The organism is Acinetobacter nectaris CIP 110549, from assembly GCF_000488215.1.
GTDB lineage: Bacteria > Pseudomonadota > Gammaproteobacteria > Pseudomonadales > Moraxellaceae > Acinetobacter > Acinetobacter nectaris.
The window spans coordinates 173,876-231,546 of the sequence record NZ_KI530735.1; the positions used below are offsets into that span (position 1 = coordinate 173,876).

General features: G+C 36.7%; 50 protein-coding genes (2 of these 50 running past the window's edge). 24 read left to right on the forward strand and 26 right to left on the reverse strand.

What is annotated here, in order from left to right; all coding sequences use genetic code 11:
* From P256_RS11180 to P256_RS11195, 4 genes are all read right to left on the reverse strand, one after another.
* On the reverse strand, positions 1–1,897 hold the 5' portion of the coding sequence (locus tag P256_RS11180; protein WP_023273792.1) for an NADP-dependent malic enzyme. The gene continues 377 nt to the left of window position 1, outside the view; 1,897 of the gene's 2,274 nt are visible here — the first part of the coding sequence; the start codon lies at positions 1,895–1,897; the stop codon falls past the left edge of the window.
* A 155-nt stretch (positions 1,898–2,052) separates the two neighbouring features.
* On the reverse strand, positions 2,053–4,905 hold the full coding sequence (locus tag P256_RS11185; protein ID WP_023273793.1) for a putative bifunctional diguanylate cyclase/phosphodiesterase: 2,853 nt from the start codon (positions 4,903–4,905) through the stop codon (positions 2,053–2,055).
* 95 nt (positions 4,906–5,000) lie between these two features.
* Complete coding sequence (locus tag P256_RS11190) at positions 5,001–5,726, reverse strand: 16S rRNA (uracil(1498)-N(3))-methyltransferase (RefSeq protein WP_023273794.1); 726 nt, start codon at positions 5,724–5,726, stop codon at positions 5,001–5,003.
* Between the two features lie 299 nt (positions 5,727–6,025).
* Entirely contained in the window at positions 6,026–7,174 is a 1,149-nt protein-coding gene (locus P256_RS11195) for an acetyltransferase domain-containing protein (RefSeq protein ID WP_023273795.1), read from the reverse strand.
* 150 nt (positions 7,175–7,324) lie between these two features.
* Between P256_RS11195 and P256_RS11200 the strand changes: the two genes are divergently transcribed.
* Positions 7,325–7,780: a GNAT family N-acetyltransferase gene (locus tag P256_RS11200; protein WP_023273796.1), complete on the forward strand. Its 456-nt coding sequence runs from the start codon at positions 7,325–7,327 to the stop codon at positions 7,778–7,780.
* A 50-nt stretch (positions 7,781–7,830) separates the two neighbouring features.
* On the opposite strand, the gene P256_RS11205 is transcribed toward P256_RS11200, so the two are convergent.
* The gene (locus P256_RS11205) at positions 7,831–8,427 is read right to left on the reverse strand and encodes a peptidoglycan amidohydrolase family protein (protein WP_023273797.1); all 597 of its coding nucleotides are present in this window, start codon (positions 8,425–8,427) and stop codon (positions 7,831–7,833) included.
* 368 nt (positions 8,428–8,795) lie between these two features.
* Between P256_RS11205 and P256_RS11210 the strand changes: the two genes are divergently transcribed.
* Together P256_RS11210 and P256_RS11215 are read left to right on the forward strand one after the other, a co-directional pair.
* Positions 8,796–10,109, forward strand: a complete 1,314-nt coding sequence (locus P256_RS11210; protein WP_023273798.1) for an MFS transporter — start codon at positions 8,796–8,798, stop codon at positions 10,107–10,109.
* A gap of 40 nt (positions 10,110–10,149) precedes the next feature.
* Positions 10,150–11,490, forward strand: a complete 1,341-nt coding sequence (locus P256_RS11215) for an amidase family protein (RefSeq protein ID WP_023273799.1) — start codon at positions 10,150–10,152, stop codon at positions 11,488–11,490.
* Positions 11,491–11,538: 48 nt separating this feature from the next.
* On the opposite strand, the gene lipA is transcribed toward P256_RS11215, so the two are convergent.
* Positions 11,539–12,552: a lipoyl synthase gene (gene lipA, locus P256_RS11220; RefSeq protein WP_023273800.1), complete on the reverse strand. Its 1,014-nt coding sequence runs from the start codon at positions 12,550–12,552 to the stop codon at positions 11,539–11,541.
* 194 nt (positions 12,553–12,746) lie between these two features.
* Between lipA and sthA the strand changes: the two genes are divergently transcribed.
* From sthA to P256_RS11235, 3 genes are all read left to right on the forward strand, one after another.
* Positions 12,747–14,162: a Si-specific NAD(P)(+) transhydrogenase gene (sthA, locus tag P256_RS11225; RefSeq protein WP_023273801.1), complete on the forward strand. Its 1,416-nt coding sequence runs from the start codon at positions 12,747–12,749 to the stop codon at positions 14,160–14,162.
* Between the two features lie 196 nt (positions 14,163–14,358).
* Positions 14,359–14,859: a DNA starvation/stationary phase protection protein Dps gene (gene dps / locus P256_RS11230; RefSeq protein ID WP_023273802.1), complete on the forward strand. Its 501-nt coding sequence runs from the start codon at positions 14,359–14,361 to the stop codon at positions 14,857–14,859.
* 169 nt (positions 14,860–15,028) lie between these two features.
* Entirely contained in the window at positions 15,029–15,277 is a 249-nt protein-coding gene (locus P256_RS11235) for a hypothetical protein (protein WP_023273803.1), read from the forward strand.
* A 7-nt stretch (positions 15,278–15,284) separates the two neighbouring features.
* On the opposite strand, the gene rsmD is transcribed toward P256_RS11235, so the two are convergent.
* The 3 genes from rsmD to gdhA form a co-directional block, all read right to left on the reverse strand.
* On the reverse strand, positions 15,285–15,833 hold the full coding sequence (gene rsmD, locus P256_RS11240; RefSeq protein ID WP_023273804.1) for a 16S rRNA (guanine(966)-N(2))-methyltransferase RsmD: 549 nt from the start codon (positions 15,831–15,833) through the stop codon (positions 15,285–15,287).
* Positions 15,834–15,841: 8 nt separating this feature from the next.
* Positions 15,842–17,890, reverse strand: coding sequence for a penicillin-binding protein 2 (gene mrdA, locus P256_RS11245; RefSeq protein ID WP_023273805.1), 2,049 nt, complete (start codon positions 17,888–17,890; stop codon positions 15,842–15,844).
* 177 nt (positions 17,891–18,067) lie between these two features.
* Entirely contained in the window at positions 18,068–19,411 is a 1,344-nt protein-coding gene (gene gdhA / locus P256_RS11250; RefSeq protein ID WP_040332224.1) for an NADP-specific glutamate dehydrogenase, read from the reverse strand.
* 444 nt (positions 19,412–19,855) lie between these two features.
* Between gdhA and P256_RS11255 the strand changes: the two genes are divergently transcribed.
* From P256_RS11255 to P256_RS13315, 3 genes are all read left to right on the forward strand, one after another.
* A complete protein-coding gene (locus tag P256_RS11255) occupies positions 19,856–21,172 on the forward strand; it encodes a DUF445 domain-containing protein (RefSeq protein ID WP_023273807.1) in 1,317 nt (438 codons plus the stop codon).
* A 75-nt stretch (positions 21,173–21,247) separates the two neighbouring features.
* Positions 21,248–21,901 carry an adenylate kinase gene (adk, locus tag P256_RS11260; RefSeq protein WP_023273808.1) on the forward strand — a complete coding sequence of 218 codons (654 nt, stop codon included), beginning with the start codon at positions 21,248–21,250 and terminating at the stop codon, positions 21,899–21,901.
* 65 nt (positions 21,902–21,966) lie between these two features.
* Positions 21,967–22,131: a hypothetical protein gene (locus P256_RS13315; protein ID WP_023273809.1), complete on the forward strand. Its 165-nt coding sequence runs from the start codon at positions 21,967–21,969 to the stop codon at positions 22,129–22,131.
* Between the two features lie 2 nt (positions 22,132–22,133).
* Here P256_RS13315 and nth read toward each other — a convergent pair whose 3' ends face one another.
* The 3 genes from nth to P256_RS11275 all read right to left on the reverse strand — a co-directional run bounded on the left by nth (position 22,134) and on the right by P256_RS11275 (position 24,506).
* A complete protein-coding gene (gene nth, locus P256_RS11265; RefSeq protein ID WP_023273810.1) occupies positions 22,134–22,796 on the reverse strand; it encodes an endonuclease III in 663 nt (220 codons plus the stop codon).
* A complete protein-coding gene (locus P256_RS11270; protein WP_023273811.1) occupies positions 22,793–23,593 on the reverse strand; it encodes an RnfABCDGE type electron transport complex subunit B in 801 nt (266 codons plus the stop codon). Before P256_RS11270 ends, nth begins: the two co-directional genes overlap by 4 nt.
* 133 nt (positions 23,594–23,726) lie before the next feature.
* On the reverse strand, positions 23,727–24,506 hold the full coding sequence (locus P256_RS11275) for a ferredoxin--NADP reductase (RefSeq protein WP_023273812.1): 780 nt from the start codon (positions 24,504–24,506) through the stop codon (positions 23,727–23,729).
* A gap of 99 nt (positions 24,507–24,605) precedes the next feature.
* Between P256_RS11275 and tsaA the strand changes: the two genes are divergently transcribed.
* Together tsaA and P256_RS11285 are read left to right on the forward strand one after the other, a co-directional pair.
* Positions 24,606–25,325, forward strand: a complete 720-nt coding sequence (tsaA, locus tag P256_RS11280) for a tRNA (N6-threonylcarbamoyladenosine(37)-N6)-methyltransferase TrmO (protein WP_023273813.1) — start codon at positions 24,606–24,608, stop codon at positions 25,323–25,325.
* 175 nt (positions 25,326–25,500) lie between these two features.
* Positions 25,501–27,276, forward strand: a complete 1,776-nt coding sequence (locus tag P256_RS11285; protein WP_023273814.1) for a type IV pilus assembly ATPase TfpB — start codon at positions 25,501–25,503, stop codon at positions 27,274–27,276.
* Between the two features lie 96 nt (positions 27,277–27,372).
* On the opposite strand, the gene hemP is transcribed toward P256_RS11285, so the two are convergent.
* Positions 27,373–27,543 (reverse strand): hemin uptake protein HemP, encoded by a 171-nt coding sequence (gene hemP / locus P256_RS11290; protein WP_023273815.1) that lies wholly within the window; start codon positions 27,541–27,543, stop codon positions 27,373–27,375.
* 145 nt (positions 27,544–27,688) lie between these two features.
* Here hemP and P256_RS11295 point away from each other — a divergent pair, with 145 nt between their 5' ends.
* On the forward strand, positions 27,689–28,576 hold the full coding sequence (locus P256_RS11295) for a thiamine phosphate synthase (RefSeq protein ID WP_023273816.1): 888 nt from the start codon (positions 27,689–27,691) through the stop codon (positions 28,574–28,576).
* On the opposite strand, the gene P256_RS13320 is transcribed toward P256_RS11295, so the two are convergent.
* Positions 28,573–29,244 carry a hypothetical protein gene (locus P256_RS13320; RefSeq protein ID WP_023273817.1) on the reverse strand — a complete coding sequence of 224 codons (672 nt, stop codon included), beginning with the start codon at positions 29,242–29,244 and terminating at the stop codon, positions 28,573–28,575. The genes P256_RS11295 and P256_RS13320 overlap by 4 nt on opposite strands.
* Before the next feature lie 16 nt (positions 29,245–29,260).
* Positions 29,261–31,648 carry a penicillin-binding protein 1B gene (mrcB, locus tag P256_RS11305; RefSeq protein ID WP_040332227.1) on the reverse strand — a complete coding sequence of 796 codons (2,388 nt, stop codon included), beginning with the start codon at positions 31,646–31,648 and terminating at the stop codon, positions 29,261–29,263.
* A gap of 189 nt (positions 31,649–31,837) precedes the next feature.
* On the opposite strand from mrcB, the gene P256_RS11310 reads away from it, so the two are divergent.
* Positions 31,838–32,749, forward strand: coding sequence for an NAD(+) kinase (locus P256_RS11310; RefSeq protein WP_023273819.1), 912 nt, complete (start codon positions 31,838–31,840; stop codon positions 32,747–32,749).
* Positions 32,746–33,003, forward strand: coding sequence for a YeaC family protein (locus P256_RS11315; RefSeq protein WP_023273820.1), 258 nt, complete (start codon positions 32,746–32,748; stop codon positions 33,001–33,003). The genes P256_RS11310 and P256_RS11315 overlap by 4 nt, the downstream gene beginning before the upstream one ends.
* Here the strand turns inward: P256_RS11315 and P256_RS11320 are convergent.
* Complete coding sequence (locus tag P256_RS11320; RefSeq protein ID WP_023273821.1) at positions 33,000–34,007, reverse strand: glycosyl transferase family protein; 1,008 nt, start codon at positions 34,005–34,007, stop codon at positions 33,000–33,002. The genes P256_RS11315 and P256_RS11320 overlap by 4 nt on opposite strands.
* A gap of 275 nt (positions 34,008–34,282) precedes the next feature.
* Here P256_RS11320 and pheA point away from each other — a divergent pair, with 275 nt between their 5' ends.
* The 6 genes from pheA to P256_RS11350 all read left to right on the forward strand — a co-directional run bounded on the left by pheA (position 34,283) and on the right by P256_RS11350 (position 42,172).
* Positions 34,283–35,389 carry a prephenate dehydratase gene (gene pheA, locus P256_RS11325; RefSeq protein WP_023273822.1) on the forward strand — a complete coding sequence of 369 codons (1,107 nt, stop codon included), beginning with the start codon at positions 34,283–34,285 and terminating at the stop codon, positions 35,387–35,389.
* A gap of 58 nt (positions 35,390–35,447) precedes the next feature.
* Positions 35,448–37,691 (forward strand): bifunctional prephenate dehydrogenase/3-phosphoshikimate 1-carboxyvinyltransferase, encoded by a 2,244-nt coding sequence (locus P256_RS11330; protein ID WP_023273823.1) that lies wholly within the window; start codon positions 35,448–35,450, stop codon positions 37,689–37,691.
* A gap of 229 nt (positions 37,692–37,920) precedes the next feature.
* Positions 37,921–40,041 (forward strand): TonB-dependent siderophore receptor, encoded by a 2,121-nt coding sequence (locus P256_RS11335; RefSeq protein ID WP_023273824.1) that lies wholly within the window; start codon positions 37,921–37,923, stop codon positions 40,039–40,041.
* Positions 40,042–40,051: 10 nt separating this feature from the next.
* Positions 40,052–40,342: a hypothetical protein gene (locus P256_RS11340; protein WP_023273825.1), complete on the forward strand. Its 291-nt coding sequence runs from the start codon at positions 40,052–40,054 to the stop codon at positions 40,340–40,342.
* A gap of 6 nt (positions 40,343–40,348) precedes the next feature.
* Complete coding sequence (locus P256_RS11345; protein WP_023273826.1) at positions 40,349–41,884, forward strand: PepSY-associated TM helix domain-containing protein; 1,536 nt, start codon at positions 40,349–40,351, stop codon at positions 41,882–41,884.
* Positions 41,885–41,896: 12 nt separating this feature from the next.
* Positions 41,897–42,172 (forward strand): hypothetical protein, encoded by a 276-nt coding sequence (locus P256_RS11350; protein ID WP_023273827.1) that lies wholly within the window; start codon positions 41,897–41,899, stop codon positions 42,170–42,172.
* Between the two features lies 1 nt (position 42,173).
* On the opposite strand, the gene P256_RS11355 is transcribed toward P256_RS11350, so the two are convergent.
* The 3 genes from P256_RS11355 to P256_RS11365 form a co-directional block, all read right to left on the reverse strand.
* A complete protein-coding gene (locus P256_RS11355) occupies positions 42,174–44,432 on the reverse strand; it encodes an excinuclease ABC subunit UvrA (protein WP_023273828.1) in 2,259 nt (752 codons plus the stop codon).
* Between the two features lie 155 nt (positions 44,433–44,587).
* Positions 44,588–45,238, reverse strand: coding sequence for a YitT family protein (locus tag P256_RS11360; RefSeq protein WP_023273829.1), 651 nt, complete (start codon positions 45,236–45,238; stop codon positions 44,588–44,590).
* Positions 45,239–45,526: 288 nt separating this feature from the next.
* Positions 45,527–45,988 (reverse strand): Lrp/AsnC family transcriptional regulator, encoded by a 462-nt coding sequence (locus P256_RS11365; RefSeq protein ID WP_023273830.1) that lies wholly within the window; start codon positions 45,986–45,988, stop codon positions 45,527–45,529.
* Between the two features lie 230 nt (positions 45,989–46,218).
* Between P256_RS11365 and P256_RS11370 the strand changes: the two genes are divergently transcribed.
* Entirely contained in the window at positions 46,219–47,622 is a 1,404-nt protein-coding gene (locus P256_RS11370) for an amino acid permease (RefSeq protein ID WP_023273831.1), read from the forward strand.
* 40 nt (positions 47,623–47,662) lie between these two features.
* Here P256_RS11370 and P256_RS11375 read toward each other — a convergent pair whose 3' ends face one another.
* The gene (locus P256_RS11375) at positions 47,663–48,292 is read right to left on the reverse strand and encodes an alpha/beta hydrolase (RefSeq protein WP_023273832.1); all 630 of its coding nucleotides are present in this window, start codon (positions 48,290–48,292) and stop codon (positions 47,663–47,665) included.
* Positions 48,293–48,419: 127 nt separating this feature from the next.
* On the opposite strand from P256_RS11375, the gene yaaA reads away from it, so the two are divergent.
* Positions 48,420–49,199, forward strand: coding sequence for a peroxide stress protein YaaA (gene yaaA, locus P256_RS11380; RefSeq protein ID WP_023273833.1), 780 nt, complete (start codon positions 48,420–48,422; stop codon positions 49,197–49,199).
* Positions 49,200–49,215: 16 nt separating this feature from the next.
* Here yaaA and phrB read toward each other — a convergent pair whose 3' ends face one another.
* The 4 genes from phrB to P256_RS11400 form a co-directional block, all read right to left on the reverse strand.
* Complete coding sequence (gene phrB, locus P256_RS11385; RefSeq protein WP_023273834.1) at positions 49,216–50,628, reverse strand: deoxyribodipyrimidine photo-lyase; 1,413 nt, start codon at positions 50,626–50,628, stop codon at positions 49,216–49,218.
* Between the two features lie 94 nt (positions 50,629–50,722).
* Positions 50,723–51,205, reverse strand: a complete 483-nt coding sequence (locus tag P256_RS11390) for an FKBP-type peptidyl-prolyl cis-trans isomerase (protein ID WP_023273835.1) — start codon at positions 51,203–51,205, stop codon at positions 50,723–50,725.
* Between the two features lie 217 nt (positions 51,206–51,422).
* Positions 51,423–52,712 (reverse strand): NAD(P)/FAD-dependent oxidoreductase, encoded by a 1,290-nt coding sequence (locus tag P256_RS11395; protein WP_023273836.1) that lies wholly within the window; start codon positions 52,710–52,712, stop codon positions 51,423–51,425.
* A 91-nt stretch (positions 52,713–52,803) separates the two neighbouring features.
* Positions 52,804–54,069 carry a D-alanyl-D-alanine carboxypeptidase family protein gene (locus P256_RS11400; RefSeq protein ID WP_023273837.1) on the reverse strand — a complete coding sequence of 422 codons (1,266 nt, stop codon included), beginning with the start codon at positions 54,067–54,069 and terminating at the stop codon, positions 52,804–52,806.
* A gap of 200 nt (positions 54,070–54,269) precedes the next feature.
* Between P256_RS11400 and P256_RS11405 the strand changes: the two genes are divergently transcribed.
* A complete protein-coding gene (locus P256_RS11405) occupies positions 54,270–55,970 on the forward strand; it encodes a M61 family metallopeptidase (RefSeq protein ID WP_023273838.1) in 1,701 nt (566 codons plus the stop codon).
* A gap of 42 nt (positions 55,971–56,012) precedes the next feature.
* On the opposite strand, the gene uraH is transcribed toward P256_RS11405, so the two are convergent.
* Positions 56,013–56,417: a hydroxyisourate hydrolase gene (gene uraH, locus P256_RS11410; protein ID WP_023273839.1), complete on the reverse strand. Its 405-nt coding sequence runs from the start codon at positions 56,415–56,417 to the stop codon at positions 56,013–56,015.
* Between the two features lie 110 nt (positions 56,418–56,527).
* On the reverse strand, positions 56,528–57,286 hold the full coding sequence (locus tag P256_RS11415; protein WP_023273840.1) for a pseudouridine synthase: 759 nt from the start codon (positions 57,284–57,286) through the stop codon (positions 56,528–56,530).
* Between the two features lie 177 nt (positions 57,287–57,463).
* On the opposite strand from P256_RS11415, the gene icd reads away from it, so the two are divergent.
* On the forward strand, positions 57,464–57,671 hold the start of the coding sequence (gene icd, locus P256_RS11420; RefSeq protein ID WP_023273841.1) for an NADP-dependent isocitrate dehydrogenase. 1,049 nt of this gene lie beyond the right edge of the window; the window shows 208 of its 1,257 coding nt (coding positions 1–208); the start codon lies at positions 57,464–57,466; its stop codon lies beyond the right edge, outside the window.

The window sequence follows — 57,671 nt, forward strand, 5'->3', positions numbered from 1 at the left end:
AACTAGAATGAGAAAGTAGCGCAATGCGTGGTTCAATCCCAAAGCGACGTACTTCTTCAGCAGCAAGGACAGTCATTTCAGCCAATTGCTCTGCATTTGGATTTGTATTGACATAAGTATCTGCGATGAATAGGTTACGATCGCCTAGCATTAATGCATTGAGAGTAAAGAAGTTGTTCATACCTTCTTTAAGACCAATAATATTGCTCACAAACTCTAAATGGCGCTCATAACTGCTATATGTACCACAAAGCATACCATCAACTTTACCTGTTTTCACAAGCATAGAAGCAATAATTGTTGAACGACGACGCGCTTCACGTTGCGCATATTCAACAGTAACGCCTTTACGCTTCATGACTTCATGGTAGTTTTTCCAACACTCTTCGTATTGAGGGTTGTGCTCTTGGTCTACGATTTCAATGTTAATACCATTGTGTAAGCGTAAACCAAGTTTTTGAATATTGGCTTCAATTACAGCAGTACGACCCACTAAAATTGGACGTGCAAGACCTTCATCTACAACAACCTGAGCAGCACGAAGAACACGTACATCTTCGCCTTCTGCATAAGCAATACGCTTAGGCGATTTTTTCGCTTGCGCAAAAATAGGCTTCATAATGAATGCCGTATTATAGACAAATTCAGACAATTTTTGATGATATGTATTCATATCTTCAATTGGACGTGTTGCTACGCCTGAGTCCATTGCTGCTTGTGCAACAGCAGGTGCAATTTCTAGAATAAGACGCTGATCTAGTGGTCCAGGAATGAGGTAGTCACGACCAAATGCAGTTGGCTTTTCACCATAAGTAGATGTATCTGCTTCGACATGCGCCATACGTGCAATCGCATGTACACAAGCAACCTTCATTTCTTCATTAATTGTAGTTGCACCAACATCAAGTGCACCACGGAAAATGTAAGGGAAGCAAAGTGCATTGTTTACTTGGTTTGGATAATCAGAACGACCTGTCGCCATAATCACGTCAGAGCGAACTTCATGTGCATGTTCAGGTAAAATTTCAGGATCAGGGTTGGCAAGCGCAAAGATAATTGGGTCTTGAGCCATTTTCTTAACCATGTCTTTTGTTAAGATACCTGCTGCTGAAAGCCCAAGGAACATATCTGCATTTTCAATAACTTCATGCAGCTTAGTTTCAGGAATATCTTGCATATAGCGTTTCTTAGACTCATCTAGGTTTTCTCTAGATGTTGTAATAAGACCGCGAGAATCTGCAACAACGATATTCTCTTTCTTAGCACCTAATGCACATAATAAGTCTAAGCAAGAAAGTGCTGCTGCACCTGCACCAGATGCCACAATTTTTAATGACTCAATTTTTTTACCATTGAGTTGTAAAGCGTTAAGCAGTGCTGAACCTACAATAATACTTGTACCATGTTGGTCATCATGGAACACAGGAATATTCATGCGTTCACGGAGCTTTTTCTCAATATAGAAGCATTCAGGTGCTTTAATATCTTCTAAGTTAATGCCACCAAATGTTGGCTCAAGTGCTGCAACAATATCTACAATTTTATCAGGATCATTTTCGTCAATTTCAATATCGAAAACATCAACACCAGCAAATTTTTTGAAAAGAACGCCTTTACCTTCCATAACCGGTTTTGAAGCCAATGGGCCAATATTACCCAATCCTAGGACGGCTGTTCCGTTACTGATCACAGCAACTAAGTTGCCACGCGCAGTATATTTTGCTGCTGTAGATGGGTCACGTGCGATTTCTAGGCAAGGTTCTGCTACACCCGGAGAATAGGCTAGCGCCAAATCACGTTGATTGCTGAGCTGTTTGCTTGGCGTAACGCTAATCTTTCCGGGAGTTGGAAATTCATGATAATTTAAAGCTTGTTGTTTAAGTGTTTGATCGTCCATTTGAATCTCTTTAGTACAATTTAGTCTAGTGGTTTATACGACACTAGAACACATACAGTTTGAATATAGCATTAGTTAAAGGTTTAGCACAGCGATAAACAGACTAAAAATAAAAGTATAAAGGAGCTTAAATAGGCTTGCCTATGGCAAATAAGTTACTGTTTTGGTGAAAAGTGTTTTAAATAAACAGTCGCATTAGAAGAAGATAAAGGCTTGGAATAAATATAACCTTGAATGACATCACAGTTTTTTTGTTTAAAGAATTCGAGTTGCTCTTGAGTTTCTACACCTTCAGCAACAATGGTGAGTTCCATTGCTTTGCCCATCGCAATAATTGCATTAAGCACTGCCTGTTGTGATTTTTCATGCATATTTTGCACAAAGTAACGATCTATTTTAATAATATCGAAAGGAAATTCAGTTAAGTAAGCAAGAGAGGAATACCCTGTGCCAAAATCATCTAATGATAAAGCAATATGTCTGTTTTTGAGTTGCTGTAGTAATGATTGTACGTAAAGCGTTTTTTCAATAAGTGATGATTCTGTGATTTCTAATTCAATATATTTTCCATGAATATCGTATTTTTTGAGAAATGTATCTAGCGTATGTAGCAGCTGTCCACGGTAGAGTTGTTGTGGGTCAACATTAATTGAAATAGCAACTTCAGGCAGTTGTTGTGATTGCCAACTTTTTAATTGTTTAATGGATGCTTCAATAACATAACGCCCAATATCTGAAATAAGACTAGTCTGTTTTGCAAATGGCAGGAAATGTACAGGAGCGAGAAGCCCTCTTCGTGGGTGGTTCCAACGAATGAGTGCTTCAAAACTAGATACTTTATTATTTTTTAATGATATTTTTGGTTGGTAATATACTTCTAATTCACAGTTTTTAATTGCTTGTCTGAGTTCATTTTCTAAATTGATATTTTGAGTGTAAGTGTTATCTTTATCTTGAGCATAATATTGAACAGTATTGCCACCCAGATTTTGTGCTTGGCGAAGAGCATGGTTTGCATGATAGTTAATTTGGTCAAAATCTAAGGCATGTTCTGGATATAAAGCAACACCCAATGAAACCGTTAAAATAAGTTCTTGGTCTGCAAACTTAAATGGGTCTGTAAAACCAGTGATGATCTGTCCACAAAGTTCTTGAATACTTGGGCGAAGGTGGTTGAGCTCATAAACAATCGCAAAATCCTCTCTATTAAGATAAGCAACCATAAATGCATGAGGATTGAGTTGTCTGAGTCGTTTGGCAACATGTCGTAATAGCTCAGAGGTTGTTTTATTGCCTAAAAACTCCTGTAATGAGCTAAAGCGATCAATGGATAAATATATAATTGCAATTTTTTTGATTGTTTCACGGTTGTTAATTAAGAATTGATACAATTTATAATTGTAATAGAATCGGTTAGGAAGCTGAGTGGTTACATCATAGTTTTCTAAGTAGTCAAGTCTTTGCTCTTGTTGTTTGTAATCTGTTAAATCTGAAAATATGCCAACATATTGTAAAGTATTCTGATAATGGTCTTTGACAGCGTTGATATGACAACGAATGCTAATTTTTCGTCCAGAAATAAAGGTTTCCTCAAACTCACCTTTAAACTCTGACTTTTTGAAGAGTTGGTCTGTTATGGAGTAGTGTAGGCTTCGTTGTTGAGCATGATAGTCATCAGTAATATCGAAGAGCTTTTTACCGATTACTTGGTTTTTTTCTAAACCTGTCATGGTATAAAAAAATGGATTGGCATCTATATAATTAAGTTCGGCATCTAGTGTAATAATACCCACATCAATATGTTGCAGTATCTGAGACGAGTGCTCAATACGATCTTGGTTCTTTTTTTCTTTTTCAATGTTTTTGAAGATCCCTAACATTGTGATGGGTTCTTCATTTCTAGGGTCTACACGAATAACTTTACCAACGAGTGAGCCCCAAACCCATTGATCTTCATACCTAACACGGCATTGGCACTCGAAGAAGTCTCTTTTCTTGGTAAAGTGTTTTGTAAGTTGCTTTAAACAGTTTTTTAAGTCATTTGAATGAATAATTTTCCCTAAATTTGAAGATATGGTGGCATCATTTTGTAGGTTCGTAAAAAAATGATTATTTACTTCTAATTTACTTTCGCGGATATTCCATTCCCAAGTATGAATATATGAAGTTCTATTCGCTAATTCAATAATAGAGCTTTGTTTTTCAAAGAGGTTGTTATATTCATAGACATGTTTTTGAACACCATGAATATATTGGTTAATCAGGTCTTCATTCTTTAAAGTGAGTTCGTGCTCAATTTTTTGGCTTTCATTGAGCTTAATTGTTAAATCTTGCGTTAAGTTATGGCTTTTACGTAGTTTATTTTGGTTATAAGAAGCTAATTTCTTTTGTTGAATGACTTTCTTTGCACTTATTGTATGTGATCGATTAACACTAATTGCACATAAACAAACCACAATAAAAATAAAGTTTAATGAAACAGATAAAACGGGGCTTATGGAATGTTGTTGGATAGGTTGTATGAGTAAGACAGGAAAACATGTAGGTAATACAGCAAGGAAAAAATAAACAAGGCGGTGTGTAAGATAGCTAATAGAAGCCAATAACGTCGTTACTAATAATATTGCAACTATATAAAATATATCGTCAAACTGAATATGATAACTATGAAAAGGTAGATATATATAGAGTGCATACACCAATATACTTAGACCTATACCTATGCTTAAACAAATGCATTTATAAGCGAAATTAAATGTTTTTAGAGTGACCTTTTGAATTGAAAGTATTTTTATTGTGAGTAAAGCACCCAATAGAATAATGAAATTTAAAGCTGTTGTAAGATTGATATAACCGATACTTTCAAGAGAGCTAAAGTTGAAATTAATAACAATAAATATATTTACAATTAAGATACTATAAATAAAAGAGATAATAAGATTTGATGACTGCTCAACTTGATGTGCAGTAATTTCATTAGGCTGTATATCATTTTTTTTAAATGACATAGAGTATCCATGAGTAATAATAATCGTTATGGCATGTCTCAAACTAGCAAAGAAGCTTTGCTAGCTATGAATCACTTTTTCTGTTATGTACCTTATTATATAAGACCTTTAAAAGTAAAGTTTAAAATTGACAAAGCAACAATTGGAGCTGTTTCAGTGCGCAAAACACGCTCACCAATACACCAATTTTGAAAATCTTTATTATTGGCTTGCAGAATTTCATCTTCCGATAGTCCACCTTCAGGGCCAATGAGTAAAGCAAGCTCTGGTGTTGCATGTTGTAGAACATTCACTTGTTCTTTATTTGGTGCGAGTACAAGGCGGGTAGGGGGGAGTTCACTGTCTAACCAGTCTTGTAAGCTTTTTGGTGGCAATACTTTGGGAACTAAATTAAGTCCGCATTGCTCACATGCTGCAATAGCAACGGCTTGCCAATGGTCTATTTTCTTTTGATCACGATCATACTTTAATCGCATCTCACAGCGTTCACTAGTAAGCAGTTGAATTGTATGTACGCCTAATTCAACCGCTTTTTGTATTGCATAATCCATACGATCTCCTTTAGACATTACTTGCCCTAAAAGTGCATTAAAGTGCGGAGATCTGTTATCAGGTGAAAATAACTGTACATCTACAAAAGCATTCTTTTTATTAATTTCTACGAGTTTAACCGTATACTCTCCACCATTTCCATTAAAAAAAATCGCTTCCTCATTTAGTTTAGCGCGTAAAACACGCACCCAGTGATGAAAAACCGTTTCTGTAAGTTCAACACGTGTATTTATATTTAATGCTGTATCTATATAAAAACGGTTACTCATGAGGTATAGGACTCTTAAATATATATTTAAATTGAAGAATATCTTAACCCAAAAGTTTGTTGGGTAGATGATGCTTATAGTATAAAAACATGTGTGCTAAGTGCGCTAGCCTTATGCATGCGTTCGGACAACTTTAGTACAATTTAATAACTTGAGTTTTTATAGTTTGGATATGTATTCTACAAATAAAAAAATTATGAGATTCGCTTAATTTTTAGATAGGTGTTCAGATGCTTAAAATAATTATTTTGATACAGAGTGAAAATTGAGGAGCTATTGTAAAGCTCCTCAAGTGAAGTCTAGAAATATTTTAAAACAGCGATATGTTTATTCTTATGCTTAAACTTTGAAAAAGCATGAACTGCAGGGTAAAGACAAATACATAAAAGAATACTTACAAGCCAAACTGTAGAAATATCATTAAAGCCAAAGTATTTACCATGGTTTAAGCCAAATAAGTTTACAGCAAATAGGTAAAGTAGTTTAAGTACAAAAAGATGTAAAATATAAAAAAACATAGGCACAGAGCCAAAAATAATAAGCGGTTTAACCCATGACTTATTTTGAAACTTTTCTAACCATAAAAGTAGTAAAAGCCCAATGCCACCATTCCATAAAATGAAAAATAAAGAGGGTGGGTATTTGGTTAAATTTAGAAAACTCATAAGCGTTTCTAGAAAAGTTGGCATATGTTGCCATGCTTTATCGCCGTAAATATTGATAAATCTAAGTACGATAAACAATGAAATACTTGCAATTGCGGTAGTAAAGATCATTTTTTGGCGTTGCTTAACTTGAATATTTTCTTTAAACCATTTTTGACCAAAGCAGTAACCTAATAGAATGAGTCCAATCCATGGCAAGATAGGGTATGTTGTACGAATTTTTAAACCATTTTCAAAAGTAATCCAACCACGTTCATGAAGAATATTCCAAATGGGTTGGAATGCTGTATTTGCAAAGGAAACATGATCTAATAAGTTGTGACCAAATATAATGACTAGTGCGACAAACCATTGTCCTATCCGAGGTAAAGTAATTAGACCTGCAAGACAGATCATACTAATACCAATTGCCCAAATAACTTGTAAATAAATCGTTTGAGGTGGAAATTGACCAGTCCATGCAAAATTCACAATCACTAACTCTAATGCAATTAGGAATAAGCCTCTTTTTAATAAAAAAGATTGTGTAAGTCTGATGCTATTATTTTTTTGTTGGTAAAGGTATGCAGAAAGACCTGTGAGTAAAACAAAAATAGGTGCACAAATATGTGCAAGTGTTCGGCTTAAAAAAAGTGAAGGCTCGGTTTCACTAATAATCATTGGATCGGGAACTTGGTGGTGCAAGAAAAAAGTTTCCCGTACATGATCAAGCATCATAATAATAATGACAAAACCACGAAGTGCATCTATGGCATATAATCGCTGAGAGAGTTGAACTGACATGAATTAAATAAGATAAAATATAATATGTTATAAGATAACATAACATTTATATGAATCCTATTTGATCTATTCATTGTGATAAATAACTATTTGAAATAATAAGAAATTAATATATTTTAGATATTCATTGAAAGAATTAAAGAGATAAATGTGCAAATAAATAATTTTAAAATTGAAACTGAACAAGATATCCATGATTTAGCTCAGTTGTTTAATGCATATCGAATTTTTTATAAACAAGAAAGTAATTTTTTGGCTGCATATCAATTCATAGAAGCGCGATTAAAAAATAAAGATGCTGAGTTTATTATTTATAAAAATAATGAGAAGAAAGTCGTAGGATTTATTCAGCTTTATCCTATTTTTTCATCTATTTCTATGAAAAAAGCGTGGATATTAAATGATTTATATGTTCATGATGGGTTTAGAAGACAAGGCATAGCCGAGTTTTTAATGAAAGGTGCGATAGATCTAGCACAACAGACAGATGCAAAATTTTTAATGCTGGAAACATGTGTGACAAATAAAAGTGCACAAAGTTTGTATAAGAAAATGGGCTTTACAGAAGATAAAGAAACATTATTTTTGACATATAGTTGCCAATAAAAGACAAAAGGAGTGCAATCAGCTTTTGTCTTTTATAGTCTGAAAATATATTAGATTAAACGGTAGTATTTGTAGGTTGCATTGCCACTATAAACAGCATAACTATTTTGTTTAAAATCTGAAACCCAGTCAGATCCTGTGTAGCCAGCAATGTGACCATACTCATGCGATCGCGTACGACCGATAATATAAATGTCACCTTTACGTGGGCTATCAAATGCAGGGGAAATTTGTCTATAGCCAATTTTTTCTAATGTATGCCCCCAATCTGCCGCAGCAACTGGATGGCTTGTAACATTAGCACCAGCAGACTCTAAGGCTAAGCGCACATGTTTAGCACATTTCTCTGTGCTTTTACGGCGAGCACTGGCTGCAAGCGTATGCGTAAATTTATTTACATTAATATGGTTGTGACTAGGTTTATTTGCTTGTGCACGTGCGTTAAATGTATGGTGATGTGCTTTTTTCTTTGACGTCTTGGCTACATGCTTTGCAGTAACAGCTTTATGTGTCTTAGATTGAGCAGATTTATGCTGCTTATGCTTGTGTGGACCACTATTTTTACTAGCAGATGAGTGAGCATGAGCAACAATATGTGTATGAGCGCTATGGTGGGCGTGGTCTTGGTGATGCGTATGGTGGATCATTGCAAAAACATTCTCGGTAACACATGAATACTGAGTAAGCTTTTTATACTCAGCGACGTTAAGGTTTCCGCAATACTATAACATTGACAAATGACAATCTATCTTAAATTGACCAAAAGAGAAAAAATGACGTTACAAAATGTTAAGACTTAAGAAATATGAAAAATGTATGACATATTAAGATAGGGTTTTTATTAAAAGTATATTAATAACAGTATCTTACATTTTTTATTAAAAATTAAATATAAATAAATAATATAAAAGAAATTAAGTCAATATTATTTGGCATCTATTTTGCTTTGTATTTGGCATCGAGAACCTCTTGAATTCTAATGAAAATGAGAGGGATATAAAAGAAGGTGAGCAAAATGAAAAAAAATAATATGAAGTATCGCTATTCTATTTTTATGCTGTTATTTGCTCTCATTCTTATTAATTATATTGATCGTGGTGCATTACCATTTGCGATTAATGATATTGCTAAAGAATATACTTTATCTAAGGTACAAATAGGTGCTGTACTTGGTTATTTTGGTTTTGGTTACTTAATTGGTGCACTGTTGGGCGGTGGGTTGGCTGATCGGTTTGGTACAAAAAAAGTATGGTTATGTTTTGGTTTAGCATGGTCTGTTATTGAAATATTTACTGCTTGGGCAGGGAATATAGGTGTTTTCTTTTTTGGCTCATCTTTAATGGGCTTTGCAATGTTTAGAATATTATTTGGGATTGCTGAAGGGCCTGCATATCCATTACTAAATAAATCTATTGCCAATTGGGCACCTAAAAATGAGCGAAGTTTTTCATTAAGTTTAGGACTGCTGAGTACACAAGTTGCTGGATTGCTGACAGCACCCATTGCAGTTTTTTTATTGATGACAACACATAGTTGGAGAACGATGTTTGTGCTGTTAGGCATGGTTTCTTTTATGTTTATGGTGATTTTTTATTTTGTATTTGAAGATTCACCTGAAAAGCATTTAAAGGTTACAGAAAATGAGTTGGCTGAAATCCAAAAAGATAGAGAAGAACAGACAGAAAAACTGCCGTGGTGGACATTTTTTCAGAATCGAACATTGGTACTCAACGCCTGTGGCTATTTTGCATTTTTATATGTCACATTTACCATTATGTCTTGGGGGCCAAAATATTTACAAGATACCTTCCATTATAATTTGAATGCACTGTGGTATATGGCCATGATTCCATGGATTGGTTCGACAGTTACGGTAGTGCTAGGGGGCTATATTAGTGATTACCTATATAAAAAATATAATTTAAAAGTTGCGCGAAATACCTTTGCTGTGGTCATGCTTGCTTTAACAGCATTTTGCTTTGCAATGGTACCTCTTATGCATACCGCAAGCACAATCATTATTTTTATTGCACTAGGAAATGCATGCAATGCAATGATTAATAATGTGTATTACTCAGTTGTTATGGATGTTTCTCCTCACCAAAATATTGGTGTGTTCTCAGGTGTGACACTGGCGATTGCAAATGGGTCAGCCATTCTTTCTCCTTTACTTTCGGGCTGGCTTGCACAATATTATTCTTACCATGCCATTTTCTATGCAACAGCTTGTGTTGCAGCAGTAAGTATGTGCTGTATGGTCATGCTACAGCCGCATAAAAAGATTCAAGTGGATTTACCACAAAAGCATACAATTCCTGCTACGCATTAGTAGTTAGGTATTTTATTCATTTCTACGTTGGAGTATAACCGTGAAGCACTTACAAGATGCAATTTCAATTGCTGAGCAGTTTCAGAACAAAACATTTACCCCTGTGCAAGCTTTAGAAAACGCATTTGAGAAAATTCAGCATACAGAAAGTGTATATATCCAACTTTGTGAAACGCGTGCTTATAGAGAAGCAAAAGCCGCTCAGGCAAGATGGGAAGCGGGTCAACCCCTCTCAATTTTTGATGGGGTACCCATTTCGTGGAAAGACTTATTTGATATTCAAGGCTATAAAACAACAGCAGGCTCTCCAGTTTTAAATGACAGTAAGATAAAGACAACTGATGCGAGTATGGTTGCAACATTAACCCAAAAAGGGATGGTAAATATTGGTAAAACTAATTTATCTGAGTTTGCATATTCAGGCTTGGGGTTAAACCCTTTTTTTGGTCATCCTAAAAATATATATGACAGTACATGTGTTTCAGGTGGTTCTTCTTCAGGTGCTGCCATTTCTGTAGGCCGAGGCACAGTACCATTAGCAATGGGGTCAGATACAGCAGGTTCCATTCGTATACCTGCTGCTTTTAATGGCTTAGTGGGGTATAGAAGTAGTTATACACGTTATGCAAAGGAAGGTGTATTTGAGCTTGCAAAAACTTTAGATACTTTAGGACCTTTAGCACTGAGTGTACGTGACTGTAAGGCATTAGATAACTTATTACTTGGAAAGAATATTTTAGAAATTCCTCAAATACAGACAAAGCCACAGCAAATGAGTTTTGTTGTAGATGAGCGTGTTTTCTTACATCCAAAAACCTCTGAAGATGTAAAAAAGAATTTTTCTCAAAGTGTAGAAAAACTAAAAGAACAAGGTTGCTTGGTGGAGTATCGACCAATTGATGCGTTTCAGCAAAGTTTAGATTTAGTAGATGAGGGGTTGTGGCTTGGAGCGGCAGAAGCCTTTACATTACATGAAGATTTACTCAACTCTTCTGCTGCAGAAAAAATGGATCAATATATTCGCTCGAGATTAGAAACAGCGCGTCATTTCCCTGCATCGAAGCAAATTAAGTTATATTTCTTAAAGCAAAAATTACAGCAACAGCTTCGTATTGAATTGAATGGTTCTTTATTGCTGACACCCACAGTAATGCATACAGCGCCTGAACTTGCACCATTGCTTGAAAGTGAGGAGACATTTTTTGATTGGAATAAGCGTAGTTTGCGTTTAACCATGCCGGGAAGTTTTTTAGATACGCCTGCGATTACTGTACCTAATGGTTTTTGTAAACGAGGGTTGCCAACGGGACTACTTATTTCTTCATATTCAGGAGATGATGAAACAGTTTTTCGAGCAGCACATTTTTTTGAAGGGTTATAACGTTTAATTAAAAAAGAGACCAAATTTTAGCATTTGGTCTCTTTTTTATTAGGCTTCTATTGCTTGTACAGCAATTTTTTTCGCAGGATCTACTTTTCTACGTACTTGCGGTACAGGTTCACCATAGTATTGGCGGTCTGCAAAGTAACTTGAGCGCACCATAGGTGCAGACCAAATATTTCTAAACCCAAGTTTACGACCATGTTCTGCATAACGCTCAAACTCTTCAGGCGTTACAAAGCGTTCAAGTGCAGCATGTTCTTTTGAGGGTTGTAGGTACTGACCAATTGTCACATAGTCCACACCGTGTGCATGTAAATCATCCAATAAAGAAATGACTTCTTCCTCGGTTTCTCCAATACCCACCATCAGCCCACATTTTGTTGGAATATCTGGACGCATTTCTTTAAAGCGCTGTAGTAACGTTAAAGAGTGTTGGTAGTCTGAACCTGGACGCATGGCTTTATAGAGTCGAGGTACAGTTTCAATATTATGGTTGAATACATCGGGTGGGCATGCTGCCATAATATCCAGCGCAACATCCATACGACCTCTGAAATCAGGTACTAAAATTTCAAGTAGTGTCGTTGGGCTAAGGGCACGTGCTTCTTTAATACAGTCGACAAAGTGTTGTGCGCCGCCGTCGAGTAGATCATCGCGGTCTACAGAGGTAATCACAGCATATTTTAGGTGCAGATTGGCAATGGTTTCCGCCATATGGCGTGGCTCATCTGCATCTAATGCATTTGGTCGTCCATGTGCAACATCACAAAATGGACAGCGACGTGTACAAATATCACCCATAATCATGAAGGTTGCTGTACCACCACCAAAACATTCAGGTAGGTTAGGACATGCTGCCTCTTCACAAACGGTATGTAGTTTTTGTGCGCGTAAAGTCGTTTTTATACGCTGAACTTCTTCAGGTGCTGTCATTTTTACCCGAATCCAATCGGGTTTACGTGGCACTTCAACCGTAGGAATCACTTTTACAGGAATTCTAGCGACTTTATCTGCGCCGCGAAGTTTTACCCCCTGTTCTGGCTTACGGTTTTTCGTCATTTTCAACATTTCCACTGTTTGACAATTTTAAATGGCTCTTTGCTATACAGTAGCATTATAACGAAAAATGTGCCATTGAGGAGAGTAATGGAGATTTGTTAAAGAAATTATAACTTGCTGAAAATAACGCAAAGTAGCATCTCAAAGAAGCTGAATTAGGCTAAAATAAATGAAAACAATGGAAGGAGTGGTATATGTCACGTAAGAAAGAAGTGATTAGAGGGAATTTTAGTAAGTATGATGCCATTGTCTTAGGTTCAGGCCCTGCGGGTGAAGGGGCTGCTATGAAACTAACCAAGTCGGGTAAACGTGTAGCAATTGTAGATATGCGTGGTCAACTTGGTGGAAATTGTACCCATGTTGGCACAATTCCAAGTAAAGCATTACGTCAGACTGTTTCAAGCATTATGCGTTATCAGCGTGATCCATTGTTTCAAAAAGTAGGTGAATGGAAAAAGTTCACCATGAAACAGGTGTTAAGTCATGCACATCGTGTTATTCAAAAACAAGTTGCAACACATAGCCGTTTTTATGACCGTAATAATATTGATGTGTTTTATGGTCGTGCTTATATTCAAGATAAAAATACTGTGGTTGTATTTACACCAGATGGTGTAAAAGAAACTATTTTGTTTACTGAGCTTGTGATAGCGACAGGAAGTCGTCCATATCATCCACAAGGTTTAGATTTTAATCATCCACGTGTATTTGATTCAGATAAAATCTTAGATTTAGATTACACCATTAAAAAAATTATTATTTATGGTGCAGGTGTGATTGGTTGTGAATATGCTTCTATCTTCATTGGTCTAAATCATAAAGTAGATTTGATTAATACACAGCCAAAATTACTGAGCTATTTAGATGCAGAAATTTCAGATGCATTGTCTTATCACTTGCGTGAACAAGGGGTACTCATTCGCCATAATGAGCAAATTGATCATTTAGAAACATCTGATGATTATGTGGTTTTGTATTTACAAAGTGGTAAGAAAATTAAAGCGGATGCCATTTTGTGGTGTAACGGTCGTTCAGGAAATACAGATGGTTTAGGACTCGAAAATATTGGTTTAACGCCCAATAACCGTGGTCAGCTTTCTGTCAATGAACTGTATCAAACATCAGTGGAAAACATTTATGCTGCGGGGGATGTGGTTGGATGGCCATCTCTTGCATCTGCTGCTTATGACCAAGGGCGCTGTGCAGGGTCAAATATGAGCGGTGAAGAAAATGTTAAACCTGTTACGGACATTCCAACAGGTATTTATACGATTCCTGAAATCTCATGTTTTGGTAAGACAGAGCAAGATTTAACAGAAGAAAAAGTACCATATGAGGTTGGACAGTCATCTTTTCGCCATTTGGCACGTGCACAAATTACAGGTGATACAGTTGGTGAGTTAAAAATATTATTTCATCGTGATACGTTGGAAATTTTGGGTATTCACTGTTTTGGCAATAATGCATCTGAAATTATTCATATTGGGCAGGCCATTATGCAAAGCCAAAATAATTCACTGAAGTATTTTGTTGAAACAACATTTAACTATCCAACAATGGCAGAAGCATATCGTGTGGCTGCACTCAATGGATTAAATCGGTTATTTTAGTTTAAAAGGGTAGTGTCGACTATGTGTCGGCATTCCCCATTTTTACAGACGATGATTTACATTTTGCTTAAAAATTATGATAACAATTGTTGCTACTCTGTTTTAATATGAAACATGTGCTCGATACAGAATAAAAATTGAGCTACTTTATAACCATAACGATTTTAAATTCCATTGTTCTATACAAGAGGATGCTATGACAACAAAGAGTAAAACATTAGGTCGCGTTTATACACGTAATAACCTTGATGAAAAAATTAAAGAATCTACATTAAAAATTTTAAATCAAATTTTATCTAATTTGATTGATTTATCTTTAATTACAAAGCAAGCACACTGGAACATGCGTGGCAGTAATTTTATTGCTGTACATGAAATGTTAGATACATTTAGAACATCAATTATTACCCATCTAGATAATGTTGCTGAGCGAGCAGTACAAATTGGTGGTACGGCTTTAGGTACAACACAGGTTGTAGGTAAAGATTCGCAATTAAAAGCATATCCAACAGATGTGTATGATGTACAAGACCACTTAGTACAACTTGCAGATCGTTATGCTGTGGTTGCAAACCACCTTCGTTCTACTATTGAAGAGATTGAAGATCCAATTTCTGAAGATATTATTCATGCTGCATTAGAAGATTTAGATCAGCATTTATGGTTTATTGAAGCAAATATCGAAAAAGCAAAGTAATTTGTATGATAGAGGCCAACTCTTTTTAGGGTTGGCTTTTACATTTTTAGTATACTTAAAGTGCGATAAAAATCATAAGAAATATAAAACTATTACGAAGTATTCACATTTATATAGATCGCTTCAGGCAAACTAAATATTATTCAATATGTATTTGGTTGGACTGCCTATGAAACATTTTTGGATTTCCTTATTGTGCACTTTATCTGTTGCTGGTTGTATTGTTATGCCAATGCATGCAGGTGCAATGCCTGTACAGATTTATAGTGATTTTCCTCATTTGGTAAATTCAACTTTGGATAACGGGTTTTTTGATGATGATGGCTTAGAACATCAGCCACCATCGCATGAAATTCATCAAATGATGACAGGTATGAAGCTATTTAAAGAGCGTGAAAGACATGAAGATGATGAATAGTTATTTGCTAGGTTTTTTGGTATAGACCTGCATGTACTGTTCCTGCTTTTGTTTCTTTAATTTTTTGCCATGAATGGGGCAATTGAATTTGCGCAAGTGGAACATCTGCTTCAATATAAATGAAGGCATTTGGATTGAGTAAAGGGTCAATCATTACAGATAGATCAGCCCATAAGTTTAAGCTATAAGGTGGATCTAGAAAAACAACATCAAATGTCTTTTTCAAGTTTGGCAGTACATCTTCAGCCGTTTTAAGGTGGAGGTCGCATCTATCTCGAATATTTAGCGTTTGAATATTTTCTCGTAGAAATTGAGCTTGCTGTTTATTGGGTTCGATGAGCGTGACATGCGAAGCACCTCGTGAGAGTGCCTCAAAAGCAAGCGCACCAGAACCTGTGCATGTATCTAAAACAGAGGTGTTTTGAATATCCCACATCAGCCAGTTGAAAAGAGTTTCTCTGACTCGATCAGGTGTTGGGCGTAAACCCTCAACAGAAGCAAAAGGCAGTTGTCTGCGCTTCCATTCGCCACCAATAATACGTAACTGATTCTTCATATATCTATCTATTCGCTAATATCTGTATCTGGAACATCGCCTGTTGCACGATCGGATGTCACAGCAGGTGTTGAAGCAGGCTTTATAAGGTGGGCAACAGGACTAGTTGTTGCGATTGCATTTGGGTCAGCCTCTAACATTTTACCAATACTTGGTAGTTGTCCCGGCTTTAAGCCCGCCGTCATTAAGCCACCATTGACCTGCTGGGCAGTTGGTTTAATTGGGTTGGTCTTACGTTGCACCATCCAATAGTCAAATATTGGTTTAGCAATATGTGCGGCAGCACCACCATGACGACCATTTTCCCAAATAACAGCAAGTGCAATTTCAGGGTTTTCCGCAGGTGCAAAGCCTACAAATAAACCATGGTCATATTCTCTTTGTGTTAGCAATGCTTCATTATATTTTTTACCTTGAGCAATACTTTTAACCTGTGCTGTTCCTGTTTTTCCTGCAATTTGATATGCATTGGTTCGAATACTTCGACCTGTACCATGGTTAATTACATCTACCATGGCATCACGCATTTTCAACCAATCGTCTTGTGTACCATTAAATTTTACATTGCCATCAGTGTCATTATGGATAGGATGAGCAAGCGCACCTTTTACAGATGAAAGTACGTGAGGGGTAATGTGTCTACCTTGGTTGGACAAAATTGCAATTGCCATTGCAAGTTGTACCGGTGTTGCTGTAAATGCACCCTGACCAATACTCACCGAAATGGTTTCACCACGGAGCCATTTGGACTTATAGTTTTTCATTTTCCATTCAGGGTTTGGGTAAATGCCTGCACTTTCACTAGGTAAATCAAGCCCTGTTTTTGATCCAAAACCAAACTGGCGCATCCATTCATTCATATGCTCAATACCCATTTGGTTTGAGAGTATATAAAAGTAAGTGTCACAGGATTCTTGAATAGCTTTGTTCATATTTACGATACCGTGACCTGCTTTTTTCCAGTCACGGAATTTGTGTGGGTCGCCCGGGAGCTGGAAATAACCTGGATCGTGGATGGCTGTTGACCAGTCAACCACACCATAGTTAATACCCCCCAAACCTTCTACAGGTTTAATGGTAGAACCGGGAGGGTATGTCCCTTGTACTGCACGGTTATATAAAGGCTGATCTAAGTTGTCACGGAGTGCGGCATAGTCTTTGCCGCTAATGCCTGTAACAAACAAATTAGGGTTGAAACTTGGGCTAGATACAAGGGCTAATATTTCCCCCGTTTTTGGATTAATTGCAACAACAGCACCACGTCTTCCTGCCAATTGTTCAGAAGCAACAACTTGTAGACCGTAGTCTATAGAAAGGTAGAGGTCATCACCTTGAGCAGGTTCTTTGCGTCCTAAATGCCTTAAAATATTGCCATGTGCATCAGCTTCAACAGCTTCATTTCCAGGTATGCCGTGAAGTAAGTTCTCGTAATACCTTTCAACTCCACTTTTACCAATCAGGTTTGTGCCCGCATAGGCATCTTTATTTATACTTTTGAGCTCACGGTCGTTAATTCGTCCAACATAACCAATAATATGTGCAAATAGCTCGCCATAAGGGTAGTAGCGAGTCATCTGCGTTTCGATTTGTACGCCGGGGAACTGATATTTTGCTTCACTAAAGCGTGCAATTTCAGCTTCATTAATATTGAGTTTTAAAGCAACACGTTCAGTCTTTTTTGCTGTTTTTATACGCGCATCAAATTTATCTATATCATCTTCTGATAAGTCTAAAACAGGTTTTAAACGTTGTACTGTATCATCAATATCATCTACATCAGCTTTACTGAGCGTTGCAGTGAAAACAGGGTAGTTGTCTGCAAGTAAAATGCCATTACGGTCATAAATATAACCACGCGTTGGGGCAATAGGCTGTAGGCGAATGCGGTTACTGTCTGATGCAGCCGAAAAATCCTTATAGTGTACTACTTGAAGATAGAAATATCGGGCAATTAGAACTGAGAAGCATAAAAGTACCAAGCCAACAGCAATGAATATACGGTTGCGATAAATACGTCTTTCTTGTTGTACGTTTTTTAAAGGAAAATGTTGCTTCATATAGACGATATCAGCAGAGGGTAAGGTGAAAAGCGTACTATTTTAACCTAAGCGACGTATGAATAAAGACTGTATTGAGTTTATTATGTAAATATTTCTTGAATTGTAATGTTTTTTAAAATGTAGTGGTGTTGTTTGCAACTATGCAGAATCTACATAGTTGCATCTGTTATATAATTAAAAAACGCCTTGTGCAATCATTGCATCCGCAACTTTTACAAAGCCTGCAATATTTGCACCATCAACGTAATTGACGAATCCATTTTCTTTTGTACCGTATTTTACACAGTTATTATGAATATCGCGCATTATGTCTTGTAAACGAGAATCGACCTCGTCGCGTGACCATGAAAGTCGAATTGCGTTTTGTGACATTTCAAAGCCTGATGTTGCTACACCACCTGCATTAGATGCCTTCCCTGGCGCATATAAAACTTGAGCTTGAATAAACAGTTCTACTGCTTCAAGCGTACATGGCATATTTGCACCCTCTGCAATACAAATGACACCATTTTTAATGAGTATTTTCGCGTCGTTACCTGTTAATTCGTTTTGAGTGGCACAAGGTAGGGCAATATCTACAGGAATATGCCATGGTGTTTGTTTTTCAAAATACTCAAAATGATGCTTTTGGGCAAAGTCTGCAATACGTCCACGAGTTTCATTCTTAATTTTCATGACTTCTGCGAGTAGTTCTGAGGTAAAGCCTTCTTTAATGTAAACTGTACCATTAGAGTCAGAAAGTGTAACGACCTTTGCACCAAGTGAAATTGCTTTTTCAGCAGCAAACTGTGCAACATTGCCTGAACCTGAAATAGAAACTATTTTATCTTTAAACGACTGATGTTTTGTTTTGAGCATTTCTTCTGCAAAGTAGACAGCACCATAGCCTGTTGCTTCGGGACGAATGAGGCTGCCGCCAAATGAAATGCCTTTACCTGTAAATACTGAGGCAGTGTCATTACTTAACTTTTTCATCATGCCTGCCATATAGCCAACTTCACGTCCACCAACGCCAATGTCTCCAGCAGGGATATCTGTATTTGGCCCTAAGTGGCGGTACAGCTCGACAATAAGTGCCTGACAAAAACGCATAACTTCATTATCTGACTTTCCTTTTGGGTTAAAGTCAGAACCACCTTTACCACCACCCATAGGTAGTGTTGTTAGAGAGTTTTTGAAGATTTGCTCAAAGCCTAAAAACTTTAAAATAGAGAGGTTTACAGATGGATGGAATCGCATTCCTCCTTTAAAAGGACCTAAAGCTGAGTTGTACTGTACTCTAAATGCGCGATTTACTTGAGTTTCACCTTGGTCATCTACCCAAGCGACACGGAATTGAATAACTCGCTCAGGCTCTACCAAACGATCTAAAAGACCATGTTTGGTATATTGGGGGTTCTTCTCAATAAAAGGCCATAAACTTGTCATAACTTCTTCAACAGCCTGTAGAAACTCAGGTTGATGCGGATTATTTTTCTCTACTGTCGTTAGAAATTCTTGAAGGCTATTATATTTCAAAGTGTTCATCCTTATTCTAAATTATGGCTAAAATGTATTTTGCTCACGAGGAAAAATGAGTAAAGATATATCAACAATGTAACGCAGTTATTGGCTGTATGAAAAGAACATCAAGGTCTTAAAAGAAGTCTTAGTCTATTTTTTGAGTATTTTATCTTCTGCAAAGGTAAGTGATTTTATAGATATAAGCGCTTTGAAGGTATTAACTTATTTGATTCTATCGGTTTAAAAGTCATCCTATATTACAAATCCATACTTTTTGTATATCTTTTAGTTTTTATCTTTGCGATTCAGTGCTTTTAGCATGTTAATATACCAATACGCATAAAAATAATTTTTTAGGCTTTCGATTTCTTGCTTGTATGTCGCTTTTAGATTGGTTTCTAGGTAGTGCTAACGGTATAAAATTTATTACATTTCAGGTGAATAACTAGAGAGTGTTTCATGTTTGAGTATTTTAGTCATTTGTGGCAACTATTTTTGCTCTGCCCAGATCATTTGGCGGTGCTAAGTATTATCCCTGTGACTGCTTTTGTAACATGGGCACATGTTTGGATGGCACTGCGTATGGTGTTTTATCCAATTCATTTTTTTGGTTTTCATATTGGGCGTTTGCCTATAGGCTGGCAAGGTATTGTGCCACGTAAGGCTGGACGAATTTCAGGCATTATTACAGACAATACATTAAAAAAAATTGGCTCTTTAAGTGAGTTTTTAGATGCAATGGATCCTGATGAGATGGCCAATATTATTGGTAATCAGGTAGATGCACAGCTTGAACATCTTATAGATGAAGTGATGCATGAGCGAAATGTTGTATTATGGGAAAACTTACCTTATTCAATTAAACGCCGTATTTATGAGCATGCACATAAACAGTTGCCGACTGTATTACATGATTTGGTGATTGATTTAACATCGCATGTCGAATCGCTTGTAGATATGCGAGATATGGTCGTGCATCAGATGGAAAATGACCGCCGCTTAATGGTGACCATGTTTTTAAAAGTGGGGTCAAAAGAAATAAACTTTATTTGGCATATTAGTGCACTGATAGGATGTTGTTTTGGTCTGATTCAAATGTTGGTTTGGTTTGTTGTACCTTGGCACTGGACAGTCCCATTTTGGGCAGCAGTTTGGGGCTTATTAACAAATTGGATTGCAATTTGGATGGTTTTTAATCCAGTTTATCCGCATTATGTTCGCTATCCACAATTTTTTAGACGTACGACAAATCGTAAATTTCCATGGCTTGTGCCTGTTGTACCAAGAATAGGTACTTATAACATTCAAGGTGCATTTATGAAGCGCCAAGAAGAAGTTTCAGATGTGTTTGCAAAAGTGGTAACAGAAGAGCTGATTACTTTAAAAACCATTATGATGGAAATGATGTATGGTGATAAAAAAGAAAAAACTCGTCAAATTGTAAAAAAACATATCAATCCTATTATGGATACACCGTTAGTTCGTACAACTTTACAGCTATCATTAGGGCCAAAAGAGTATGCAAAGTTAAAAACAGACTTGATTGACCGCTCAATAGAAATTACGATGGTGCCTGTTTGTGATCCTGCATTTAATGCAAGTCGCGCACGTAAGATATTTAAAATGTTTCGAGATCGTATTCGTGATCTTACACCACACGAGTTTCAAAATTTATTACGTCCAGCATTTAAAGAAGATGAATGGATTTTAATCGTGTTGGGGGGAGTAACTGGTTTTATTGCCGGTACAATACATCTTTTTGTTGCTTTTTTATAAGACGAAATCATCTATTTTTAATTTTTATAAAGTATGTTGATTTGGTCAAATTTTTGTTAAATGAGGATTTATTAGATGCGCATTATCTTACTCGGACCACCTGGAGCAGGTAAAGGTACACAAGCTCAGTTGATCTGTAAGCGCTATGATATCCCACAAATTTCAACCGGTGATATGCTCCGTGCTGCAATTCGTGAAGGAACTGAACTTGGCCTAAAGGCAAAAAGCGTAATGGAATCTGGCGGCTTAGTTTCAGATGAACTTATTTTAGGCTTAGTTAAAGAACGTATCGCACAACCTGACTGTGTAAATGGTTGTATTTTTGATGGTTTCCCTCGTACGATTCCACAAGCTGAAGCATTAGAAAGCGAAGGCATTGAAATTGACCACGTTATCGAAATTGCTGTTCCTGACGAAGAAATTGTAAAACGTTTGTCTGGTCGTCGTCAGCATCCTGCTTCTGGTCGCGTATATCATGTTGTATACAATCCACCAAAAGTGGAAGGTAAAGATGATGTGACAGGTGAAGACTTAGTACAGCGTCAAGATGACCAAGAAGAAACGATTCGTAAGCGTTTAACTGCGTATCATGCAGAAACTGCACAACTTGTTGGTTTTTATCAAGCGCGTGCAACTGCAACAGAAAAAGCAGCGACTTATAATAAACTTGATGGTTTACGTCCAATCGAGCAAGTTCAACAAGAACTATTTACCATCTTGGATAAATAAATTTTATTTTGAAAAGTTGAAGAAAGACCTAGCTATTCTAGGTCTTTTTCTATTAGGAAATCATTATGAAATTTGCGTTAATTGCTTTAGTTGTTTTTAGCTTAGTTTTATTAATTGGGCTATTGTGGCAGAGTAAAAAAATGCTGAGTGAGGTTGTAAAAGAAAATAAGTCACGACCTAAGCAACCTCGACCACGGCAGTTACACCCAAAACTACAAAATAAACAATGAGTTTATTTTAATGCGCCAAATTCAAAGCGATCAGGCCAGTTACAAACATCAGAAACCACACATTCACTGCATTTTGGTTTTCGTGCAACACAGCAGTATCGTCCATGTAAAATAAGCCAGTGATGAGCATCTACCATAAATTCTTTTGGGATGACTTTCATGAGTCGTTTTTCGACTTCAAGTACATTTTTGCCAACAGCAAGTCCTGTACGATTCCCCAAACGAAAAATATGTGTATCAACTGCCATAGTAGGCTGACCAAATGCTGTATTTAAAACAACATTCGCTGTTTTTCTACCTACGCCGGGAAGTGCTTCAAGTGCAACACGTGTATTTGGAACTTCACTTTGATGCTGATCAATAAGAATTTTACAAGTTTTAATGACATTTTCTGCTTTTGAGTTATATAAACCAATGGTTTTTATATAAACTTTTAATCCTTCTACACCTAAGGCATAAATACTTTCAGGTGTATTGGCAATAGGGTAAAGTTTGTCTGTGGCTTTATTTACACTGACATCGGTTGCTTGTGCAGAAAGCATTACTGCAATGAGCAATTCAAAAGGTGAAGAATAGTTTAATTCGGTTTGAGGATGCGGTCGTTGTGCTTGTAAACGTGTAAAGAATATTTCAATTTGTTTACGAGTCATATTTTTTGTAGTCATGCATTCGCACCTTGTAGTTCGGTCAGTTCAGCTTCAAGCACTTGTAATTGAGCACGTTTTTTCTCATCTTCTCGTACACTCAATTGTTTTTCTAACTTTTTAATTTGTGTGCGTAAACGGGCAAGCTGAATGGTTGTTTTTGCACTTGTTTCAGTTTTTAGTGGTTGATTTTCAGTATACACTTCTACTTTAGGTACATTTTGTACATGATTAGAAAACTCTGCAAAGAGAGCAGTATCTATTTCTGCACGCACTATTGGACCTCGTCTAGCAGTGTTTCTTTTCTCTTCTCGTATAATATGAGAGTAATAACGTGTACGCAGGTCTTCTTGTAGTACCACTTGCTCCTTGGGTTGTGGAATGGGGCTAGTATCTTCAATAAGGTCGATACAGTCGACAGGGCAAGGTGGAATACATAACTCACAGCCTGTACAAAGGTCTGTAAAAATAGTGTGCATCAGTTTTCCACTGCCTACAATGGCATCTACAGGGCAAGCACTGATACATTTGGTGCAACCTATGCACTCTTCCTCACGAATAATAGCTTTCATTCGTTGTGGACGACCATCACTTTGAGTTGGCCAAATACTTTCTTCTGCTTGTAGCTTAGGGCGACTGAGTAATGTTGCAAGTTGATCTGCAACAGGTTGTCCGCCGGGAATACATTTATTTGCAGCTTCACCTTCAGAAATCGCTTTGGCATAAGGTAGACAGCCATCACGATGGCCACATAAACCGCATTGCGTTTGAGGGAGTAGTGCATCAATTTGCTGGATGAGAGGGAAGTTTAAACTCATGTGGCTTGTCAATGTATGTGCAAAACAGGGGATTGTGCAGAAAAATAGCACTCAGGACAAGTCATTCTAACAGATATGTATGATAAAAAGCCGATGACTGTGCATCGGCTTTTTATATTTATATTCCGCGAAATTATTTTTCTACAAATGCACGCTCAATAACGTAGTCACCCATTTCACCCATACGAGGTGATTCTTTTAAACCGTGTTCATCAAGTAAAGCTGCAACATCTTTTAAGAACGCTGGGCTACCGCAAAGCATTGCGCGGTCAGTTTCACGGTTAAAACGAGGTAAACCAATTTTTTCAAAAAGTTGACCACTTTCAATGGCTGTTGTAACACGACCTTGAGTATGGAAATCTTCACGCGTAACTGTTGGGTAGTAAACCAGTTTCTCTTGAATACCTAGCTCTTGGAAAAACTCATGGTTTGGTAGTTCATTGAGAATAAGGTCTTGGTATGCAAGTTCACTTACATAGCGCGTACCATGAACAACAATGACTTTTTCAAAGCGTTCATACGTTTCAGGGTCACGAATAATTGATAAGAATGGTGCTAAGCCTGTACCTGATGATAAAAGGTATAGGTTTTTACCTGGCAATAAATCGTCGTGAACAAGTGTACCTGTTGGTTTTTTTGAAATAAGAATTTCATCGCCAACTTGTACTTTTTGTAAGATTGAAGTTAGTGGACCGTCTGCAACCTTAATTGAGAAAAATTCAAGTTCTTCTTCATAATTTGCACTTGCAATAGAGTAGGCACGCATTAATGGTTTGCCATTGACTTGTAAGCCAATCATGACGAACTGACCATTCTTATAGCGCAAACTTTGGTCACGTGTTGTTTTAAAGCTAAATAATGTGTCATTCCAATGGTGAACGTGGGTAATACGTTCAACGTTAAAAGCAGCCATTTAAAGGTCCAATTATGAATATTAAAAACACTTTCTATTTTAATCTAAAATTAATCCCGATAAACTGAATATATTTAATTGTCTTTATAAGAAAAAGTGATGAAAGTTTTTGATCCGATTCAATTCCCCGTCATTGGGGTAATGCATTCACCTTTTCGTGAAAAATTTGGTATACCACGTCAGCCTAATTTAGTTGATGTGGAAAGTTATATTGAATTTCATTCACCTTATAATGATCTTTCAGCTTTTGAAGGTATAGAAGAGTTTAGTCATTTGTGGTTACTCTGGAATTTTCATGAAAATAAACAGGCAAGTTCTTCTAAATTTAGACCTCAAGTGAGACCACCTCGTTTAGGGGGGAATGAAAAGAAAGGGATATTTGCAACAAGAAGCATGTATAGACCTGCTCCAATAGGAATGTCTGTTGTAAAAAGAGTGCGAGTAGAAAAGTGTAAAAATACTGTACGTTTATATGTAACAGGCAGTGACTTATTGCATGGCACACCAATTTTAGATATTAAGCCATATATTGTGTATTCAGATGCAGTTACAGAAGCTTTGAGTGGCTATGCAATGGACGAGCCGAATAAAAAAACTGTAATTTGGGAGAGTATTGCAAAACATCAGCAAGAAATACTGTTAAGAGAAAATCAACTGACACCAAAAATAATTCATTCGATTGAGCAAGTGCTTTCTTTAGATCCTCGTCCAGCATATCAAAATGATGAACAACGGATTTATGGCATGAAGTTTGATATTTTTGATGTTCGCTTTACAGTAATATGTGATTACATTCATATTGTAGAAATTATCACATAATATATTAATAGTTTGCATTTTATCTCATTTTATCTTGCCTATTTTGATAGTTTTTGGTCTTGAAAGGTGCTGTGGCAAGCCTTAATGTGCATATCAACTTCATAATATTTGAATTTTTAGTGCAGTTTGGGCACATATTTAATTTGGTTTACTTAATTTATTATTGGGATTGTTTATGTATAGTCGGTCATCATCACATCATTATTCGTATTTAATAGACTTACAATGGTGTTTAGAAAACTTAATGCAAGATGGTTTAATGAGTGAGCGAGACAAAATACTTATTCAAACCACACACCGAAAAAGAGAGCAGCTTAGCTTGCATCCGTTGCAGTGGATTGCTGAGTTTAATCTTCCCAATAAATTAAATGTAAACCAGAAACTTAATTTGGCTGTACTCGGTCAGTGGTTGGCGAGTAAAGCGGGTATAGGGTTATTTACCATTGATCCTTTAAAGTCAGATGTTGATTCTCTAACAAAGATTATGTCTGAAGAATTTGCAGTTCATAATCGTCTTTTGGCGGTAGATGTTAGTGATACTGAGGTTGTTATTGGTACAGATCAGCCATTTATGACAGATTGGCTGAAAAGCTTAGAGCACATAGTAAAGCCAAAACAGATTCGCCGTGTCTTTGTAAATCCTGACCAGTTGCAGCGATACTTGATTGAATACTATCAGGTGAGTCGAGCTGTCTTTTCTTCAGAAAAAAATAAAAAAAATGAAAATAAATCAGTTGAATCTCTACTTCAAATTGGAGATATGCAAACACAAAACCCAGATGCGAATGATCAACATATTGTAAAGCTTGTCGATTGGGTTTTGCAGTTTGCATTTGAGCAGGGTGCAAGCGATATTCATTTAGAGCCTCGAAAAGAAAAAGGCAAAGTACGTTTTCGTATAGATGGTGTCTTAACAACGATTTATCAGATGCCTGCAAATACTTTAAATGCCGTAATTGCACGTATAAAGATTTTGGGAAGAATGAATGTTGCAGAAAAAAGAAAACCGCAAGATGGTCGTTTAAAAACAAGAACACCAAGAGGTGTCGAAACTGAACTAAGACTTTCAACTTTACCTACGGCATTAGGTGAGAAGATGGTTTTACGTGTATTTGATCCAGAAGTACTTGTGAGAGACTTCAAGCAACTGGGCTTTAATGAAAAACTACTCGATGATTGGAAAACACTAACCAGCAATACACATGGAATTATTCTTGTGACAGGGCCAACAGGGTCAGGGAAAACGACCACGCTATATTCTTCTCTGAAAAAATTGGCGACTGATGATGTGAATGTTTGCACAATTGAAGACCCAATAGAAATGCAAGAAGATAGCTTCAATCAAATGCAAGTCAATGCAAATATTGATTTAGGCTTTGCAGATGGTATTCGTGCATTAATGCGTCAAGATCCTGATATTATTATGATTGGTGAGATTCGAGATAAAGATACTGCTGATATGGCGATTCAAGCTGCTTTAACAGGGCATTTGGTACTTTCGACACTACATACAAATGACGCACCTTCGAGTTTAGTACGACTGCATGATTTGGGAGTACAGCCTTTTTTAAGCTCGGCAACATTGTTAGGTGTACTTGCACAACGACTCGTAAGACGTTTGTGTCATTGTAAGAAAGAGATGGTTGTTTTTCAGCAAGAGTGGGAACAACTAACAGCAGGTTATGATTTACCCGTGCCTCATAAGCTTTATGAACCTGTTGGGTGTGAGGAGTGTAGGCATACAGGCTATAAAGGTCGTGTTGGTTTGTATGAGTTTATGCCAATGTCATTGGTACTAAAACAGCTTGTTAGTGATGGTGCTAAATTGGCTGATGTTAAAGCTCAAGCAAAAAAAGAAGGAGTAGAGCCACTACGTATTGCGGGTGCACGACAAATTTTATTGGGTACAACTTCTATAGAAGAAGTAATGCGAGTTGTGCCGTTAAACTAGATTTATAGGTGTCTGTTGTTTTAAAACAGTAATTATATATTTGATATAATTACTGTTTTTCCACGTTTTATATCCGCTACTCGTTAAAATAACCTGTTACTTTGTTAAAATTAGACGGTTATTACGAGTTAGTCTTAAGCGATATTCTTCCCCAGCATGCATAATGCGAATTTCACGACCTAAAGCAAATAAGTTATTTGAATGAAGCATTGGTAAGTTTTGGTTTGATTCTGTACTGCGAGTAAATAAGTTAAACGGTGCGTTCATTTCTATTTCTCCGTGGAGTTGGCTAATGTTTTAAATGATAATCATTATCGAATAATACTGTCAATTATAATTTGTGCTTTTTTATAAAAAACTTTGAAACAGTTACAATATGTAAAACTTATGCAGAATAGAGGAGAAAATGAATATGGCTAAAAAGGAAGTTGATGTTGCGATTGGATTATTGTTCTCGCATGGTAAGGTTTTAGTCGGTTGGAGAAATAAAGAACAGCATCAGGGCAATAAGAATGAATTTCCAGGTGGAAAAATAGAAAAAAATGAAACGGCAGTTCAGGCTTGTCGTAGGGAAGTGAAAGAAGAAGTAGGAGCTGATATTGAAAACTGGTTCTCTTGGGATGAGCTTAGATATGAATACGATGATGTGATAGTTCGCTTATTTCTATTTTATAGCTATGTACCCGATCATTTATTAGCAGTGATTCAAAACCCTTGGCAATGGTATTCACGTGATGAGCTGACATCACTTAATTTTCCGAAAGCAAATGATCCAATTATTCAAAGAATGTTATGGGCGCCATATATTAAAATTAGTTCAGAAATTTCAGATATAGAAAGACTAAATTTAAATACGATGCTGTATGCGCGGAATATTAGTGTAGAACAAATGAAGCATTTGAATAAAAAGTTTTTATCTCAGCTTATTTTAAATATAGATTTAGCACATGCTTTAACAAGAGATGAACAACGAGAACTTGGAGCTATTCATATAAAACAGCATCAGTTAAAGCAATTCACAGCAAATGATTTAAATTTAGGATGTCGATATATAGCAGCTTGCCATGATTTAGAGGGTGTTTTGTACGCAGAGAAAATTGGCTGTGAGGCTGCCTTTTTAAGCCCAATAAATACAACAAATACTCATATTAATGCGATACCACTCGGTTGGACGGCATTTAAAAGTATTGCTCAACGAAGTCATATATTAATATTTGCACTTGGTGGGGTAACACCTAAAGACCTGACAACAGTACAGGATTGTCAGGCTTATGGCGTAGCAGGTATTTCTGCGTTCTAGTTCAAATTGTTTATGGCTGTAATTGCTTTATTCATTAAATCAGCATTTTGTTGTTGCTGTGCAGATTTATAAATCACTTGCCAAAACTGTTTCTTCGTTGTTTTGTCAACGGCAAAAATCATGCCTCGTTGAGAAAGTGATTGTGCTTGGGAAAATTGTTTCTTCTGCAATGCAATTCTAGATAGCATGACGTAACTGCCAGATGCTTGTGGTGCAATACGTTGAGCAAGAGTTGCAAGATGCTCAGCTTTATCTAACTGTTGTTGTTGGTAAGCAATTTGAGATTGATTAATAAGGTTACGAAAAGCAGGTGGTTGAGCATTACTAATCGTAATTGTATTACTTACTTGTTGCGGTTGCGGTTGCGGTTTAGGTAGTGGAGCCTGTGGCTGTGGCTGTGGCTGTGGCTGTGGCTGTGGCTGTGGCTGTGGCTGTGGCTGTGGCTGTGGAATAGGCATAGATTCATGCTTAATCTCGCCAGGATTATATGGCGTGACAGTTACGCCATTATTTGTTTGTTGTACCTGAGGAGGCGTCATTGGCTCATTTACAATTTTAGGGGCTACAGTAGAGCGGGTTGGTTGCTGTGAGTGATGAATACTTGGCAACTGACTACAGCCCACCACTCCGAGTAGCATAAGGCTACTCGTCAGAAATTTAATTTTCATAATTATTCTCCAAAACTTAATTAGAGCTGCCTGAAGAAATCACCTGAGGTGGTGCACTTGGGGCAGTATTATTAGGATGGCTCTCTGTTGTTTGATTAATTAAATTTTCTAAAGGGTCATCTGAAGATGTTGCAGGTGCTGACGCATTGTTATCAGGCATAGGCTGATTTGGCATCGCACATGGTGTAGATTGCGTTGGTACATGTCCTGCTAAAAGAGGAATATACATTGCATTACTACAGCCTTGAGCTGAGAGATTACCTGTTGGAACATCAATCCATTGCCATTGTACATCGTCGGGTTGTGTCAAGTTTACAGGCTGTTGATGTAATTGTTTCATTACATTTGTCCAAACAGGAAGAGCGCCTGATGAACCTGTTAAACCAATAACTTTATTGTTATCTAACCCTAACCAAACGACAGCAACATAGTTACCTGAGTAACCTGCAAACCATGAGTCACGTGCATCGTTTGTTGTACCTGATTTACCTGCTAAGTTGAGGTTGTTTGGTAAACTACGATAAGCTGCCTGACCTGTACCTGAGTGCATGACCTGTTGTAAACCATAGTTCAGAACATAAGCAGCAGCAGGGTCAATTGTTTGTTGTACATTTAAGCTATAACGGTCAAGAACTTTACCGTTTTGGTCTACAACAGCACGAATAGATTTTGTTGGGTACTTAAATCCGCCTGTCGCAAAATTACCATAAATACTTAACACTTCCATAGGTGACATGTTTACTGCACCTAAGAAGGTTGAAGGATATGGCGGAATATCGCTCGTTACACCGAATTTTCGTAAGTTATTGGTAAATGCTGAAACACCAAATTCTTGTCCCATACGCACAGCAGCAAGGTTATAAGAGTGTTCTAATGCTTGTACCATCGGTACCATGCCATGCTCACCACCACCATAGTTTTTAGGTGTCCATGTTTTACCATTTGAACCAATACTAATGTAGGTATCTTGGATTAAACTTGCCCAATTATAACGGCCAGACTCGATTGCATTGATATAAATTGCAGGTTTAAGTAAAGAACCAACTTGACGTTTTGCATCAATTGTACGGTTAAACCCTGTAAAGTCTTGTGATGAACCAACAGCAGCAACTAACTCGCCATTGTCTGGTCGTTGAATAAGTACAGCACCTTGTAAGTCATTTAGTGCACGAGGATTGCGTTTTGTTAAGTTCTCAATACTGTCTTTAAATGCATTTTGAATATTTGTTTGCGCAACAGGGTCAAGTGTTGTGAATATGCGAAGTCCTTGATTTGTTAAATCAGAGTCTTGGTATTCGGCACGTAGTTGGCGACGAACAATATCCATAAAGTCTGGGAAGCGTGTTGGACCTAATGATGGCTTTTCGATGACGCCAAGTGGTCGAGCAATCTCTTTATCATATTGTTGTTGAGATAAGTAACCTGTTGTAAGCATATTATTGAGTACAACATCACGTCTTTCTTTTGCACGTTCAGGGTTACGCCAAGGATTGTATAAAGATGGCCCTTGAACAAGACCAACTAAGAAAGCTTGTTGCGCAATATTAAGTTCGCGTAATGGCAATCCAAAATAAAACTGAGATGCAAGACCGTAACCATTAATTGAATAGTTACCATTTTGACCTAAATGAACTTCGTTTAGATAGGCTTCTAAAATTTCAGATTTGCTGTAGTGCATTTCGAGCAAAATAGCCATAAGCGCTTCATTGATTTTACGCTTATATGTCTGCTCAGGAGATAAGAAGAAGTTTTTTACAAGCTGCTGTGTAAGGGTAGAACCCCCTTGTCTGCGTCCACCTGTAATGTTACTAAACACAGCGCGCGCCGTTCCACGAACAGAAATACCGTGATGGCTATAAAAGTCACGGTCTTCTGTAGAGATCAGTGCATCAATGAGTGGTTGTGGTACATCTTTTAGTTTAATGAGTACACGGTCTTCATTGTGCTGAGGGTAAATTCCCCCAATCAATAATGGTTCAAGGCGTGTCATACCTGTTTCGGTAGGCTTAGTTGTTTTAACATCAACAATTTCGTCTTGTGCAAATTTGAGGTCGAGAACTTGCTCAGGCTCAGTGCTATTGTCACCAAAGTCAAAACCACGTGTGTGAATTAAAACATTATTTCCTTTTAGAACAAATGAACCGGGATGTTCATAATTCTCTGCCTTATGATAACCAAGCATGTTTAACTCTTGAATAAGGTTAACTTCGCTTACAGGTGCTTGATTATAAATTTCTAAAGGACGTGCATAAACTTTTGCAGGAATATCCCAACGTTGACCCTCAAATTTTGTGCGTATAACGTTATCTAGACGAACAAGATAAAATCCAATGGCAATACAACCAACAATAATTAGGATCAAAAAGATCACTAGAAAAAAACTAAGACCACGTTGTGACTTCATAAAAAGTGATAAGCTATCCGAAACAAACCCTACAATCATGCGAATGTTTTTCACATTTTGCAATAATTATTGCTGTAACGATACAAAAAATATGCGTTAAAACAGTGTTCAACCATCTAAACCACTGCATATTTTTCATAAAGTGTGCATGATATTATAAAGTTATTCTTGTACGGAGCGCTGAATTTAGTGAAAATCTCCCATAAGTCGTTTCGCAATATAGGACTCATTGGTCGACCAGATAAGTCTGCTGTAGTGAGTACATTGTGTTTGATCCATGATCATTTACTCACACTTGGGTTACATTCTATTTTTGATGAAGAAACAGCAGCGCTTGTGCCTTATCAGGATTGCCAAGTGGTTAGTCGAAAAATGATGGGCGAGGTTGTAGACTTAGTCATTGTCGTAGGTGGAGATGGTTCATTACTTCACGCAGCACGTGCATTGGTTAAATATAATACGCCTGTTGTTGGCGTAAATCGTGGGCGACTTGGTTTTCTTACCGACATTAAACCATCTGAAGTACTTGCGAAGCTTGATCAAGTATTACAAGGTAAGTTCTTACTAGATAAGCGGTTTTTACTTGAGCTTGAAATTCGAGCACAAGATCAGGTGTTATATAAAGCAATTGCGTTAAACGACATTGTATTGCACTCGGGTAAGTCTGTGCATATGATCGATTTTGAACTTGAAATAGATGGTCACTTTGTTTATAGGCAACATAGTGATGGTTTAATTATTGCGACACCAACGGGTTCAACAGCCTATGCACTTTCTGGTGGCGGGCCAATTATGCATCCGAGTATGGAAGCAATTTCCCTTGTGCCAATGCATCCTCATACGTTGTCATCTCGTCCTATTATTGTTGGTGATCAGAGTGAAATAAAAATTACAGCAAGAGAATCTCGTTGGATGCCAATGGTCAGTGCGGATGGTCAACCAAGCGTTTCTTTAAATGATGGTGAATCATTACATATCCGTAAATACCCTTTTAAACTTAACTTACTTCATCCACCAGGTTATGACTTTTATATGGCTTGTCGTACGAAGTTAGGATGGAATCAAGATTTCGAAGCCTTACAGCAACAGGAAGATGAATGAATATAGAGCATATGTTATCTGTTTTAGACCCTGAAATTGTACAACGACTAAAAACAGCCGTAGAAATAGGGAAGTGGCCTAATGGGGTTGCACTTTCACAGGAGCAGCGTGAAACGTGTATGCAAGCTGTATTGGCTTGGGAATATACACACTTGCCAGAAGAACAAAGAACGGGATATATAGATAAAGGCAAGAAAAAAGAGGGAGATGTTTGCGATGATGATACATCTCCTCAACCTATCCGATTTACCTAAATTTGCTGTTGATGTCTATTTTCCCATAAGTGTGTTGCTGTTTGCATTGCCTCGGCAAGGCTTTCAGCTTGTTTCATGGTATAAAGTGCAATACCCATTGTTTCAATAATTGCAACTTCACCATATTCATGACGGACTTTCCCCTCCCAAACATCTTTAAATACAGAAAGGTTGAGTTCTTCTTCTATAGGGCTTCGTGCTGGTGTTAATTTAGGAAGTTCATTTTCATATAGTCGACCATCTTGAATGCCGCAGATGAGAGTTTTTGCATCAGGGTTTCTTTCAAACTCGCCACCTTCACCTTTAATAACCGCACTATTTTGATAGCCTAATTGTAAAGCTGCATGTTGATGTGAGGTTCTATATGCAGGGTGGAAGATAGATTGTAGGGTTGCTTTTGCATTAAAAGGATTAATGAGTCGAGCCAGTGTATGAATTGGAGAACGTAATCCCATAACATTGCGAAGCTGAATTAAGTCATCAAGAACAGGTGAAAGTTGTTCTAGAGGAATATAAGCAAAAGCGTGTTTATCAAGCTCTTGTTCAATCTCTACTTGGTTTTTACAAATAGGAAAACCAAAATATTCTAAAACTTCTTCTGTATATACACGGTTAAGCGTATGGCCTGAAGCACCATGCATAACGATACGATATCCATGCTTGGCTAAGGTTAATGCGGAAAGAATAAACCAAGGGTAATGCTTACGTTTTCCTGCATAAGATGGCCAGTCTAGATCGACCTCTATAGGTGAAAAGCTAAGCTTATCTTTTGTGGCCTGAACGAAGCCAGTAAGCTCATCTATGGATTCTTCTTTCACACGAAGCAACATCAGAAAAGCACCCACTTGAACGTCAAGTACTTCTTTTTCTAAAATAAGACTGAATGCATGATAGGCTTCCTCTTGAGTAAGTGAGCGTGATCCTGTTTTTCCTTTACCAATAATACGGATATATTGAGCAAATGGATGTTCTAAGTCTTTATATAAATTACGCTTTGTATTCATAAACAAAAAATCTTTAATATCTACTTTTAATATATCAGGTTCAGTTTAATAAAGTCATTACTGTTATTTATACCCTATGTCGTGTAGTTGCTTACATATAAAAGGATGCATTGCTTAATGGTTTATAAACCTTCATAAAATGAAACTCTTTAAATGATTAGTGTGTTATATCAGGTTTAAGAGCATTTTTTTAGCAAATGCAAATAGCACTTATGATTTGAATGTGGTTATACTTGTAGAAATGCTTATTTATTATATGTGTGGGATGACTTGAAATGAGCCATGACGGTAAAAACAAACCTTCTTTGAATTTAGAGCAAATTCGTTCAGATATTGATGGCGTTGATCAGCAAATTCATCATCTGATTAATCGCCGTGCTAAGTTAGCAGAAGCTGTTGCTCATGCTAAGTTTGCAGAAGAAGAAAATCCTTTGTTTTATCGTCCTGAACGTGAAGCCCAAGTATTACGTAAAGTCATGGAACGTAATGAAGGCCCATTGTCTGATGCAACTGTTGCGCGTTTATTTCGTGAAATTATGTCGGCTTGTTTAGCTCTAGAAGCGCCACAAAGCATTGCATTTTTAGGCCCTGAAGGAACATTTACGCAAGCGGCTGCATTAAAACATTTTGGTCAAGATGCAGTGGTACGTCCAGTCGCAACGATAGATGAAATCTTTCGTGAAGTTGAAGCAGGCATTGCACACTATGGTGTTGTACCTGTAGAGAACTCATCTGAAGGTGTCGTAAATCATACATTAGACTGCTTTAAATCATCACATTTGAATGTCATTGGTGAGGTTGAGTTAAGAATTCATCATCAATTTCTTGTTTCAGAACACACGCGTAAAGACAGCATTAAACAAATTTATGCACACCAACAAGCATTGGCACAATGCCGTCAGTGGTTAGAAGCAAATTATCCCGGTGTTGAATGTGTTGCATTAAGTTCTAATGCTGAAGCAGCGCGCCGTATTCGTAGTGAATGGCACTCTGCTGCCATTGCTTCAGATGTAGCAGCAAGTACATATGGGTTAGAAATTTTACATAACAATATTGAAGACAACCCTGAAAATACAACACGCTTCTTGGTAATTGGTCGTGAAAAAATTCCACAGAGTGGGAATGACAAGACATCTTTGTTAATTTCAGCACATAATCGTTCAGGTGCCTTACTTCAAATTTTAGAACCTTTTTCAAAGCACAACATTAGTTTAACAAGTATAGAAACCCGACCTGACTTACATGAAAAATGGACATATGTTTTCTTTGTTGATTTAGAAGGGCATATAGACCAAGAAAATGTTAAAGCCGCGATTGAAGATATTCGCCCATTTGTAAAAGAGTTACGTATTTTGGGTTCATACCCACTTGCTGTAATTTAGAGCTTAGTTTTGTGAATAGGATATTGATCGTGTTTTTAAAAGAAACAGGTGTGCTGATATGACATCTGTATTATTTGATAAAGTTGCTTTTATTGGGTTAGGACTGATTGGTTCGAGCTTGGCACGTGTAATTCGTGCCAAAAAATTGGCAAGACAAATCGTTGCTTCGACGAGATCTGTAAAGACATTGCAAGATGCTGAAGCATTGGGTCTGATTGATGCGGGATATACGGATGCAATAGACGCGGTAAAGGCTGCTGATCTCGTTGTACTGGCTTTACCTGTTCGTGCAACTGAGCATGTTTTAAAAATGATTCAGCCATATTTAAGTCCAAATACGATTTTGACTGATGTGGGCAGTACGAAAGCCAATGTTGTCGAGGCTGCAAAAGCAGTATTTGGTGAATTACCTGAAGGTTTTGTGCCGGGACATCCTATCGCAGGCGGTGAAAACACGGGTGTGCATGCAGGTAAGGTAGATTTATTTGCACAGCATAAGGTTATTTTGACTCCTTTAGAAACTAGTGCTCCATGGGCTGTAGAAAAGCTTACACAGCTTTGGCAAGCAGCCGATGCTGAAGTCATTTGTATGGATGTTCAAAAGCATGATGAAGTCTTAGCACATACGAGTCATTTGCCACATTTAATGGCATTTAACTTGGTAGAACAGTTAGCAACGCGTGAAGATAATTTAGATATATTTCGTTATGCTGCGGGTGGGTTTCGAGACTTTTCAAGAATAGCAGCCTCTGACCCACAAATGTGGCACGATATTTTCTTTTCAAATAAAAAAGCAATTTTAAATGCAGTGGATGGGTTTGAGACTCAATTAAAAGCAATCCGTCATCTGATTGAAGAAGATGATTCTCAGGCTTTAATGGGATTATTAGAGCATGCCCAAGCTGCAAGACAACATTTTAATCATATGCTCGCTAAAAAAACTGTAATGGAGAAAGAATTAGTGACTCAGAAATTTACAATTTTGCCGAAAGAACATCAGTTTAAGGGCACTTTCTCTATACCGGGAGATAAATCGGTTTCGCATCGTTCAATTATGTTTGGTGCAATTGCTGAAGGTACAACCCACGTTACAGGGTTTTTAGAAGGTGAAGATGCTTTAGCAACGTTACAGTCTTTTAAGGACATGGGCGTAAAAATCGAAGGCCCTGAAAATGGTAATGTAACCATCCATGGTGTAGGAATGTCAGGGCTGAAAGTTCCCGAAAAAGCATTATACATGGGTAACTCAGGGACAAGTATGCGTCTGCTTTCGGGCATGCTTGCTGCTCAACAGTTTGATACTGTCATGACAGGTGATGCTTCTTTATCTAAACGTCCAATGGAGCGTATTGCTAAACCATTACGTTTGATGGGTGCACAGATTCAGACCACAGGTGAAAAAGGTACGCCTCCTGTAAGCATTACAGGTAAACAGGTGTTAAAAGGTATTCAGTATGAATTACCTATGGCATCTGCCCAAGTGAAATCAGGTATTTTACTTGCAGGCTTATGGGCAGAAGGTGAAACATCAGTGACTGAGCCTGAGCCAACACGTGATCACACAGAGCGTATGTTGCGTGCATTTGGTTATGAAGTAAAAACAGAAGGCAATAAGATTAGTTTAGTGGGTGGAGGTAAGTTAGTCGGAACAAATATCCAAGTTCCTTCTGATATTTCATCTGCTGCATTCTTTATGGTGGGTGCTGCAATCTGTAAGGACTCTGATGTTACGCTTGAGGCAGTTGGTATTAATCCAACGCGAACTGGTGTAATTGAAATTCTGAAACAAATGGGTGGAGATATTACAGTTCAAAATGAACGTATTGCAGGTGGAGAGCCTATTGCGGATATTCGTATTCGTGGTACACAGACATTGAAAGGAATACATATTCCTGAAGATCAAGTTCCATTGGCAATTGATGAGTTCCCCGCATTATTTGTTGCAGCTTCTTGTGCAGAAGGACGAACTGTACTTACAGGTGCTGCAGAGCTACGTGTGAAAGAGTCAGATCGTATTCAAGTGATGGCAGATGGTTTGCAAGCCATGGGTATTGAGTGTGAACCGACAGCTGATGGTATTGTAATTGAAGGAAAAGGGAAAGCTGGTCACTGGGATGCTATTTTTACAGGTGCGGATATTCAATCTCATCATGACCATCGTATTGCAATGAGCTTTAGTATTGCAGGATTGCGTGCAAGTGAAGCAATTACGATTCATGGTACGGAGACTGTAGCAACGAGTTTTCCTACGTTTACACAGTTAACAAATGAAGCAGGATTTAGTATTCAGACAATCGACTAAGTTTAGCTTATGCATAAAAAAGAGTCAGTTAAATACTGGCTCTTTTTTTATACACACACTAATTTGTGACTTATGAATCATATTTTTATATAAAAGAGATATATTTAAATAAATAGAGAAATTATTTTTATTTAATAGCATACAAAATTTTAAAAAATCCATAATTTAACTAAAAATGGTAGATATAATGATAATTATTTACATTTGTTATGTTTTGGGTAATCTTTAAATGCAATTTATGAGAAAGCAACTATGTGTTGCAATAGTAGGAATTCTTTATCTTCCATTGACGCATGCAAATGATGAGTCATCGACGAGTATGCTTTTGCCAACGCTTTCTATTAAAGCCAATACAAAATCAGGGCAGGAAGGTTCTGAAAAGACAAAATCTTATATTGTGGAAAATAGTAGCAGTGCAACACATTTAAATTTATCTGTAAAAGAAACACCGCAGACCATTAATGTAGTGACAAGACAGCAATTAGATGACTTTAGCTTAAATACGACAAGAGATATTTTAAATAATACACCGGGTGTTACAGTTACAGGACTTGAAACGAATAGAACAACTTATACCGTTCATGGATTTGATATTTCAAATATTTTATATGATGGTATGGGGATTCCACAGGTCGATAGCTATAACTACAATACTTGGGATCCTGATAGTTATTTATTTGACCGTGTTGAAATCATTAAAGGTGCAGATGCATTAACCAATGGGTTAGGCGATCCGGGTGCGACAATTAATTATGTTAGAAAAAAACCAACGAAAGACTTTCAGGCATCGGGTGGAGTAAGTTATGGTTCGTGGGATACGCAGCGTTACGAAGCTGATGTTTCAGGCTCACTGACACAGGATGGTCGTGTACGTGCACGGTTAGTTGGCTATGAAAAAGCGGGTAACTCCTATTTAGATAAATACTCAGAAGAAAAAAATGGTGTACAACTTATCGTTGATGCTGATCTTACAGATTCAACAACTGCATCGGTGGGATACTCAAAGACCAACCAATTAACAAATGGTTCACAGTGGGGTGCCTTACCACTTACAAACTCAGCAGGTCAACAATTAAGCTACTCACGTAGTTATAACTATGCACCTTCATGGGCATATTATGATTGGTCGATTAATAACTATTTTGCAAGTTTAGAACAAAAACTTGCGGGTGATTGGGTTGCTAAATTCAATTACGATGAACGTATTTCTAAAATTCAAGATCAGATGTTGTATTTGAGTGGTAATCCGAGTGCAACTGACAATACGTCAGGGATCTATCTGTATCCTGATATTTATAACCAAAAATACAGAGATCGTACATTTAATTTAAATACGAGCGGCACATATAACTTATTTGGTCGTAAGCATGAAGCAAATATTGGTTATTCATGGTCTCAGAATGTCACACAGAACAGCAATGCTTATGGGAGCAGTTTAGGTGTATATACAACTGATTTAGCAAGTTGGTCACCAGAATCTCAGACATGGGGTGCAAATACACCTAATCCAACCACAGCTTTAATTTTACGTTCTTTATATGGTGCAACACGTTTTCATTTAACTGATGATTTAAAAGTTTTATTGGGTGTCAATTATGCTGAGATTAACTCAAGAGGGAATTATATAAAAAATAAAACACTTCCTTATGCAGGTATTACCTATAACTTTACGCCAACTTATACGGGATACATCAGCTATAGCTCTATTTTTAGACCACAAACGGTAATTGACTCTTCTACAGGAAAAACAGCAGTACCTGTGGAAGGTAAAAGCTATGAAATGGGAGTGAAAAGTGCATGGTTAGATAATAGGCTGACAGGTTATTTATCTGTTTTTAGAACCGAGCAAAACAATTTTGCCCTTTCACCAACATTCAGTGTTTCAGATAATTTATATCATTCACCACTTGGTACAGTACGTTCTCAAGGAGTAGATATAGGAATTGCTGGGAAGGTAACAGATGCACTCGATGTGTCGGCAGGGTATACAAAATTTAGTTTGAAGAATCTAGAGAATGGAATTAATCCACGCCAATATAATCCGACACAAACATTTAATATTTTAACGACCTATACCATTCCACAGTATCCAAAACTGAAAGTTGGTGGAAGTATCAAGTGGCAAAGTGCAATTCATGATCCTGCATCTGCTTCACATGCAGGGTTAATTACACAAGATGCATATGCACTTATTGGTTTAATGACAAGTTACCAAGTCAATAAAAACTTAAAACTTCAATTGAATGTAAATAATATTACCAATGAAAAGTATTTAACTGGCTTGAAAGATGGCCAAGGTTTTTATGGTGAGCCAACAAACTATAACTTATCAGTTAATTTTAATTTTTAAGAAGTAGTCCATGAATATGCAAGAACATGCAGTGAAATATAGGCTAAGTATCACATGTCGTATATTTATTGCATGTATCTTGGGTTATATCTCTACTCGGTACTTTACGTTAGTAAGTACCATTGCTTTGACTCATTTTATACCACCTGCTGAAGCAATATTTTTAGCAGCGATGTTAGGGATTTTATTTTTCATTATTTTTTTTCTTAGTATTTTTATTATTCAATCAGTGAAAAAGACCGTCTTATATGGTGTTGTTATGATATTCATATTTTATGGACTTGCTCAAATTATTGTGTGATGCAGTATGTATAAATCAGTACGTCAATCAATGGCTTGGTTGCACTCTTGGGTTGGATTACTTCTAGGGTGGTTACTTTTTACGATTTTTCTTTTAGGTACGCTGTCGTATTACAAAGATAATATAAATTTATGGATGCAACCTGAGTTGAACCAAACACACTTTACTCAAGAGCAAGCCATACACAGTGCTTTAGAATATGCAGCCAAGCATGGTAAGGAAAGTCAGTCATGGTATATCCAAGTTGCATCTGAAGATCATCCTGTAAATCAGATATTTATCCAAACAAAATCAGAAGGATTTATATTTAAAACACTCAATCCAAATACAGGGCAAGAATCGCATCTATCGCCGACGCAAGGTGGAGATTTTCTTTATAATTTTCATTTTCAACTTTTTGGTTTTCCCATTCTCGTTGGGAGACTGATTGTTTGTTTTGCTGCATTTATCATGTTAATTGCACTTATTTCAGGAGTGATTACACACAAAAAAATATTTACTGACTTTTTTACGTTACGTACATTTAAATCCCAGCGTTCTTGGTTAGATTTTCATAATGTAGTGTCAGTGATTGCTCTGCCATTTTTCTTAATGATTACTTTTACAGGGCTTGCCATATTTTTCTATCTATACTTGCCTTTAGGAATTGAAAAGTATTATGGGAATAAAAGTTTAGATTTCTTTAATGAGTTAAATGCATCATCTCAGGTAAAAGATAAACAAGGCTTACCTCAATCATCAAATATGATTGATGTAAAAGAAATCCAAGATAAAATATCAAAGAATTGGCCGAATAATCCTATTATCGGTAGTATTGAAGTAAAAGACCCTTTTACGACGGTAAGCCAAATTGTTGTCAAACAAAAGGAAGATAAAAGCATTACTTTAACACCACCACAAATGGTTTTATCTGGTGTGACAGGAGAGGTTATTTCAAAATCTGTCGATAAAAGCGCTGTGAAAAAAGTATATGGCGCGATCTACGGTCTACATATGGCACCTTTTGCACAACCTTTGTTACGTATTGCATTATTTATTTCAGGGATATTAGGTTGTTTGATGATTGCATCGGGGCTATTGCTATGGACTTTGAAAAGACAATTAAAAAATAAAAGTAATATATTCCATTTTGGGCATTACCTTGTAAATCGATTAAATGTGAGTTTTATAGTGGGTTTACCTGTTTCTATTTTGGCATATTTTTATAGCAATCGTATATATACGCTATCTCATATGACTTCACCAAATTTAGAAATTTCAACATTTTTTTATGTATGGTTAGTTGTCTTAATCACAGCATTTTCTCTTTCTGAAAAATATTTGTGGCAAGTCTATCTCATTATTTTTATTTTACTTTCTCTAATTTTTCCAATTGTAAATATTTCACGTCTTCTCTCATTGAACTATATAGCGCATCTATCTGATTACTTGGAATATATTGGAGTAGATAGCGTTATTTTCATAATGGGACTTTTTGCTCTATTTGTTTTAATGAAAATTAAATTGATTAAGCATCAAGTATTCAAAAAATATGCAAAGTAGGGAAAAGTTTATATGAGTCTATGTATTGTGTTTCTCGGAATGTATATTGGCTTCTTTTTTCTATTTTTATTAAACCAGAAAAAGAAGAAAGTACAATTTAAGTTGGTATATCAATACCCAAGACTATTTAAAATGCTGTCATGGATTTTATTTCTTTTCAGCTTTTATTTACTCACATTAAAGTATGGGCTTTCTATTGGTTTTATCAGTTGGTGGGTGTTTGCAACGCCCACCATATTTTTACTCATTGTATTAAATAACCCAATGCAAGCAAAATTAAATAAATAATTTATGAGTTTTGGAGATATTGGGTAAGGTATTGACCTGTTAAAGATTTTTCTACTTTGAGTAAGTCTTTTACATATCCTGAAAAGATAAGTTGCCCACCATCACGACCTGCAAATGGCCCAATATCTATAATCCAGTCTGCTTGTGTCATAATATCTAGATTATGCTCAATCGTAATAACGGTGTTACCTTGGTCTACCATATAACTTAAAAGTTCAATCAGTTTAAATGTATCTGAAGGATGAAGCCCTGTACTTGGCTCATCAAGGACAATGATATGACCATTTTGTTTTAATTCTTTGGTAAGTTTTAATCTTTGTCTTTCACCACCAGACAGTGTATTTAAACGTTGTCCAAGTGATAAATAATCTAGACCTAGCTCAATGAGTAGATATAATTTTTCTTGAATTTTTGCTTCATCAAAAAAGTGAGCTGCTTCCTTAACGGTCAGTTTCATAATCTCTGTAATATCTTTATTTTTATACTTATATTGTAAAACTTCAGGCTTATAACCTGTACCATTACATACTTCGCAAATAATTTCGATATCATCTAAAAAAGCCAGTTCAATTTTTTCTATACCTAAACCTTTACAGTGAGGGCAAGCCCCTTCGCTGTTATAGCTAAAAAGCTTAATACTCACATCATTTGCCTGTGCAAATTGGTTTCTAATGTAATCTGATAGGTCAAGATAGGTGAGTAGGTTTGAACGGACACTTGCCATAATGGCGGATTGATTAATAAATTTTGCTTCAGGATATTGCTCTAATAATACTTTGCCAATGAGTGTGCTTTTACCAGAGCCTGCAACACCTGTAACAACAGTTAATACATTTTTAGGAATATCAACGGAAATATCTTTAAGGTTAAATGCATTGGCATGATGAATAGAAATAACATCTTTAGACGGTCTAGGATGTGTTTTTATAAATTTCTTTTCTGCAAAGAACTGACCTGTAAGTGTATTAGCATTTTTGAGTGCTTTAAAGTCACCTTCATAAACGATTTCTCCGCCATATATCCCTGATTGGGGGCCTACGTCAATGACATGGTCAGCAATTTTAATCAGATCGGGGTCATGTTCGACCAATAAAATACTATTTCCTTTATCTCTAAGCTGTTTGATGATTTGAATAATATTTTCTAAATCATGAGGGTGTAGCCCAACACTTGGCTCATCAAAAATATACATCAAATCGACTAAACTATTTCCCAAATGCTTTACCATTTTGATGCGTTGACTTTCACCACCTGACAAGGTCGTTGTTACTCTATCTAGACTCAGATAGCTTAGTCCCACAAGCATGAGATAGTGAAGCTTTTGTTTAATTTCATTGAGTAAAACTTCGTACTTAGGTGCATCAATATTATCTATAAATTGAATGAGTTCTTTGACAGGTAGAGCAGAGCATTCAGCGATATTTTTATGATTAATCTTACACTCTAAAGAATGCAATTTAATTCGCTGACCATGACATAATGAACAAACTTTGGTTTCAATAATTTTATCGAGTCGGGCTTTATATCTGTTTTTTTCTTGTGCTTGCCCTTTCATAAAGTTACGTTCAAAACGAGTTACTAGACCTTCATAAAGAGCAGTCTTTTTCCATTCCTTGGTTGGGTGCTTGGGTTTGTGCTGTGGTGCATATAACAGTAAATCCCACTCTTCTTGTGTATAGTCTTTCAGTTTCTTATTTAAATCGAAATATCCTGAGTGAGCATATCTTTGCCAGCGCCAAGCTTCAGGTTGATAGGTTGGAAATAAAATTGCATTTTCATTTAAGGATTTTTCTTGGTCTAAAATTTTATAGATATCTAATGTGTTTTCAAAACCGGTTCCGTCACATTGAGGACACATACCATCTGGATGGTTAAACGAAAATACTTGTGAGTAGCCAACAAAAGGTTCTCCTAATCGGGAGAAAAGTAGCCTTAAGCTTGCATATATGTCTGTGGCAGTTCCGACTGTAGATCGAATACTGCCTGATAAGGGTTTCTGATCAATAATGAGAGGTACATTGAGGTTTTCAATTTTATCGACATCGGCATGACCCATATGCTTTAAACGATTACGCGTGAAACTATCTTGTGTTTCATTAATTTGCCGTTGTGCTTCAGCGCCAATGGTTTCAAAAACCAATGAGGATTTTCCCGAGCCAGATACACCTGTAAAGACCACAATTTGGTGTTTAGGAATATCTAATGAAATATTTTTTAAGTTGTTCTGGCGAGCACCAAAAATATGAATAGCTTTTTTCATAGTTATATAGGTCAGCAAGTTTATTATGAATAGATTAGTGACTGCATGATATTTATATAAGCATATTCAATGGTTCAGGTTTGTTAATTTATGCAAAATAATGAAAGAGAGGTATTGAACCTTACATTTTTGAATATAAGGCTCAAGGGAGTTTTTTATGCAATATAACGAGATGGTTTATGGTTCATTGCAATAATGAAGTTTAAAATAACTGCACCAAGAATAGATACACCCAATACATGCCAACCGACGAAGAAAGCAGATGCAGCTAAAATTGAAATGTCGATGCCCATTTGTACTTTACCTGCGGCAATTTTATATTGGCTTTGTATAAAAAGAGCCAATAAGTTGATGCCACCTAAACTTGAGCGATGACGAAAGAGCATAAGAAAGCTCACACCCATAAGAATATTTGCAACAATGGTTGAGTAGAAAGGATTAAGATCTTTTATATGAAAGAATTGAGGGGTCACTTCTGAAAATAATGATAATAGACCAACTGCAATAAAGGTTTTAATTACCAATGCAATGCCCATCTTTTTATAAGCAAAATAATAAAAAGGAATATTGATTAAGAAGAAAATTGTTCCGAACTTTAAGCCTGTAATATAATGAATAAGTAAAGCTAAACCTGCTGTACCGCCAGTCATAATACCTGAAAACTGAAGTAAGTTAAGGGCAAATGAAAGTACAAATGTACCCATAAGCATGGCAAGTACATCTTCAAACTTTGTATGTTCATCTATGGGTGATAATGGTGCAACCTGAGGTTGAACATTTTCATTTTGTTTGGCTTCTGTACTCATAATAGGCGCTCTCTAAATAATAGGTGAAACACGGGTTTACATAATTTATGCAAAACTAATGCCATTTAGGGATAGTCGCCCATTTTATATTAAAAACTGAATAATTATCCTAATAAATTAAAATACTTGGAGTTTTTAAAAAATACGAATAAAAATAATAATTTAGTTAAAAAGTAATGTGTTTTATTGGTGCATTTATGCTCTTTATGCACCTAATTGGTGCAAATATATAATAGTCTCTAGGTGCTAGAGGTAGCTTGTTAAAATATTGATTTTTTATAAATATGATTAATAAGTGATTGAATTTTCTTTAAGTTTTTCTAGAACAATTGATGTATTAAGGTTACAGACACAAAACTCATTTGATGAAAGGCGTGAAATTAGCTGACTCATTTCATTGAAGTCTTTTACTGCAACTTTAAAGAGAAAGTCATAGTGTCCTGTAAGTTTATAGATATCTTTAATACTCGATGTTATTTGAACAAAATTTATAAAATTCTCATAATTTTCATGATTATAGTTGGTAATTTTTAATTCAATAATGCCCGTGATTGGAGTGGGGTCTGCGATAGGGGATATTTGTGCATAGTAACCAGCAATAATATTTTTCTGTTCTAAAAGTATTCGTCTACGTGAACATTGAGATGTAGATAACCCTACCATTTCAGCAAGTTCTTGATTTGTAAGACGACCATTTTGTTGTAAATGATGAATAATTTTACAGTCATATTGATCAAGTTGTGCACTCATTGGTCATCTACTTGCAAAGTTATAAAGTTTGCATTCTAGAAGATTTAAAAACGAATAAGCAAATTTTTTGGAAAATGAATATGAAGGTAGGTATGTTTCTGTTTGTAAATTAATCAAATAATGCTTTTAAATCCTATTTTTTAGCCAATTTAAGAAATAAATGATCATTTTTTGTCTATTTTGGCATGAATATTGTATTTAATTAAAGTGATTAAATATGTGGGCTGAACATGATGCAAGATCAAGAACATCATTTAAAGAAAAGATTATCCAGTAGACATATCCAACTTATTGCACTAGGTGGTGCAATTGGTACAGGGCTTTTTCTAGGTATTGGACAAACGATTCAATTGGCAGGGCCGTCAGTTATTCTAGGTTACGGAATTGCAGGATTAATCGCCTTTTTGATTATGCGTCAATTGGGTGAAATGATTGTTGAAAATCCAGTAAGCGGTTCATTTAGCCAATTTGCTTTTGATTATTGGGGAAAGTTGCCAAGTTTCATTTCAGGTTGGAATTATTGGATTCTCTATATTCTTGTGGGAATGGCTGAGCTGAGTGCGATAGGTGTCTTTATCAATTTTTGGTGGCCAGATTTTCCTAAGTGGGCTTCAGCACTCATATTTTTTACACTGATTAATGCCATTAACTTTGTGAGTGTAAAATTCTTTGGTGAGATGGAGTTTATCTTCTCCTGTATTAAGATTATTGCGATCTTGGGCATGATCTGTTTTGGTATTTATCTGTTAGTCAGCGGTGCAGGCGGCGAACATGCGACAGTAACAAACTTATGGGCACTTGGCGGCTTCTTCCCAAATGGTTTACATGGCTTAGTGATGTCGATGGCAGTCATTATGTTTGCATTTGGTGGTTTGGAGCTTTTAGGTATATCTGCAGCAGAAACAGCATCGCCTGAAAAAACACTACCGAAAGCTGTTAATCAGATTGTTTATCGTGTACTTATTTTTTATGTAGGCTCAATTACTGTTTTACTTAGCTTATACCCTTGGAACAAAGTTGCTGAAGGTGGTAGTCCGTTTGTCATGATTTTCCACTCACTCAATAGTGACTTGACGGCGGGTATTCTAAACTTTGTGGTGCTAACAGCTGCTGTATCTGTTTATAACAGTTGTGTATATAGCAATAGTCGTATGCTATTTGGTTTAGCAAAACAAGGAAATGCACCTAAAGTATTAGGAAAAGTGAATGGTCGAGGCATTCCTGTACAGGCACTTACATTTTCGTCACTGTGTACAGTAGGGTGCGTAGCAATTAACTACTTTGTACCAGATAAAGCGTTCTCTTTATTAATGTTATTGGCTGTTGTTGCGATTATTATTAACTGGGTAATGATTTCTCTAATTCATTTGAAGTTTCGTAAAGCAAAAGCTGCACAAAACTATAAATGTAAGTTCCAAAGTTTTGGTTATCCGTTTACGAACTATTTAACCATTGCTTTTATGGTTGGTATTTTAGTCATTATGCTATTTTCTGAAGGGATGCGCGTTGCAGTATTTATGCTACCTGTATGGTTAATCTTTTTAACTGTTGCCTATATGGTGAAAGAAAAAAAGAGCGTAACACAGCATAAAGCGCAAAATGAATCGTGTAGCAATGCTGTGAGCAATGACTAAGAATATAAAAGACCAATCATATGATTGGTCTTTATTTTATCTAAAGCTGAATATAACGTTGCATCGCAGTGCGTATTTGCTTGAGGTAGCCTGTAAAAAAATGATTTGCACCAGGGAAAATGGTAATCGCATGTTTTTGTGGCTTTGCCCAAGCAATAGCATCAGAAAGTAAAGTTACATCATCTGCTTCACCATGAATGAGTAAGATATCACCGCTAATCTCAGGTGTTTTATAATGTCTTAAGCCTTGAACAGTTGCTGTTGGTAGCCCACACAATATGAGCTGTTCAGGGCGCAATTGTACATCTAATGTATGATACGCTTTTGCCATAACATGCGAACCAAAACTGAAGCCCCCTGCAAAAAACCTCAGGTCAGGGTTTTGTTGGCGAGCATATTCAATGACGAATAAAATATCTTCCGTTTCACTAAATCCTTCATCGTGAGTACCTTCACTTTGTCCTGAACCTCTAAAGCTTGGGCGGTAGACGACACAGCCACGTTCTTTTAAAATTTGTGCCATAAGTGCAGGGACTTTATGGTGGGGCGTACCGCCTTGTAAAGGGTGGGGATGACATACAACGGCAAATCCTTTTGCAGTACCTTCTGGATAGTCTACAAATACTTCGATTTTACCTACTGGGCCATCTAAAAAGATTGTATCTGTCATAAACTTTGTATGTGTGTTTGAAAAGAAAGGCTTATGATACCGATAATTGTCATTAAAAACACAAATTGGCTTTCAAAATAACGTACTGTTATAGTTATATCAGAGAAAATAATGATTAGGATGTACAATGCTAGCGCTTGTTTCCCCAGCAAAAACACTAGATTATGAAACACCTTTGCCAACAGATCAATTTACACAATCAAGATTGCTTGATCAGTCTGAAAAATTGATTGATGTTTGTCGTCAGCTTTCGGCATCACAAGTTGCGAGTTTAATGAGTGTCAGTGAAAAAATAGCTCAGTTGAATGTAGAGCGTTTTCGAGATTGGCAAAAAGATTTTGACTTTTCTAATGCTCGCCAAGCGATTTTTGCATTTAAAGGTGATGTTTACACAGGCCTAGATGCATATAGTTTATCGGATGCTGACCTTTCTTATGCACAAACTCATTTTAGAATGCTTTCAGGGTTGTATGGTCTATTACGCCCGTTTGATTTAATGATGCCTTATCGTTTAGAGATGGGTACACGATTATCCAATGAACGTGGTACTAACTTGTATCAGTTTTGGGAAGATCGCATTACACAAGTTATTAATCAAGATTTAGAAAGTGCAAATGCTAAACTTTTATTGAATGTCGCTTCAGATGAGTATTTTAAAGCGGTAAAAACTGAAAAAGTGCAGGCAGATATTATTAAACCTGTGTTTCTTGATCAAAAGAATGGGCAATATAAAGTGATTAGCTTTTATGCAAAAAAAGCACGTGGTCTGATGGCACGCTTTATGTTGGAAAATAAGATTGATCAAGTTGAAGGATTGAAAGCATTTGCTGTAGATAGATATTATTTTGATGCAGCCAATTCAAGCTCAAAAGAACTTGTATTCAAAAGAGATGAAATGAGTAGCTAAGAGCTACTCGCAATTTTTAAATATTCTTAAATGCCGATAAAGCACGCTCACGACTTGCCTTTAAATCTACCATAGGTTGAGGGTAGCCAGATACTTGTGCCTTTGCGTGTATCTGTTTGTCGTCTAGGTGTCGAAGCTCAGGTATCCATGTTCGAATATATTCACCTGTAGGGTCAAAGCGTTGTGACTGTGTGACTGGGTTAAAAATTCTGAAATAAGGAACAGCATCTGTTCCTGTAGAAGCTGACCATTGCCACCCTCCATTATTGGCAGCAAGATCGCCATCGAGCAGATTTTGCATAAACCACTTTTCGCCGACTCGCCAGTCGATCAGTAAGTTTTTACTCAGAAACATTGCACAAATCATCCGTACACGATTATGCATCCATCCCGTTTGTTTTAGTTGACGCATACCCGCATCGACGATAGGAATACCTGTTTCACCATGCTGCCACTTTGCTAGGTCATCAGAGTTATTCCGCCATTGAATCTTTTGTGTTTCTTTTTTAAAAGGCAGATGTTTAGAGATATGTGGAAAATCAACCATAATATGTTGATAGAACTCACGCCATAAAAGCTCATCAACCCATACCTGTTGTCCTTTACTTTTTATTGAAAAGATATAGTCATTGTCTTTGAGAACTTCTTCTAAACATTGGCGTACAGAAATAGCACCAATGTTGAGATAGGGAGATAACTGACTTGTACCATCTATACTAGGTATATCTCTTTTTTCATCATAATGGCTTATTTTATATTTTATAAAGTCATGTAGTTTTTTCTGTGCGATTTTTTCACTAATTTCTAGTTGGAATGCAAGATGGTTTTTATCATGTTTAAACTCAGAAATAAGGTCTGTAATAGATTCATTTTCAATATTGCCGAGATCTACTTTTATTTGAGTTTTAGGTAAGGGATAGCATCTAGGTATAGAGATACTGAGTCGTTCATAGCAGGTTTTTTTAAAAGCTGTAAATACTTTATAGGGTTCGCCTGATTTATTGCGAATACTTTGTGTTGGGAAAAGTGTCCGATCTTCAAATAGATGAATGCTTTTTTCTAATTTTGCCAAAGCCGTTGTGACGTGAGTATCTCGTTGTTGTTCGTTAAATGGTAGTTCGGTATTTGCATAGACTGCATCAATATCTAGTTCTTGGCAGAGTGAAGCGATATATGTAGGAATATTTTCCCACCATGGAATAGTTTTTATAATTAAGGGAATATTTAGCTGTTTTAATTCCGTTTGGATGTTTTGAAGTTGGCGTAAATAGAAGTAAATTTTGCTTGGTGCATCATCATGGCTTTGCCACTGCTGTGGAGAAATAATGGCGAGGGCAAGGCATTCTCGGTTGTTTTGAGTCGCATGCCATAAGCCTGCATTGTCATTTACACGTAGGTCTTGGCGGAACCAAAATAAGTTTCTAGTCATTTTTTATTTTATTTGAAAGTTAGTATTTATATTTTAGATGGATATAAATAAAAAAAGCAAAGCTTACGCTTTGCTTTTTTTAGAAGAAACCAACTTAGTGTTGGTGACCGCCTGCACCGTGTACATGGCCGTGCTCAATTTCTTCAGCAGTTGCTTCACGTACTTCTGCAACTTCAACATCAAATGTTAAGTCTTGACCAGCAAGTGGGAAGTTTGCATCTACAAGAACTGTATCGCCTTCAACACCTTTTACAGTAACGATTTGTACACCGTCATCTGTTTGTGCTTGGAACTGCATACCTGGCTCAATTTTCTCAACGCCTTGGAACATTTGAGCAGGAACTTGTTGTACTAAATCTGGGTTGTATTCGCCATAACCTTCAGAAGCAGGAACAGTGATTTTGAATTTATCACCAGCAACTTTACCTTCTAAAGCTTTTTCTAGACCAGGAATAATGTTACCTGCGCCGTGCAAATATGTAAGTGGCTCACCTTGAGATTTATCAAGTGTTTCACCCTCAGCATTTGTTAGTGTGTAGTGGAATGAAACCACGTTGTTATTTGCAATAGCAGTCATATTGTCTATCCAATTTGTGTTTTAAGTAAATACCTCAACATAAAAAAAGCAACTTTACAAGTTTGACTATATTTTATTCATTGAGAAGTATTGCTCATTTACTTTAATAGTATGAGGGTCATATATAAAAAATCAATGAAACTATGATTTAAAAGTGTACAACCTATGTTTTTTAAATAAATATTAACCACATAGGTTGTAAAATTTTACTTAAAAATTAGTATAGTTTGATTTTTGGCCCTACACGACGTGTTACAAAATCTTTTGTCATCATTAAACCAGCTTGACCATAACCATGAACATTTGCCTGATGAATACGATACAAAGAAGCATACATAGAGCGTGCGAGTGCACCATGCACTTTCACTTGTCCTAAAATTTGTCCGATGGCTTTGTGACGACTGAGAGAAACCAAAGAGCCTTTATCTGTAAAGCTAAACATTGGAAGTTGTGCACCACGTAAGCGTGCAGCCAGTGCTTGGGTGAGGAAAGTTGCTTGTTGGCTAGCAACTTGTGCTCGAGGACCTAAAGGCGGTTCTTTTGCATCGGGCTGACAGTGTGCACAATCGCCAAATGCAAAAATGTTTGGATCAGTCATTGTCTGAAGTGTTGCATACACTTTAAGACGATTAATTCGATCTTTCTCAAAGTTTTTGAACTGTTCTAAAACTTCAGGGGCTTTCACACCTGCTGCCCATACTTTCATGGTTGCAGGAATGGTTTTACCATCTGCAAAAATAATAGAGTCAGTAGTGACTTCACTTACTTTGTGGTTGGTGAGTACTTCAATTCCCATTTTCTCTAATGTTTTTTGCGTTTGTGCTGAAATGGCTTCAGACAATGCAGGCAAGATACGTTGAGTGGCTTCAATGAGTGTTATTTTCACCAATTTAGGATCAATTTTATTTAACCCATACTGATGGAAATTTTCTTTTGCATCGATAAGTTCTGCGGCAAGTTCAACGCCTGTTGCACCAGCACCAATAATTGCAATATTAAGTGCAGACATCGTTTGGCTATTTTGTGCATTTAAATAGAGATGAAATAAGTCTTGCTGAAAGACTTCTGCTTGCTCTCTGTTATCTAAGAAATAGCAGTTATCACGAACACCTTTTGTATTAAAGTCATTACAGCGAGAGCCAATAGCCATCACTAATGTATCGTATTCGATGTCTGTATAGCCATCTTGACAATATTTTTCAGAAAGTTGAGGTGTGCTAACTTGAATCTTTTTTTGTTCACGGTCGATTGTTTCAAATTGACCTAGAATGAATTGATAATTATGTTTTTTTGCATGAGCAAAATAGTTGGTTTCTTCAGCATGAGGATTAAGCGTACCCGCCGCAATTTCATGGAGAAGAGGCTTCCAAATATGAGATAAAGATCGGTCAATTAAGGTGATCTTTGCTTTTTGGTGTTTACCAAGAGTATCTCCGAGTTGTGTTGCTAACTCTAAGCCCCCAGCTCCTCCACCAACGATAACAATACGGTGTAGCGCCTTACTCATAACTTACGTTTGCCTTTATGCTTGAATGATAAAAGATGACATCTCATGTTTATTAATATGTCATCTTTTAATAAATGTAAACGATTACCGTTTATTTAATTGGATAAACGATAGCTTCCGTAGCATTATCAGAGAAAAACGGCAAAATGTGCTTTAACCAATGAATAAAACGTTCAAATAAATTCGCACGTTCTAGTTCAACTTTTGCTGACAATGGAAAATCTTCAATTAATTGATTATTTTGGAAAACTTTAACATTTGCAAGGTTCATTTCCTGATTTAATGGCGCAGTGAGTTGTTTTTGATCAAGTTGTATAGATAAGTGTGTTTTTGTGTCCTGTAATGGTGCAATAACTTGACCATCTATACTAATTAAGCCACTGGTATTACTAAAGTTTTTCATACTTATTGGGCTGTTTGAGTCATATAATGATGTCGTGATGATCCTTGCACTGTCTGCCTTTAATGTAAATGTATTCTGTTTTCCTTCAACTACAGGAAGTTGAGCAATGGGTTGGTTTGCCTGAATTGCTACTTCATCACGTGTGTAGTTAAACGCCATATTCATGAGCTCATAAGCAACTTGTGCGCGTTTGTAAGCACTTTTTGTCCCCATAACAACGACAATAAGACGACGTTCGGGAAGTTGTGTACTCACTGTTGGTCTTTTTGCAGTAAGCGCAAGGTTATAACCTGCGGCAGCCGTATAGCCTGTTTTTAAACCGTCAACTGTAGGATCTTGTTTAAGTAAAATATTGGTTGCATGGTGGGTATGCCCATTCCACGAATAACTTGTCTGTTTAGAGTAATATAAATATTGTGGGTATTGTTGTATGAGTGTGTTTGCAAGCTTCGCTAAATCTGCGGCAGAGGCATAATGACCATCCATCGTGATACCAGCAGGGTTAGTAAAGTGAGTATCTGTCATGCCAAGTGCTTTCGCTTCACTATTCATCATTTCCACAAAATGAGGAATATCTCCACCTAACTGCTGTGCAAGTGTTACCGCAGCATCATTGGCAGACATGACAATAAGTCCACTTAAAAGTTGGTCTACGGTAATTTGTTGTCCTTGACGCAAGAACATTTGAGATTCATCAGGTTGAACAATATGAACGACATTTGATGCAGTAATAACATCTGTTGTTTTAAGCTTGCCTTCTTGAATTGCTTTAAGTGTAAGGTAAGCAACCATCATTTTTGTTAAAGATGCAGGAGCACGTTGTGCATGGCTGTTATATTCAGCCAAAGTTTGTTTAGATTGTGGATCATAGATAATCCATGAAGCGGCCTCGACAGAGTCTGGGTTAATTGTTAGAACACTGGCATGTGTAATTGTTGTGCATAATAATGCCATGAAACTTGTGAGGAGCAGGGTAAAACGTTTCAAAAGAGCCGCCTTAAGGATGAGCTAGAGGTGGAAAAATACTATATAAAACTTAAAAAGAATTAAAATTTAGGTATGTATATAGAATCCGTACGAAGTATGCGATCTTAGAATAAAAAAGTGCTAAGCTAAACCCTTGCTAAGCGAGATTAGGATTAGAATTCTGACTTATGTTGCACTATCAAATAGAATTTGACGATTATAAACAACACCTTATTCATGTAACATTACGATTTTTAGCCAATCCTTCTCAGGTATTGTGGATACCGACTTGGATTCCTGGCAGTTATTTAGTGCGTGAATTTGCCAAACATATTGAGTCTGTAAAAGCATATGATGAGGCTGGTCGTAACTTAACAATAACAAAATTTGAAAAGAATAAATGGCGTTTACACAATACAGATCATGAATTGATCACCGTTGAATATGATGTTTATGCATATGATTTGTCTGTGCGTGGCGCATATGTCGATCAGCAACGTTTATATGTTAATCCAGCATGTGTATGTTTAGGTCTAGAAGCACAAGAAAATGTTGCCTGTGAAATTGAAGTTTTTGTTCCTGAAGCACTAAAACATTTTTCAATAGCTACAGGGCTAAAAGCGAAAAGTCTAGTGGCAGGACGCCATACGCTCTATGCAAAAGACTATATGCAGTTAATAGATAGTCCATTTGAATTGGCAGCGCAAGACCGTTTTATATTTAATGTTGAGAATATTCCACATGAATTTGTTATCTCAGGAAAGCACACAACAAATTTAACGCGTTTGCAGCAAGATATTGAAAAGATTTGCCGAACAGAAATTCAAATGTTTGGCTCAGCACCATTTCAAAATTATGTTTTTATGACGATTGCGACAGGCAATAGTTATGGTGGGTTAGAGCATCCGAATTCGACGAGTTTAATAACTCCGCGTGATGATTTGCCCAAGATAAATGAACCTGAAGAGCCTTCAGCAGCGTATCAACGTTTTCTTGGGCTTTGTAGTCATGAGTATTTTCACTCATGGTTGGTGAAATTTATTCGCCCTGAAAATTTTGCGAATTATGATTTAAATAAAGAGGGTTATACTTCTTTACTTTGGATTTTTGAAGGATTTACATCGTATTACGATGACCTTATTTTACTACGCAGTGGTGTGATTTCTCAGGATAGCTATTTAAAACTGTTAAAAGCCCAAATTGACCGTTATTTACAAAATCCGGGACGCTATATTCAGTCTGTAACAGAGTCGAGTTTCGACACATGGATTAAATTTTATAGACCTGATGAAAATACGAATAATGCGGGTACAAGCTACTATAATAAAGGTGCTTTGGTTGCACTGTGCTTAGATTTAAGCTTAAGGAATCATGGTTCTAGTTTAGATGCTGTGATGCGCTGCTTGTATGAAAATGCACAGCAAGGCAAGCAGGTTAATGAGAAGACTATTTTCGAATTATGTCAAAAATTAACAGATGAAGATTGGACAGAGCGTTTGAGCTTCCTTATTCATACGACAGAAGAACTGCCAATTGAAGCATTACTTTCGAGTGTAGGACTTTCTTATCAACTAGAAGCAGAAAAAAGCTTACCATTTGGTATGAAAACTATTGAAAAGTCTGAAGGAGTCGTTGTTCAGCAGGTACGCCGTAATAGTGCTGCTGCTCAAGCTGGTTTGTCTGCACATGATGTGATTATTGCTATTGATGGTATTAAAGCCACTGATCAGAAACTAATAAGCTATTCACAGCAACAAGAAACATTAGAAATGCACGTGTTTAGACGTGATGAGCTGCTATGTTTATCTATAGAAGGACAAAAAGTAGATTTAAATACAGTCGAACTTACTGTTGTAGATGAGCAAAAAGTCAAAAGCTGGTTGTCTTAATATATAAATAGGCATAGAAAAAGCTATGCCTATTTTCTTTTACTAATCAGCCGATTTATACGTGGAGTAACCATATTGGCTAATTGTAAGAGGAATCTGATAGTGGTCTGTACTGCCATCAATCACAAATACGATCGGAATTTCAGCATAGAAAGCACGCAAGTTTTTATTTTTAAACCAATCACCTGTTTTAAATGTAATTTTATAAATGCCTTTGTCTAGCGTTGTTTTTGTACTTGGGTAAAGTGTATCTAAACGACCTTTGTCATCTGTTGTACCTTCACCAATTTTTGTCCATGTATTATTTTGTTGAGCTTCAAGTTCAACATTCATTTGTGTTGCAGGGCCACCTGTCTCAAGGTTTGTGACTTGTACACCAATCGGTGCAATTGCAAAAGCCATGTGAGAAAAGATGAGCCCTGTCATCAGTGTGACTAGTTTCTTCATCGTTATCCTACATAAGTTAGGTTTACAATCTATCATACGGTTTCTTGCAAAAAATGCCGATATGAAAATGTAACTTCACGAATAAGACGACAAAATGAAGGGAGTGATCACTATTTTCTAGATCTACCTCTACCTTTCTTTAAGTTCGGGCGTGTTGTGCCATTGGTAATACGACGTGGTCGTTGAGCATCTGTTTTAAAGATTTCGATCAGAACTTCTTCACGCTTTTTATTTTGCTTTCTCTTTTTAGGATCTTCACGTTTCCCTGATTTTTTAGCAGGCGCTTTGAGCTTTTCTATGACTGCTTTGTATTCAGGGTAAAGTAAAGGCTCAATTGAGCGTTTTTCTCCAGGTTGTAAGCCGAGTTCAATGAGATCAACAGAACCAATTTGTGTACGAATAAGGCGTAGTGTTGGGAAACCAACAGCAGCAGTCATACGACGAACTTGGCGGTTACGACCTTCTGATATTTTAATTTCTACCCATGTGGTTGGAATGTTAGCACGGTAGCGAATAGGTGGGTTTCTTTCCCATAGCCAAGTTGGTTCTTCAATTATACGGACTTGAGCAGGTCGTGTTGGACCATCAATTAACTCTACGCCTGCGGTGAGTTTTTGAATTGCTTCTGCACTAAACTCACCTTCTACCTGAGCAAGATAGGTTTTATGTTGTTTGTTTTTTGGGTGAGTAATAAGCTGATTCAATCCACCTTGGTCTGTGAGTATGAGTAAGCCTTCTGAGTCACGGTCAAGACGTCCAGACACACGCAAGTCAGGGTCTGTAATAAACTCAGCCAATGTGGGGTGCTTTTCATCCTCTCTAAATTGAGAAAGGACATTAAAGGGTTTATTCAGTACAGTGATTTTCATGGGAATATCTGCTTTAACAAGAATGATGTATATGTATTGATTTTTTAAATGTAGATTATTTCCAAGCTAAATAACATATTGTGTATATTTACTTTAGAATGATGACACATTTAAAAAAATGAAAATTGTTCGAAAGACAATAATTTAGTTCGCCAAATATAAAAGGGAGCCTGGCAAATGGGTTATGAAAAGATTGTTGTACCAACAAGTGGTGACAAAATTACCGTAAATGCAGACCGTTCATGGAATGTTCCAAATCATCCAATCATTCCTTTTATTGAAGGTGATGGTATTGGTATAGATATTACACCTGCCATGAAAGAGGTTGTTGATGCTGCGGTAGAAAAGGCTTACGGTGGCGAACGCTCTATTGAATGGATGGAAG

Coding starts and splice junctions, on each gene's coding strand:
- P256_RS11185 (WP_023273793.1), bottom strand. CDS start 4,905: ATGTCATTTAAAAAAAATGATATACAGCCTAATGAAATTACTGCACAT.
- P256_RS11190 (WP_023273794.1), bottom strand. CDS start 5,726: ATGAGTAACCGTTTTTATATAGATACAGCATTAAATATAAATACACGT.
- P256_RS11195 (WP_023273795.1), bottom strand. CDS start 7,174: ATGTCAGTTCAACTCTCTCAGCGATTATATGCCATAGATGCACTTCGT.
- P256_RS11205 (WP_023273797.1), bottom strand. CDS start 8,427: ATGATCCACCATACGCATCACCAAGACCACGCCCACCATAGCGCTCAT.
- P256_RS11210 (WP_023273798.1), top strand. CDS start 8,796: ATGAAAAAAAATAATATGAAGTATCGCTATTCTATTTTTATGCTGTTA.
- lipA (WP_023273800.1), bottom strand. CDS start 12,552: ATGACGAAAAACCGTAAGCCAGAACAGGGGGTAAAACTTCGCGGCGCA.
- sthA (WP_023273801.1), top strand. CDS start 12,747: ATGTCACGTAAGAAAGAAGTGATTAGAGGGAATTTTAGTAAGTATGAT.
- dps (WP_023273802.1), top strand. CDS start 14,359: ATGACAACAAAGAGTAAAACATTAGGTCGCGTTTATACACGTAATAAC.
- P256_RS11235 (WP_023273803.1), top strand. CDS start 15,029: ATGAAACATTTTTGGATTTCCTTATTGTGCACTTTATCTGTTGCTGGT.
- rsmD (WP_023273804.1), bottom strand. CDS start 15,833: ATGAAGAATCAGTTACGTATTATTGGTGGCGAATGGAAGCGCAGACAA.
- mrdA (WP_023273805.1), bottom strand. CDS start 17,890: ATGAAGCAACATTTTCCTTTAAAAAACGTACAACAAGAAAGACGTATT.
- P256_RS11255 (WP_023273807.1), top strand. CDS start 19,856: ATGTTTGAGTATTTTAGTCATTTGTGGCAACTATTTTTGCTCTGCCCA.
- adk (WP_023273808.1), top strand. CDS start 21,248: ATGCGCATTATCTTACTCGGACCACCTGGAGCAGGTAAAGGTACACAA.
- P256_RS13315 (WP_023273809.1), top strand. CDS start 21,967: ATGAAATTTGCGTTAATTGCTTTAGTTGTTTTTAGCTTAGTTTTATTA.
- nth (WP_023273810.1), bottom strand. CDS start 22,796: ATGACTACAAAAAATATGACTCGTAAACAAATTGAAATATTCTTTACA.
- P256_RS11270 (WP_023273811.1), bottom strand. CDS start 23,593: ATGAGTTTAAACTTCCCTCTCATCCAGCAAATTGATGCACTACTCCCT.
- P256_RS11275 (WP_023273812.1), bottom strand. CDS start 24,506: ATGGCTGCTTTTAACGTTGAACGTATTACCCACGTTCACCATTGGAAT.
- tsaA (WP_023273813.1), top strand. CDS start 24,606: ATGAAAGTTTTTGATCCGATTCAATTCCCCGTCATTGGGGTAATGCAT.
- P256_RS11285 (WP_023273814.1), top strand. CDS start 25,501: ATGTATAGTCGGTCATCATCACATCATTATTCGTATTTAATAGACTTA.
- hemP (WP_023273815.1), bottom strand. CDS start 27,543: ATGAACGCACCGTTTAACTTATTTACTCGCAGTACAGAATCAAACCAA.
- P256_RS11295 (WP_023273816.1), top strand. CDS start 27,689: ATGGCTAAAAAGGAAGTTGATGTTGCGATTGGATTATTGTTCTCGCAT.
- P256_RS13320 (WP_023273817.1), bottom strand. CDS start 29,244: ATGAAAATTAAATTTCTGACGAGTAGCCTTATGCTACTCGGAGTGGTG.
- mrcB (WP_040332227.1), bottom strand. CDS start 31,648: ATGAAGTCACAACGTGGTCTTAGTTTTTTTCTAGTGATCTTTTTGATC.
- P256_RS11315 (WP_023273820.1), top strand. CDS start 32,746: ATGAATATAGAGCATATGTTATCTGTTTTAGACCCTGAAATTGTACAA.
- P256_RS11320 (WP_023273821.1), bottom strand. CDS start 34,007: ATGAATACAAAGCGTAATTTATATAAAGACTTAGAACATCCATTTGCT.
- pheA (WP_023273822.1), top strand. CDS start 34,283: ATGAGCCATGACGGTAAAAACAAACCTTCTTTGAATTTAGAGCAAATT.
- P256_RS11330 (WP_023273823.1), top strand. CDS start 35,448: ATGACATCTGTATTATTTGATAAAGTTGCTTTTATTGGGTTAGGACTG.
- P256_RS11335 (WP_023273824.1), top strand. CDS start 37,921: ATGCAATTTATGAGAAAGCAACTATGTGTTGCAATAGTAGGAATTCTT.
- P256_RS11340 (WP_023273825.1), top strand. CDS start 40,052: ATGAATATGCAAGAACATGCAGTGAAATATAGGCTAAGTATCACATGT.
- P256_RS11345 (WP_023273826.1), top strand. CDS start 40,349: ATGTATAAATCAGTACGTCAATCAATGGCTTGGTTGCACTCTTGGGTT.
- P256_RS11350 (WP_023273827.1), top strand. CDS start 41,897: ATGAGTCTATGTATTGTGTTTCTCGGAATGTATATTGGCTTCTTTTTT.
- P256_RS11355 (WP_023273828.1), bottom strand. CDS start 44,432: ATGAAAAAAGCTATTCATATTTTTGGTGCTCGCCAGAACAACTTAAAA.
- P256_RS11360 (WP_023273829.1), bottom strand. CDS start 45,238: ATGAGTACAGAAGCCAAACAAAATGAAAATGTTCAACCTCAGGTTGCA.
- P256_RS11365 (WP_023273830.1), bottom strand. CDS start 45,988: ATGAGTGCACAACTTGATCAATATGACTGTAAAATTATTCATCATTTA.
- P256_RS11370 (WP_023273831.1), top strand. CDS start 46,219: ATGATGCAAGATCAAGAACATCATTTAAAGAAAAGATTATCCAGTAGA.
- P256_RS11375 (WP_023273832.1), bottom strand. CDS start 48,292: ATGACAGATACAATCTTTTTAGATGGCCCAGTAGGTAAAATCGAAGTA.
- yaaA (WP_023273833.1), top strand. CDS start 48,420: ATGCTAGCGCTTGTTTCCCCAGCAAAAACACTAGATTATGAAACACCT.
- phrB (WP_023273834.1), bottom strand. CDS start 50,628: ATGACTAGAAACTTATTTTGGTTCCGCCAAGACCTACGTGTAAATGAC.
- P256_RS11390 (WP_023273835.1), bottom strand. CDS start 51,205: ATGACTGCTATTGCAAATAACAACGTGGTTTCATTCCACTACACACTA.
- P256_RS11395 (WP_023273836.1), bottom strand. CDS start 52,712: ATGAGTAAGGCGCTACACCGTATTGTTATCGTTGGTGGAGGAGCTGGG.
- P256_RS11400 (WP_023273837.1), bottom strand. CDS start 54,069: ATGGCATTATTATGCACAACAATTACACATGCCAGTGTTCTAACAATT.
- P256_RS11405 (WP_023273838.1), top strand. CDS start 54,270: ATGTTGCACTATCAAATAGAATTTGACGATTATAAACAACACCTTATT.
- uraH (WP_023273839.1), bottom strand. CDS start 56,417: ATGAAGAAACTAGTCACACTGATGACAGGGCTCATCTTTTCTCACATG.
- P256_RS11415 (WP_023273840.1), bottom strand. CDS start 57,286: ATGAAAATCACTGTACTGAATAAACCCTTTAATGTCCTTTCTCAATTT.